The organism is Mucilaginibacter ximonensis (assembly GCF_042686265.1).
Classification (GTDB): Bacteria; Bacteroidota; Bacteroidia; order Sphingobacteriales; family Sphingobacteriaceae; genus Mucilaginibacter; species Mucilaginibacter ximonensis.
The window spans coordinates 518,712-568,458 of record NZ_JBHUPD010000004.1; the positions used below are offsets into that span (position 1 = coordinate 518,712).

General features: G+C 42.9%; 49 protein-coding genes (1 of these 49 running past the window's edge). 31 read left to right on the forward strand and 18 right to left on the reverse strand.

Annotation, left to right across the window (positions count from 1 at the left end; translation table 11 throughout):
- The 3 genes from ACFS5N_RS19355 to ACFS5N_RS19365 form a co-directional block, all read left to right on the forward strand.
- On the forward strand, window positions 1-1,868 hold the 3' portion of the coding sequence (locus tag ACFS5N_RS19355) for a M1 family metallopeptidase (RefSeq protein WP_377189743.1). It extends 10 nt beyond the left edge of the window; 1,868 of the gene's 1,878 nt are visible here — the last part of the coding sequence; the start codon falls outside the window, past its left edge; it ends in the stop codon at window positions 1,866-1,868.
- A 215-nt stretch (window positions 1,869-2,083) separates the two neighbouring features.
- Window positions 2,084-2,443, forward strand: a complete 360-nt coding sequence (locus ACFS5N_RS19360; RefSeq protein WP_377189746.1) for an iron chaperone — start codon at window positions 2,084-2,086, stop codon at window positions 2,441-2,443.
- A gap of 119 nt (window positions 2,444-2,562) precedes the next feature.
- Entirely contained in the window at window positions 2,563-4,836 is a 2,274-nt protein-coding gene (locus ACFS5N_RS19365) for a Tex family protein (protein ID WP_377189749.1), read from the forward strand.
- Window positions 4,837-5,402: 566 nt separating this feature from the next.
- Here the strand turns inward: ACFS5N_RS19365 and ACFS5N_RS19370 are convergent.
- The gene (locus ACFS5N_RS19370; protein WP_377189752.1) at window positions 5,403-5,774 is read right to left on the reverse strand and encodes a winged helix-turn-helix transcriptional regulator; all 372 of its coding nucleotides are present in this window, start codon (window positions 5,772-5,774) and stop codon (window positions 5,403-5,405) included.
- 75 nt (window positions 5,775-5,849) lie between these two features.
- On the opposite strand from ACFS5N_RS19370, the gene ACFS5N_RS19375 reads away from it, so the two are divergent.
- From ACFS5N_RS19375 to ACFS5N_RS19405, 7 genes are all read left to right on the forward strand, one after another.
- Complete coding sequence (locus ACFS5N_RS19375) at window positions 5,850-6,236, forward strand: carboxymuconolactone decarboxylase family protein (RefSeq protein ID WP_377189755.1); 387 nt, start codon at window positions 5,850-5,852, stop codon at window positions 6,234-6,236.
- 10 nt (window positions 6,237-6,246) lie between these two features.
- Window positions 6,247-6,846: a short chain dehydrogenase gene (locus ACFS5N_RS19380; protein ID WP_377189758.1), complete on the forward strand. Its 600-nt coding sequence runs from the start codon at window positions 6,247-6,249 to the stop codon at window positions 6,844-6,846.
- Between the two features lie 144 nt (window positions 6,847-6,990).
- Complete coding sequence (locus ACFS5N_RS19385) at window positions 6,991-7,563, forward strand: Crp/Fnr family transcriptional regulator (RefSeq protein ID WP_377189761.1); 573 nt, start codon at window positions 6,991-6,993, stop codon at window positions 7,561-7,563.
- Between the two features lie 79 nt (window positions 7,564-7,642).
- Entirely contained in the window at window positions 7,643-8,389 is a 747-nt protein-coding gene (locus ACFS5N_RS19390) for an SDR family oxidoreductase (protein WP_377189764.1), read from the forward strand.
- 64 nt (window positions 8,390-8,453) lie between these two features.
- Window positions 8,454-8,915, forward strand: a complete 462-nt coding sequence (locus ACFS5N_RS19395; protein WP_377189766.1) for a MaoC family dehydratase — start codon at window positions 8,454-8,456, stop codon at window positions 8,913-8,915.
- An 85-nt stretch (window positions 8,916-9,000) separates the two neighbouring features.
- Window positions 9,001-9,672, forward strand: coding sequence for a hypothetical protein (locus tag ACFS5N_RS19400; RefSeq protein WP_377189769.1), 672 nt, complete (start codon window positions 9,001-9,003; stop codon window positions 9,670-9,672).
- A gap of 88 nt (window positions 9,673-9,760) precedes the next feature.
- Window positions 9,761-10,789 carry an LLM class flavin-dependent oxidoreductase gene (locus ACFS5N_RS19405; RefSeq protein ID WP_377189772.1) on the forward strand — a complete coding sequence of 343 codons (1,029 nt, stop codon included), beginning with the start codon at window positions 9,761-9,763 and terminating at the stop codon, window positions 10,787-10,789.
- Window positions 10,790-10,990: 201 nt separating this feature from the next.
- On the opposite strand, the gene ACFS5N_RS19410 is transcribed toward ACFS5N_RS19405, so the two are convergent.
- Window positions 10,991-12,256: an IPT/TIG domain-containing protein gene (locus ACFS5N_RS19410; RefSeq protein ID WP_377189775.1), complete on the reverse strand. Its 1,266-nt coding sequence runs from the start codon at window positions 12,254-12,256 to the stop codon at window positions 10,991-10,993.
- Window positions 12,257-12,510: 254 nt separating this feature from the next.
- Between ACFS5N_RS19410 and ACFS5N_RS19415 the strand changes: the two genes are divergently transcribed.
- The 3 genes from ACFS5N_RS19415 (at window position 12,511) to ACFS5N_RS19425 (ending at window position 15,030) form a co-directional block, all read left to right on the forward strand.
- Window positions 12,511-13,245, forward strand: coding sequence for an acyl-CoA desaturase (locus ACFS5N_RS19415; RefSeq protein WP_377189778.1), 735 nt, complete (start codon window positions 12,511-12,513; stop codon window positions 13,243-13,245).
- Window positions 13,246-13,372: 127 nt separating this feature from the next.
- Window positions 13,373-14,629: a pyridoxal phosphate-dependent aminotransferase gene (locus tag ACFS5N_RS19420; RefSeq protein ID WP_377189781.1), complete on the forward strand. Its 1,257-nt coding sequence runs from the start codon at window positions 13,373-13,375 to the stop codon at window positions 14,627-14,629.
- 221 nt (window positions 14,630-14,850) lie between these two features.
- Window positions 14,851-15,030, forward strand: coding sequence for a hypothetical protein (locus tag ACFS5N_RS19425; RefSeq protein ID WP_377189784.1), 180 nt, complete (start codon window positions 14,851-14,853; stop codon window positions 15,028-15,030).
- Here ACFS5N_RS19425 and ACFS5N_RS19430 read toward each other — a convergent pair.
- The 4 genes from ACFS5N_RS19430 to ACFS5N_RS19445 all read right to left on the reverse strand — a co-directional run bounded on the left by ACFS5N_RS19430 (window position 15,027) and on the right by ACFS5N_RS19445 (window position 17,595).
- Window positions 15,027-15,566, reverse strand: coding sequence for a hypothetical protein (locus ACFS5N_RS19430; protein ID WP_377189787.1), 540 nt, complete (start codon window positions 15,564-15,566; stop codon window positions 15,027-15,029). The genes ACFS5N_RS19425 and ACFS5N_RS19430 overlap by 4 nt on opposite strands.
- Before the next feature lie 8 nt (window positions 15,567-15,574).
- Window positions 15,575-15,904: an STAS domain-containing protein gene (locus ACFS5N_RS19435; protein WP_377189790.1), complete on the reverse strand. Its 330-nt coding sequence runs from the start codon at window positions 15,902-15,904 to the stop codon at window positions 15,575-15,577.
- 3 nt (window positions 15,905-15,907) lie between these two features.
- A complete protein-coding gene (locus tag ACFS5N_RS19440; protein WP_377189793.1) occupies window positions 15,908-17,053 on the reverse strand; it encodes a PP2C family protein-serine/threonine phosphatase in 1,146 nt (381 codons plus the stop codon).
- Between the two features lie 83 nt (window positions 17,054-17,136).
- Window positions 17,137-17,595 (reverse strand): nuclear transport factor 2 family protein, encoded by a 459-nt coding sequence (locus ACFS5N_RS19445; RefSeq protein ID WP_377189796.1) that lies wholly within the window; start codon window positions 17,593-17,595, stop codon window positions 17,137-17,139.
- Window positions 17,596-17,666: 71 nt separating this feature from the next.
- On the opposite strand from ACFS5N_RS19445, the gene ACFS5N_RS19450 reads away from it, so the two are divergent.
- Together ACFS5N_RS19450 and ACFS5N_RS19455 are read left to right on the forward strand one after the other, a co-directional pair.
- On the forward strand, window positions 17,667-17,894 hold the full coding sequence (locus ACFS5N_RS19450) for a DUF433 domain-containing protein (RefSeq protein ID WP_377189799.1): 228 nt from the start codon (window positions 17,667-17,669) through the stop codon (window positions 17,892-17,894).
- Between the two features lie 63 nt (window positions 17,895-17,957).
- Window positions 17,958-18,227: a DUF5615 family PIN-like protein gene (locus ACFS5N_RS19455; RefSeq protein WP_377189906.1), complete on the forward strand. Its 270-nt coding sequence runs from the start codon at window positions 17,958-17,960 to the stop codon at window positions 18,225-18,227.
- 56 nt (window positions 18,228-18,283) lie between these two features.
- Here the strand turns inward: ACFS5N_RS19455 and dnaA are convergent, their stop codons facing one another.
- From dnaA to ACFS5N_RS19470, 3 genes are all read right to left on the reverse strand, one after another.
- On the reverse strand, window positions 18,284-19,711 hold the full coding sequence (gene dnaA, locus ACFS5N_RS19460) for a chromosomal replication initiator protein DnaA (protein ID WP_377189802.1): 1,428 nt from the start codon (window positions 19,709-19,711) through the stop codon (window positions 18,284-18,286).
- 356 nt (window positions 19,712-20,067) lie between these two features.
- On the reverse strand, window positions 20,068-21,612 hold the full coding sequence (locus ACFS5N_RS19465; RefSeq protein WP_377189805.1) for an acyl-CoA mutase large subunit family protein: 1,545 nt from the start codon (window positions 21,610-21,612) through the stop codon (window positions 20,068-20,070).
- A gap of 3 nt (window positions 21,613-21,615) precedes the next feature.
- On the reverse strand, window positions 21,616-22,146 hold the full coding sequence (locus ACFS5N_RS19470; protein WP_377189808.1) for a DUF7935 family protein: 531 nt from the start codon (window positions 22,144-22,146) through the stop codon (window positions 21,616-21,618).
- Between the two features lie 93 nt (window positions 22,147-22,239).
- Between ACFS5N_RS19470 and ACFS5N_RS19475 the strand changes: the two genes are divergently transcribed.
- A complete protein-coding gene (locus tag ACFS5N_RS19475) occupies window positions 22,240-22,587 on the forward strand; it encodes a HesB/IscA family protein (RefSeq protein WP_377189811.1) in 348 nt (115 codons plus the stop codon).
- Between the two features lie 89 nt (window positions 22,588-22,676).
- Here the strand turns inward: ACFS5N_RS19475 and ACFS5N_RS19480 are convergent, their stop codons facing one another.
- The gene (locus tag ACFS5N_RS19480) at window positions 22,677-23,186 is read right to left on the reverse strand and encodes a DUF3347 domain-containing protein (RefSeq protein WP_377189814.1); all 510 of its coding nucleotides are present in this window, start codon (window positions 23,184-23,186) and stop codon (window positions 22,677-22,679) included.
- A gap of 306 nt (window positions 23,187-23,492) precedes the next feature.
- On the opposite strand from ACFS5N_RS19480, the gene ACFS5N_RS19485 reads away from it, so the two are divergent.
- Window positions 23,493-24,737, forward strand: a complete 1,245-nt coding sequence (locus tag ACFS5N_RS19485) for an ABC transporter permease (protein ID WP_377189817.1) — start codon at window positions 23,493-23,495, stop codon at window positions 24,735-24,737.
- Between the two features lie 133 nt (window positions 24,738-24,870).
- Here the strand turns inward: ACFS5N_RS19485 and ACFS5N_RS19490 are convergent, their stop codons facing one another.
- From ACFS5N_RS19490 to ACFS5N_RS19510, 5 genes are read right to left on the reverse strand one after another with little or no spacing between them, the layout of a single operon-like run.
- Window positions 24,871-25,620, reverse strand: coding sequence for a tyrosine-protein phosphatase (locus ACFS5N_RS19490; protein ID WP_377189820.1), 750 nt, complete (start codon window positions 25,618-25,620; stop codon window positions 24,871-24,873).
- Window positions 25,621-26,676 (reverse strand): dTDP-glucose 4,6-dehydratase, encoded by a 1,056-nt coding sequence (rfbB, locus tag ACFS5N_RS19495; protein ID WP_377189823.1) that lies wholly within the window; start codon window positions 26,674-26,676, stop codon window positions 25,621-25,623.
- A 1-nt stretch (window position 26,677) separates the two neighbouring features.
- Window positions 26,678-27,703, reverse strand: coding sequence for a UDP-glucose 4-epimerase GalE (galE, locus tag ACFS5N_RS19500; RefSeq protein WP_377189826.1), 1,026 nt, complete (start codon window positions 27,701-27,703; stop codon window positions 26,678-26,680).
- Complete coding sequence (locus tag ACFS5N_RS19505) at window positions 27,703-28,686, reverse strand: UDP-glucuronic acid decarboxylase family protein (RefSeq protein WP_377189828.1); 984 nt, start codon at window positions 28,684-28,686, stop codon at window positions 27,703-27,705. Before ACFS5N_RS19505 ends, galE begins: the two co-directional genes overlap by 1 nt.
- Window positions 28,686-29,996 (reverse strand): UDP-glucose dehydrogenase family protein, encoded by a 1,311-nt coding sequence (locus ACFS5N_RS19510; RefSeq protein ID WP_377189831.1) that lies wholly within the window; start codon window positions 29,994-29,996, stop codon window positions 28,686-28,688. Before ACFS5N_RS19510 ends, ACFS5N_RS19505 begins: the two co-directional genes overlap by 1 nt.
- A 61-nt stretch (window positions 29,997-30,057) precedes the next feature.
- On the opposite strand from ACFS5N_RS19510, the gene ACFS5N_RS19515 reads away from it, so the two are divergent.
- From ACFS5N_RS19515 to ACFS5N_RS19550, 8 genes are all read left to right on the forward strand, one after another.
- Window positions 30,058-31,281 carry a 3-deoxy-D-manno-octulosonic acid transferase gene (locus ACFS5N_RS19515; protein WP_377189834.1) on the forward strand — a complete coding sequence of 408 codons (1,224 nt, stop codon included), beginning with the start codon at window positions 30,058-30,060 and terminating at the stop codon, window positions 31,279-31,281.
- A gap of 66 nt (window positions 31,282-31,347) precedes the next feature.
- On the forward strand, window positions 31,348-31,968 hold the full coding sequence (locus ACFS5N_RS19520; protein WP_377189837.1) for a 1-acyl-sn-glycerol-3-phosphate acyltransferase: 621 nt from the start codon (window positions 31,348-31,350) through the stop codon (window positions 31,966-31,968).
- Window positions 31,968-33,056 carry a glycosyltransferase gene (locus ACFS5N_RS19525; protein ID WP_377189840.1) on the forward strand — a complete coding sequence of 363 codons (1,089 nt, stop codon included), beginning with the start codon at window positions 31,968-31,970 and terminating at the stop codon, window positions 33,054-33,056. Before ACFS5N_RS19520 ends, ACFS5N_RS19525 begins: the two co-directional genes overlap by 1 nt.
- Complete coding sequence (locus ACFS5N_RS19530; RefSeq protein ID WP_377189843.1) at window positions 33,035-33,703, forward strand: carotenoid biosynthesis protein; 669 nt, start codon at window positions 33,035-33,037, stop codon at window positions 33,701-33,703. Before ACFS5N_RS19525 ends, ACFS5N_RS19530 begins: the two co-directional genes overlap by 22 nt.
- Before the next feature lie 31 nt (window positions 33,704-33,734).
- Window positions 33,735-34,586, forward strand: a complete 852-nt coding sequence (locus tag ACFS5N_RS19535) for a 4-hydroxy-3-methylbut-2-enyl diphosphate reductase (RefSeq protein WP_377189846.1) — start codon at window positions 33,735-33,737, stop codon at window positions 34,584-34,586.
- Between the two features lie 201 nt (window positions 34,587-34,787).
- A complete protein-coding gene (gene hemH / locus ACFS5N_RS19540; RefSeq protein WP_377189849.1) occupies window positions 34,788-35,804 on the forward strand; it encodes a ferrochelatase in 1,017 nt (338 codons plus the stop codon).
- Between the two features lie 81 nt (window positions 35,805-35,885).
- Window positions 35,886-37,046: a helix-turn-helix domain-containing protein gene (locus ACFS5N_RS19545; RefSeq protein ID WP_377189852.1), complete on the forward strand. Its 1,161-nt coding sequence runs from the start codon at window positions 35,886-35,888 to the stop codon at window positions 37,044-37,046.
- A gap of 113 nt (window positions 37,047-37,159) precedes the next feature.
- Window positions 37,160-37,528 carry a hypothetical protein gene (locus ACFS5N_RS19550; RefSeq protein WP_377189854.1) on the forward strand — a complete coding sequence of 123 codons (369 nt, stop codon included), beginning with the start codon at window positions 37,160-37,162 and terminating at the stop codon, window positions 37,526-37,528.
- 41 nt (window positions 37,529-37,569) lie between these two features.
- Here the strand turns inward: ACFS5N_RS19550 and ACFS5N_RS19555 are convergent, their stop codons facing one another.
- Window positions 37,570-38,589 (reverse strand): aldo/keto reductase, encoded by a 1,020-nt coding sequence (locus ACFS5N_RS19555; protein ID WP_377189857.1) that lies wholly within the window; start codon window positions 38,587-38,589, stop codon window positions 37,570-37,572.
- Window positions 38,590-38,684: 95 nt separating this feature from the next.
- On the opposite strand from ACFS5N_RS19555, the gene ACFS5N_RS19560 reads away from it, so the two are divergent.
- Window positions 38,685-39,014: a hypothetical protein gene (locus tag ACFS5N_RS19560; RefSeq protein WP_377189859.1), complete on the forward strand. Its 330-nt coding sequence runs from the start codon at window positions 38,685-38,687 to the stop codon at window positions 39,012-39,014.
- A 102-nt stretch (window positions 39,015-39,116) separates the two neighbouring features.
- On the opposite strand, the gene ACFS5N_RS19565 is transcribed toward ACFS5N_RS19560, so the two are convergent.
- Window positions 39,117-40,097 (reverse strand): acyl-ACP desaturase, encoded by a 981-nt coding sequence (locus ACFS5N_RS19565; RefSeq protein ID WP_377189862.1) that lies wholly within the window; start codon window positions 40,095-40,097, stop codon window positions 39,117-39,119.
- Window positions 40,098-40,147: 50 nt separating this feature from the next.
- Window positions 40,148-41,290, reverse strand: coding sequence for a glycoside hydrolase family 5 protein (locus ACFS5N_RS19570; protein WP_377189865.1), 1,143 nt, complete (start codon window positions 41,288-41,290; stop codon window positions 40,148-40,150).
- A 71-nt stretch (window positions 41,291-41,361) separates the two neighbouring features.
- Between ACFS5N_RS19570 and ACFS5N_RS19575 the strand changes: the two genes are divergently transcribed.
- From ACFS5N_RS19575 to ACFS5N_RS19595, 5 genes are all read left to right on the forward strand, one after another.
- A complete protein-coding gene (locus tag ACFS5N_RS19575) occupies window positions 41,362-42,708 on the forward strand; it encodes a sensor histidine kinase (protein WP_377189868.1) in 1,347 nt (448 codons plus the stop codon).
- Between the two features lie 10 nt (window positions 42,709-42,718).
- The gene (locus ACFS5N_RS19580; protein WP_377189871.1) at window positions 42,719-44,800 is read left to right on the forward strand and encodes a cellulose biosynthesis cyclic di-GMP-binding regulatory protein BcsB; all 2,082 of its coding nucleotides are present in this window, start codon (window positions 42,719-42,721) and stop codon (window positions 44,798-44,800) included.
- A 94-nt stretch (window positions 44,801-44,894) separates the two neighbouring features.
- On the forward strand, window positions 44,895-46,739 hold the full coding sequence (locus ACFS5N_RS19585; RefSeq protein WP_377189874.1) for a glycosyltransferase family 2 protein: 1,845 nt from the start codon (window positions 44,895-44,897) through the stop codon (window positions 46,737-46,739).
- Window positions 46,739-48,316: a hypothetical protein gene (locus ACFS5N_RS19590; RefSeq protein ID WP_377189877.1), complete on the forward strand. Its 1,578-nt coding sequence runs from the start codon at window positions 46,739-46,741 to the stop codon at window positions 48,314-48,316. Before ACFS5N_RS19585 ends, ACFS5N_RS19590 begins: the two co-directional genes overlap by 1 nt.
- A 78-nt stretch (window positions 48,317-48,394) precedes the next feature.
- Window positions 48,395-49,468, forward strand: coding sequence for an AI-2E family transporter (locus ACFS5N_RS19595; RefSeq protein ID WP_377189880.1), 1,074 nt, complete (start codon window positions 48,395-48,397; stop codon window positions 49,466-49,468).
- Window positions 49,469-49,747: the final 279 nt, after the last annotated feature.

The window sequence follows — 49,747 nt, forward strand, 5'->3', positions numbered from 1 at the left end:
CCATCTCACTCTCGGCTTTGCTATGCCTTTTTATGGTACAGGCCAACGCGCAGAAACTCTACATGCCGCGCGATATTCAGAAAGCTTTTAACAAAGGCACCCGCGACCTGAGCGGCAAACCCGGCAAAAACTATTGGCAAAATACAGGCAACTATAATATAAGCATCACCGTTGCCCCGCCAAGCCGCATGGTTAAGGGTTCTGAGCAAATCACTTATTATAACAATAGCCCTGATACGCTGAAAAGGCTCAACCTAAAGCTCATCCTGAATATCCACCGCCCGGGAGTAGCCCGCGCCGGCAACGCAAGTAACGACTATCTGACCGAAGGCATTCAGATAGACAAATTTGAAGCCGGAGGTGCAATGGCTAAATGGAACAACGCCGCAGCATCGGGCACCAACCAAATGGTTGGCCTTGCTAAGCCTTTAATGCCTCACGATTCTGTCAAGCTAAACATCGACTGGCATTTTGACTTATCAAAAGAGAGCGGCCGTGAAGGAGTGATTGACCCTACCACCTTCTATTTAGCTTACTTCTATCCGCGCGTTTCGGTGTATGATGACTATAACGGGTGGGACACCCTCGCATTTTTGGATGCGCAGGAGTTTTATAACGATTTTAACAATTACACGCTTAACGTAACGGTACCTAAAAACTTTATTGTTTGGAGCACCGGCACCTTGCGTAATGCCGACAAAGTTTTACAGCCCGAAGCCGCCAAACGCTTACAGCAATCAATGACCAGCGACAGCACCATTCATATTGCTACGCCGGCCGACCTCGCAGCTAAAAATATCACGGCACAGAACGAAACCAATACCTGGACCTGGACGGCTACCGATATCTCAGATATGGCCGTGGGGATAAGCGACCACTATAATTGGGACGCCGCCAGCGTAGTAGTTGACGATGCAACCCACCGCATTACCAGCGTGCAGGCTGCTTATCCGGACAAATCTGAAGATTTTCATCACTCGGTACAATTTAGCCGCAATGCCCTGGGTTGGTTTTCACGCAACTGGCCGGGGGTACCTTATCCATTCCCTAAAATGACTGTTTTTCAGGGGTTTGCCGATATGGAGTACCCGATGATGGTAAATGACAGCCACCAGGACGACCTGAAATTTGCACAGTTAGTGCAAGATCATGAGCAGGCGCATACTTTCTTTCCCTTTTATATGGGTATTAACGAAACCCGGTATGGTTTTATGGACGAGGGTTGGGCAACTACTTTTGAATACCTGATAGGCATTGCCGAAAACGGCAAAAAAGCCGCAGACGATTTCTATAAAAAATTCCGTATTGTACGTTATATCAATGACCCATCGACTATGGAGGATTTGCCTATTATTACGCCCACCAGCGAGCTGCGTCAGGGCTACGGCAACAATGCCTATGGTAAACCCTCATTAAGCTACCTGGCTTTAAAAGATATGCTGGGCGATGCATTATTTAAAAAAGCGCTGCATACTTATATGGATAACTGGCACGGCAAGCACCCTATCCCCTGGGATTATTTTAACTCGATGAATACAGGTTCGGGCAGAAACCTGAACTGGTTCTTTAATAACTGGTTCTTTACCAATGGATATATCGATTTGAAATTAGATAATGCACAAGCTGTTGCAGGTGGCTACAAGCTAAGCATTACTAATGTAGGTGGCTTTGCCGCTCCGTTTGATGCCGTAGTAACCTATACCGATGGCAGCACCCAAAGTACACATGCTACCTCACAGGTTTGGGAGAAAGACCAGCAACACATTATCATAACTATTAAGGCCAATAAAACCGCCAAGTCTATTATGTTAGACGGTGGTATATTTATGGATGCCACTCCGGCTGATAATAAGTGGACGGCTAAGTAAGACCTCCTTATATTAGAATCCAGATTGTCATCCTGAGCGATAGCGAAGGATCTTATCAAGTTTGCTTGTAAAGCGCATAAGATCCTTCGCTATCGCTCAGGATGACAATTTTATAATTTATCCCTCTGTCACAAATCACCCCTAATCATGTCCTTTCTAACCGTCATATAATTGATTGTCTTGCTATAGCTTTGTATCAACCGATAATTCAGAATATGAAGCAGGCAAAAAACATAGACGAATACATTGCTGATTTCCCTGAGGATGTCCAGGCACAATTACAATCCATCCGCGAAGCGATACAAAAAACCGCCCCTGAAGCTACAGAAGCAATTAAATATGGCATCCCTACTTTTATATTAAATGGCAACCTGGTGCATTTTGGCGGGTATAAAAAACATATCGGCTTTTACCCTGCGCCAATGGGTATTGAGGCTTTTGCCGAAGAGACCGCGCAGTACCGGGCAGGTAAAGGCACGCTGCAGTTTCCGTTTGATAAGCCTATGCCGCTGGATTTGATTGACAGAATTGTGAGGCATCGGGTTGAAAAGAATCTGGCAAAAAAGAAGAAATAACTTTACTTCATCAGCGAAGATTCGACATTCAGCATTCTGCATTCATTATCCCAATATTTACCAACACCGCTTTGACATCTCTTAGCATTAGCTGAACTTCGCTATCCCAATAATTGTATATGACAAGCCATTATAAAAAGATAGCTACTGAATTTTCTATCGCCGAAAAACAAGTTAGCGCCACCATTAGTCTGCTTGATGAAGGCGCCACCGTTCCGTTTATTTCGCGTTACCGTAAGGAGTTAACCGGCAGCCTTGACGAGGTGCAGGTAGCCGGCATACGCGACCGTATACAGCAGTTGCGCGAGCTTGACAAACGTCGCGAAGCTATTTTGAACTCGTTAAAAGACATGGGCAAGCTAACACCCGAATTGGAAGCCCAAATCAACGCTGCCGAAACAATGGTGGTTTTAGAGGATATTTACCTGCCCTATCGCCCCAAAAGAAAAACCCGTGCTACTGCTGCCCGCGAAAAAGGCCTGCAGCCACTGGCCGACGCGTTGCTTACCCAAAACAAGTTTGACATTGAGGCAGAGGCGGAAAAATATATAGCTGAGGAAAAAGGCGTTGCCAGCATTGAAGATGCGCTGAATGGTGCCCGCGATATCATTGCCGAGCACATCAGCGAAGATGCTGCCGTACGTACAAAGGTACGCGAGCTTTTTCTAGAGAAAGGAATATTTAAAAGTCGCGTTGTGCCGGGTAAAGAAGAGGCGGGTATTAAATTCAAAGATTACTTTGAATGGGAGGAGCCGGTAAAATCGGCACCGTCGCACCGTGTGCTGGCCATGCGCCGCGGCGAGAAGGAAGAGATTTTATACCTCGACATAATGCCGCCCGAAGAGGAAGCTATTGATGTTTTGGAAAAAGCATTTATAACCGGGCATAACGCAGCTGCCAACCAGGTTAAACTGGCCATTGCCGATGGTTACAAGCGCCTGCTGCGTCCAGGCATGGAAACCGAAGTGCGCCTGCTTACCAAAAAGAAAGCCGACGAAGAAGCTATCCGTGTATTTGCGGAAAATGCCCGCCAGCTATTACTGGCGGCTCCGCTGGGTCAGAAACGCACTATGGCTATCGACCCTGGTTTCCGTACAGGCTGCAAAGTAGTTTGTTTGGATGAACAAGGCAAGTTATTAGAATATACCGCTATTTTCCCGCATACCGGTACCGGACAGGCTAAAGAAGCTGAAAAAACCGTTCAGCATTTATTCGAAAAATATAATATTGAAGCTATCGCGATAGGTAACGGTACTGCCGGCCGTGAAACCGAACTGTCTGTACGTAAACTGAACTTGCCGGGCGCCAACATTGTAATGGTGAACGAAAGCGGCGCGTCGATCTATTCGGCCTCCGAGGTTGCGCGCGAGGAGTTTCCTGACAAGGATGTTACCGTGCGCGGCGCGGTATCTATTGGCCGAAGGTTAATGGACCCGCTGGCTGAGCTAGTAAAAATCGACCCTAAATCAATAGGCGTAGGTCAGTACCAGCATGATGTGGACCAGAATAAACTACAAGCTTCGCTTGATGATACGGTGATCAGCGCCGTAAACGCTGTAGGTGTGGAACTGAACACCGCTTCTAAACAGATATTGGCTTACGTATCCGGCCTGGGCCCGCAATTGGCGCAAAAAATTGTAGAATATCGTGATGAGAACGGTGCGTTCAAAAAGCGCGAGCAATTGAAGAAAGTGCCTCGCCTGGGCGATAAAGCCTATGAGCAGGCCGCCGGTTTCCTGCGTATCCACAATGCCGAGAATCCACTTGATGCCAGTGCCGTGCATCCCGAGCGTTACCCACTGGTGGCGCAGATGGCTAAGGATAAAGGCTGCACCGTGGCCGACTTGATGCGCGACGACAAACTGCGCGCCAGCATCCCACTCCAAAAATACATAACCGATAGTGTGGGCCTGCCTACCCTAAACGACATCATGGCCGAGTTAGCCAAACCGGGCCGCGACCCGCGCGAGCAGTTCGAGGCTTTTAGTTTTACCGAAGGCGTAAATGCCATAAGCGACCTGAAAGTGGGCATGAAACTGCCGGGCATTGTCACCAACATCACTAACTTTGGCGCCTTTGTGGACATTGGCGTGCACCAGGATGGCCTGGTTCACCTGAGCCAGATTGCTAATAGGTTTATTAAAGACGCTAATGAGGTACTGAAAGTGCACCAGCAGGTAGAAGTTACGGTTACAGAGGTTGATGTGGACCGCAAGCGGATTTCGCTATCTATGAAAACTGACGAGCCCAAGCGTGAGGACCGGCCACGTAACCAAGGCAAACCTCAGCACAGTAGTAAACCTAATTACAACAATCAGCCAAAAAGAAAAGAGCCCGAGCCGGAGACTGATATGGCACTGAAATTAGCGGCTTTAAAGAACATGTTTAAATAAGGCAGGTGTTTCGCAAAAAATGAAACAGTGTGAAACACTTTGGAACACTTTTTTTGTTAAAAAACTATAAATCAACACATTAAAAAATGGGTTGAAACAGAGTGAAACACCACTAAAAGTCGGTGAGTTTCGCTAAGAAAATTTGTTAATCAACTGATAATCAGTAAGTGCAAAATTTATGTTTTTGCGCCTTTTTTTGTTTCATTAGCCACCAGAGTGCCGAACAGGAGCAGTGGCCCTGTCAGCTGTGCAGCTTCGGACGAAAGCGGGTAAAACAATGGTGGCATTGTGCGGTCGCAGGGCTGTTAGGAATGTTGCCTGAAGCGTAGCACTTGTGCGACAAATTGGGGCAACAGGCCCCTGCCCAGGTTTTACCTGCTTTGCAGGGCAAAGGCCCGAGAGCGTAGAGAAGCGTTACAGATGACTTGATTTTTGGTTCTTTTCATCAAGGAAAAGAACAAAGCCTACCCGCGGCGATTGAGCGGAACGATCTCCGTATCCGTGAATACTGTGGTGGAGAACCTAGCGCGTGGGATACCGAAACAAGTTCGGCACGACGGTTAACGTCAATTCGCTCCCACAATATTCTCTCTCCCCCACTCTGCCAGCAAATCCATAATAGCTTGCAGCGAACGGCCTTTTTCGGTTAACGTGTACTCTACCCTCGGCGGCACCTCGGCAAAAACTTTACGGTTGATAATACCGTCAGCTTCCAGTTCTTTGAGCTGTCGCGATAATACCTTGAGCGCTATGCCAGATATGATTTTATGCAGCTCGCCAAAACGCTTGGGCCCGGTCATTAATACCCAGATTATTACGGGCTTCCATTTGCCGCCAACTATGCCAACCGCTGCGGTAATGGGGCATTCACAAGCCTGGTCGTATTTTTTTAAAATTATTTTTTCGTCTAACATATTGATAGCTAACAATAGTGACATTTTTGTCAATACTTGACAAGTTTGCCATTACTTGACAAAAGTAAAGTATTGGACTAATATTGTCGAAAAAAAAACATGGAAAACACCAAATCAGCGACTTACCAAAAAGGTCTGGCATTGTTAAACCAACTTCATGGCGGCCAGGCCGGCGAGCAATTGGTTGACAATTTAAAAGATATTTGCCCCGATTTTGTAGACATGACCATTGAGTGGGCAATGCAGGGCATTATGGCACGCCCGGGGCTTGATCTGCTTACCCGCGAATACCTGTTGATAGCTTCGTGTACTACACTGGGTCATGCCTTCCCTCAATTAAAAGCACATATTGACGCTGCGCTGAAACTTGGCGCTAGCAAACAACAAATTGTTGAAGTAATTTTACAAATGACCTTTTATGCCGGCGGCGCTGCAGTAAGTAATGCCCTGGCCCATGCTAAAGAGGTTTTTGCCAGTCACAACTAAAATAAACGCTATGAAAATTGTAATTGTAGGTGCAAGCGGCACCATAGGCAAACATGTGGTAGCTGCCTTAAAAAAGGACCACGAAGTTATTACCGCAGGCTCCAAAAGCGGCGACTACCAGGTTGATATCAGCTCGACCGAATCCATCGAAAACTTTTTTAAACAGGTGGGCCCTTTCGATGCCCTGGTAAGTACCAGCGGCAACGCGCATTTCGGGCCGCTGAGCGCTTTAACGGATACCGACTTCAGAAAAGGCGTCGACAGTAAATATATGGGGCAGATTAACCTGGTGCTGATCGGCCAACACTATATCAATCCGAAAGGATCATTTACGTTGACCTCGGGTTCGCTGGCGATTGATCCGGTAGCTTATGGCAGCGCGGTGTCTTCTATAAATGCAGCTATTGACGGTTTTGTCCGGGCAGCAGCGTTTGAGTTGGAAAATGGTGTCCGTATTAATTCGGTGGCTCCTGATGTGGTTGAAGAGTCGCCGGCTTATTTCCCGTATTTCCCCGGCCATATTCCGGTTAAGATGGATAAAGTTGCACAGGCATATGTTAAGAGCGTGCTGGGCCACCAAACCGGGCAGAATTATTTTGTAGTGGAGTAATAGCTTACATCCCTTTAATAAAATCGTCATTGCGAGGTACGAAACAATCTCTGCGCGACAGTAATTGAAGCTAAGCAGTGTAGAGATTGCTTCGTACCTCGCAATGACGTAGTGGAAAAAGTTAAAGATTGCTATTTTTGGCTGATGACTAACCCATTGATAGCCTTCCTCAGACTGTTTCATGCCATACCCGCTGACGATGAACAGCTCATCCTGGCCGCTACAGAAACACGTACCTACAAAGAAGGCGAATACCTTTTCCATGCCGGTAACATTTGCCGCGAAATGTATTTCATCCATAGAGGCGTGCTGCGTATTATGGTGTTGAATGAACAAGGCACACAGGTTACTTATTTTTTCCTGAAAGAAAATCAATTTTGCTGCATACTCAATAGCTTCAATAACAACACTATCGCTCACGAAAGTATCAGCGCCGCCTGCGATGTCGAGGTTTGTGTCTTCAGCCGCACGTCGCTTACTAAGCTTTATGGCGAGCTGCCTTATTTAAAACCGCTGATAGACCAGATTACGCAGCAGGCCTTGCTGGACAAAATCGACCTGAAAAACGGCTACCTGGGATATGACTCAACCACACGCTATAAAATGTTTTTGATGCGTCAGCCAGAGATTGCTCTGCGCGTTCCACTGAGCGATGTGGCCTCATACCTGGGCATTACGCCGCAATCGCTCAGTCGCATCCGCAGAAACTTAAAGTAGTGCTTTTTGCTTTTTACCATTTGTTAAGTGTAAGAAATTTTACGCGGCACAACTTTGTATAATCAAAATATTTATACAAATGGAAAACACAGCACAAGTTTCAAAATCATCATTAGCTAACAAAAAAATAGTTGTACTTGGCGGCAGTGCGGGCATAGGCCTGGCAACCGCCAGGGCCGCAGCTGCCGAGGGCGCCGTTGTAATCATTGTATCCAGCAATCAACAACGCATTGACCAGGCGCTGCAACAATTACCTGCAGGCAGCAAAGGCATTATTGCCGATTTAACCGACGAACAGCAAATTAAAGATCTGTTTAACGGAATCGGCAAGTTTGACCATCTGGTATTTACAGCCGGCGAGAACCTGTACCTGGCTAATATCGGCGACATATCACTGGCCGATGCGCAACGCTTTTTTAAGCTGCGTTACTGGGGCGCGTTCAGTGCAGTAAAATATGCGGCACCCAATATTAACCCGGGCGGTTCTATTACGTTAAGCGGCGGCACGGTAAGCAGGAGGCCGCAAAGCGGATGGTCGCTTGGTGCAAGTATATGTACAGCAATGGAGGGTTTTACCCGTGCCATGGCTGTTGAGCTGGCGCCATTACGCGTAAATATGGTTTGCCCGGGGTTGGTTAAAACTGATTTATGGAGCAATATGCCTGAAGCAGATCGCGACAATTTCTTTAATACCTATGCCGGTATGCTGCCTGTTAAATTTATAGCAGAGGCGGATGACCTGGCGGAGAGCTATCTGTACCTGATGCGCCAGCGTTATAGTACCGGCGAAGTAATTGTTGTTGATGGCGGAGGAGTTTTGGTCTAATCATTGCGGTTTACTATTTTAGGGGGCTTGCATAAACCACAAGCCCTACTTTAAAACCTGATTTATGATTATCATCAGAAACTACGAAGAGTTCGAAAAATATCTCGGCCAGGAGCTGGGTACATCTAACTGGCACACCATCACCCAGGAACAGATCAACAAATTTGCCGACGCTACTATTGATCATCAATGGATACATACTGATGAAGAACGCGTAAAAACGGAGAGCCCTTTCAAAGCAACTATAGCTCATGGTTATTTAACGGTATCGCTGCTGCCCTATTTCTGGCACCAGATTGCCGATGTGCAAAATCTGAAAATGCAGATCAATTACAGTATTGAGAACATTCGGTTTGCACAGGCAGTACCGGTAAATAGCAGGGTAAGACTGATTGCCAAACTAGAAGGGGTAGTTAATTTAAGGGGTATAACCAAAGCTACCATAGGCGTAACTATGGAAATTGAAGGCGAAAAAAAACCGGCTTATACCGGGTCGGTAGTTTTTTTATATCACTTTATGAGCTAGCTGGTATAAGCGTTATTTGGTAATTCAATAATTATTATAAATTTGAATAACCTTTTGATAACCAACTACAACCATTATTGTGATAATGAAACGCTTTTATTTAACGCTGCTACTGGCGGCGGCAACCTTTATGGTATGCTGCAAAATGGACACGCCGGATATGACGGGTGTTACAGACACCACTACCGGCTTTCAACCGCTGACAAAAGGCAGCACCTGGAGCTACCATCAAACTTTTAACAGTACCGATCATCCGGCTACCAACGAGGTGATTTCTATGAGCGGAAAACGCTCAGTTATTAACGGTAAAACTTATTACGAGGCCACTGACAAAGCCGATACGGTGATAAGCACAACTTATTTTTATCAGGGCAACGGCTCATACAGCATTCGTTCGGCGGTATTGGGCTCAGGCATTACCGTTGAGTATCTTTATTTAAAAGATGATGTGGCTGTAGGCCAAACCTGGACAGCGCCAATCAGTGACGATGGTAAGATACAGGGCTTTCCGGCTCAGATTGTTGGCCGGGTAATTAACAGAGATACCTCCATGACTATATCGTCAATGACGTTTAAACATGTAGCGCATACGCAATTAAAGCTGCAATACAAAATCACTACCGCTTTTGAAACTTATCAATTAATTGATTTTTACATCGGCAAAGGTGTAGGCATCATTGAGATTGACACCGATGCCGGACAACCGCTTAATTTAAAATCGCAGCAGTCTGTCACCAGCTACAAGATCGAAAAATAGCTTTCTGTAAACCTAATGCCATATTAACGGTAAAGGCTACTTTAACCAAAAGCGACTAGGTACTTTTGCGTCTCATTCACCATCTACTATGAGCACAAAAAATATACGCCTTAGCGTGCTTGACCAATCGCCCATACGCAAGGGGCTTACGGCAGAACAAGCCGTACATGAAACAATCGCGCTAGCAAAATATACCGATGGCTTAGGCTACACCCGTTTCTGGGTATCTGAACATCATAACACCGGCAGCCTGGCAGGCTCCACACCAGAGGTGCTGATTGCTTACCTGGCTTCGCAAACACAAAATATCCGCATTGGCTCGGGTGGAGTAATGATGCCTAATCACAGCGCCCTTAAAGTAGCCGAAAACTTCAGGATGCTGGAAGCATTGGCACCGGGCAGGGTTGACCTTGGCATGGGCCGCGCGCCGGGTACTGACAGGATAACCGCGTCAATACTAAATCCCTCCAACCATTTTGCCGAGCAAGACTTTGTTGAACAACTGGCTGACCTGCGGAACTATTTTCATGACCGGGCCGAACCGGGTACCATTCAGCAAAAAATAAGGGCCATACCACAAGTACAAACTGTACCGGCTATGTGGCTGCTAAGCTCGAGCGGGCAAAGCGGTTTGTTTGCCGCACATTTTGGCATGGGGTTTTCATTTGCGCATTTCATTAATCCGGTAGGCGGCCCACAGGCTGTACAAGTATATAAACAACGATTTCAGCCGTCTGAAGATTTACAAGAGCCTGAGGCAAACATGGCCATTTTTGTTTTTTGTTCAGAAGATCCTGAAAAGGTAATGCAGCATAAAGCGCTGATGGACCACCGTTTTATCCAATTTGAGCGCGGCATGGGGCTGTCGCCATATAACTACGAGGATATTAAAGATGTTGAATATACGCTTCAAGAGCAGGACCGCATACGTTATAACCGGCAGCGCGTGGTAGCCGGGTCGCCGCAAATGGTAAAAGACAGGCTTACCCAACTGGCCGAAAGCTACGATGTAGACGAAATAATTTGCGTTACTATTGCCGAAGATTTTGAAGACCGCCTGCAGTCGTACAAATTATTGGCAGACCTTTTTGAAATAAAAAACCGCCGGCAAAATTAATTCGCCGACGGTTGCTTTTGGAAGGTTTAGGTGATAGTTTTTTAAGTAAAATCAAAGCAATTGCTGTTATTAAAGCCTCTCGCAGGCTTTATACTCAGTGGTGATGGATGGGAAAAGGTTTAGGTTGATTATTATATTGAGAAACACACAACAAACAAAACACTCAACTTGCAATTGCTTTGATTTTACTTTATATATTTTTTATTGAAACGTTATCTTGATAATATTTTTTGCACCTGTATTCATAACATAAAGGTTACCTTGCGGGTCGAACGCCATGCCATCAGGCGCATTCAGTATCGGCCCGCTTAGCAAGGTTGAAACCACGCCGTATTTATTTATTAAACGTATAGCATAGCCGGTCGAACTATTACCATCTGCTACTACGATATTTCCTGAGTCGTCTGCCGCTATATTATACGGGTTTACAAACTGTGCAGTAGCGCCCGGACCATCTACCATACCCTTTGTACCCGACCCCGCCAGCGTTGTAACTACACCACCAGCGCTAATTTTACGGATGTTAAAAAACTGAAGGTCAGTTACATAAATACTGCTATCAGCCTTGTTGTATGTAAGGCCGTGCAAATCGCCAAATTGAGCGGCTGTACCTGTACCATTTATGCTTCCAACTGATGCGTTGCCTGCAATAGTAGTTACCAAAGCCGACGACGAAATTTTGCGTACGCGATGCGTGTCTGTAGTGTAAATGTTACCTGCCGCATCCAGACAAAGGCCCAAAGGGGCGTTAAACTGGGCTTTACTACCTATGCCGTCTGTAATGCCTTGCGTGCTACCGCCCATTAGGGTAACCAATCCCTCAGTAGAAACACGGAATATTTTACCGGCCAGATGATCAGTAACATACACGCCCTGCTCATAGTAATTGGCGCTGCCCCACAACGATCCGAATGTATATGGCTGGTTATATAAGGAAACGTTACCCGCCGGGGTAATGCGATAAACGGCGCTTGTGCTTTCGCCAATGAGGTCGCCATTTCCGTTAAACGAGATATGTTCAATACTGTAATCGGGCAATGACATAAACATACCCGATGTACCGGTTAATACTTTAAAGTCAACTACTGAGGTAAGTGTTGCACCGTTAGTTTTAACTACAACGGGGCCTGTTACGGCGCCTTGTGGGACAGTGAAATATAAAAATGTTGAAGATGCCGCATTAACCGTGGCAGCTACCCCGCCAACCGTTACCATGTTATTGGCAGCAACCGGATCAAAATTACTTCCGGTTATTTTGATCACCGTGTTAGGCAAGGCACTACCCGGACTAAATACACCTAATACTGGTTTAGCCGCGCCGCCACCGGTGGTAGGAGTTGAGTTAATGTATGAGTTGTTATAGTCAGGTTTGTAGTTACCCGGCTTTTTGCATCCTGCATTAAAAGTCAGTAAACAGACAGCCATTAAGGCTACTGGTACCGTACTATTTAGTTTTAAGGTTCTCATGACACTCGCGGTCTAAGGTTAAAAAGGTTCGTTTTGGTTTGGTATTATAAATGTAAAACAAAATTAAGATAAGTTGTTGCATCATATTTGCAAAAATGACTTATAAGTAAGTATTAAGGAGTTAAAAGATGTTAACTACCTTAACCCGTTAATTAAGTGACATATATCATAAATGGGAATTAGATTATCAGTCGTAAAACTAAATTGATATCTTTGCCGTTAATTATAACACATACAATAATTTATTACATTTCGTGATTATCCTTATATTTTTCCTGGCGCACTGGTTTTTGTCGCTGTTCTTTCAGACATTTTTTTTGCACCGCTATGCATCCCACAAAATGTTTAGTACCCACAAAATAAACGAGCGTATTTTTCATTTGATGACCTTTGTTTGCCAGGGTTCGTCATATTTAAACCCGCGTGCTTATGCTATTATGCATCGCGAGCATCACGCTTATAGTGATACCGAGAAAGATCCGCATTCGCCATATTTCTTTACAGATGTTTTCCAGATGATGTGGCGCACCGCGCAGAGCTATAAGCTGTACGAAAAACGCCTTAAAGAACCCGATACACAATTTGCCGGCTATTTTCCTGAATGGCGCCTGCTGGATTACTGGGGCTCAACCTATGCTTCTCGTATTCTTTTTGGTTTAGGATATGTTGCTTTCTACATTGCCTTTGCCACCCACTGGTGGATGTTTTTGCTGCTGCCTGTTCACTTTTTGATGGGGCCCATACATGGCGCCATTGTGAACTGGTGTGGTCATAAATACGGTTATTCTAACTTTGACAATGGCGACAAATCAAAAAACACTTTCTTTATTGATTTACTGATGCTGGGCGAACTGTTTCAAAACAATCACCACAAGCGCCCTAACAGTTCAAACTTTGCCGCCAGATGGTTTGAGTTTGACCCCGTTTACCCGGTTATGCGGGTGATGCATTGGGTACGCATCATTAAGCTGCGTAAAGTTGTTGCTTAATTCTGCACGCATTAAATAAACACAAAAGGTAAAAGGCGTCTGTAAACTGACAATCCTTTTACCTTTTTGCTTTTAGCTCCAACAAAAACCGTTTACCTTTACTACGTTTACCTTCCAAATTATAAAAATGAAAGTATCTGCATTAGCCGAAAACTTGCGCGGCTCTGAAATCATCAAAATTGCCGGTGAGATTAACGAATTAAAACGCCAGGGCCAAAACATTGCCAACCTTACTATTGGCGATTATGATTCAAATATTTATCCAATTCCTGACGAGCTTAAGAAAGGGATTGTAGATGCTTATGCAGAAAATCAAACCAACTACCCGCCTGCCGACGGGGTGCTGACATTGCGCGAAAGTGTATCTGCATTTTTAAAAAACCATTTAGGGTTAAGTTATAAACCCAATGAGATCCTGATTTCAGGCGGGTCACGTCCGTTGATTTACTCGACCTATTTGGCCGTAGTTGACGAGGGCGACAAAGTAGTTTTCCCGGCACCGTCGTGGAACAACAATCACTACTGCGATTTACTGAAAGCCAATGGCGTGATGGTACAAACCCGTGCCGAAAATAATTTCATGCCCACAGCAGATGAGTTAAGGCCCCACATTAAAGGCGCTACTTTACTGGCCCTGTGTTCGCCATTGAATCCAACCGGCACTATGTTCAGCAAGAAAGATCTCGAAGATATTTGCGACCTGGTGATTGAGGAAAATAAAAGCCGTGCAGCCGATGAAAAGCCGCTGTACTTTTTATACGATCAGATCTACTCGCAATTAACATTTGGAGATAACCGCCACTTTGACCCGGTTACGCTGCGCCCTGAACTGCGGGACTATGTAATATTTATAGATGGGGCTTCAAAATGCTTTGCCGCTACCGGTGTACGTGTGGGCTGGGGTTTTGGCCCTGCCGAAGTGATTAACAACATGAAAGCCATTGTTGGCCACATGGGTGCCTGGTCGCCCAAGGCTGAGCAGGTTGCCATGGCTAAATACATTATGGACGATGCTTCGGTAAATGCATACCTAACCACGCTTAAATCAAACATCCAAGCCAGTTTAACTGCGTTGCATAATGGTTTCCAGCAATTAAAAGCTGATGGTTTTGCCGTTGACTCGATAGCGCCGATGGGTGCCATTTATTTAACCGTGAAGATAGACGTAGCAGGCAAAAAGACTCCTGAAGGCACAATACTGAATAATTCGGCCGATATTAATTTTTACCTGATCAAAGAAGCAAAGATTGCTTTTGTACCATTCTCTGCTTTTGGCACTGGCGACGAGGTGAATTGGTTCCGCGCATCGGTAGGCGCCTGTACTTTGCAGGATATTGAGCAGGCTATTCCAAGAATTAAGGAAGCGTTGGCAAAATTGGTGTAAAACCTCACCCCGGCCCTCTCCAAAGGAGAGGGAGCTGAATATATAGCGGAATATTTTATTTTGAAGATCTTTTCTTTGGAATATAATTGGTAAATCCATAAAAAAGCGATGTCTCAAAGCCCTCTCCTTTGGAGAGGATTTAGGAGAGGTATATTTAACTACACCCTAACACAGGTTTAATATTTGCAGCCGACCTTTATAGGAATCAATTATCAAATCCTATGATTGTAGATGTGAATTATTGGTGGGTTGGCGGCCTGGCCATAGCGATAGTATTGCTGATAACCTGGCTAATTAAACGAGACCGTAAGGACGAGAAAGCTTTTGAAAAGAAAATCATTCAGTCAGAACTAAAGCCTGACTCGCCTCATGAATTAAAAGATAGCGATATTACGCCTTAAACTTTAACATAAACGCTGAAAGTATTTAATCCTTTAGCAATATCGTACTCGTAGGTAAAATTGTCTGATGCTTTGGTAATAATAAGCAAACCAAAGTGCTCCATCAGGTTGCTTACATCCAGCGGGCTATCCTGGTCATCAGCCTCTTCGCATACAAACTTTATTTGGGTGTCGCTGGTTACCACGGCATACATACTGTGCAAGCCGTCTTTGGTTAACAGCTCTCTATAACCGGGATCATGCACCAGTAAAGATGTGATGTTGCCGGGTTGATAACGGTTACCAAAGTCCTTTTTATCAATATTGATGCTATTATCATCAACAGTAATATCCAGGAAAGTCTCTTTAGTACCGGCGTGTTTAATGCCGTTGGTCAATAACTCAATCAATATTACCTCAATTTTAAAGCTTATAGCTTCTTTATTTACCGCAGCGGGCAATTGCTTAACAATAAAGTCCAGCAACTCTTCGACCGACGACTTGATAGATTGCCGGCTGTTAGGTAATAAAAACTGTTTGCTAACTGGTTCAGCCATATCTTTTATTACTTGGTGAGCTCGTCAAAATTGTTGTAAATTTTAAACACCTTGTCAAGCCGGGTTAAACTAAACAGGTTGGTTAGGTCTTTACTTAAGCCTACCAGCATAACTTCAGACTTAAATGAGATAAGGTGTTTAAATGCCGACACGATTGAGCCCAGGAAAGAACTGTCAATATATTCAACCAAACTCATGTCAATTGCGATTGATTTTTTGTATCTATCAAATAAACTGATAACCTCGGCTTTAAACGCATCGCCATTTTCAAGGCTGGCCTCTTTTATGTCCAGCTTTACCAGCAGCATGTCGTCAAGTTCTTTGTATATTTTTATCATATTTTAATTTTTATAAATGCTGATTATGCTGCGATCGTCCACCTGCTCATTTAAGTCTCTGTCAAACAGGTTTGATACGATATCTGTAAAATTATTATCTTTTTTCATAAAAGGTTTAAGCGCTTTTGAGAACTGATTGTAGTCGCTCTTCTTGCCCGTCGCATCAATAAAATCAATCATGCCATCAGTAAAAACAAAAAGCCTGTCGCCCTGCCCTAATACTATTTCCTTCTCACTATAATTACCCTCTTCAAACAAGCCTAACAACAATCCCGACGAGCTAATCATTTGCAATTCATTGGCCTTACTGCTGTAATAAAGCAACGGCAAATCGCCGGCGCCTGAATAGGTTATCTTGCCGGTTTCGGTATCTATTAATAATAAAGACAAGCTCGATAAAATGTCCTGCAATACTTCGTCAAAACAAATTATGGCATTCACCTGCTGCAATATTTTTGACGTTGAGTATTCATTGTTAAACGCTGCAAAGCGTACGGCCGACCGCACATAACTCAAAAAACCAAAAGTAAAGAACCAGGCCATCCACTTTTTGCCCATAATATCGCCCAGTACAATGAAGTTATATCGGTCGCTAACTTTTATAAAGTCAATAAAATCGCCGCCGGGGATATCATGGTAAGCCATATGCCAAAAATCGACCTCAAAGCCATCAATTTGGGGTGCCTTAACCGGGATTGATTTTATATTGAGCGATTTAGCTGCCTTTTTAACTTCATTCTCAGACAGCTCGCGTTGTTTATCAACTGCAAACAATATATTGTTTACTTTGGATACAATCACGTTGATGGGCGTATCCTTGATCACATAATCAATAGCCTGCAGGTCGAGCCCCTTTTCAATAAAATCTTTGTCTGAAAAAAATGTAAGAAAAACAAAAGGGATATCCTGAAACCTTGGCTGGTTCATCAAATAAGCACGAAACTCAAAGCCATTCATCTTCAGCATCTCGTAGTCTGAAAGGATAAGGTCGGGTATCACCTCGCCTTTTTCAAGCAACTCGATAGCCGCCTCGGCCGACCCGGCACGCGTACATGTAAAGCCCGATTTTTTAAACACCTGCTCTATCAGCTTCAGAAAAAGCTGATCATCATCAACAAGTAGTATTTGCTTGGGCTTATGAAGGCTCATTAAAACGTTGGGGCTGCGGGGTGTAAACAGCAATCAATTTTACTTAATATGCTGTTAAATTTAAAATTTAAATTCATTTCATCTTACTCAACACAGTTGTCCTTACGGCGGGTGTCGACAATGTAAATAATTTTCCAGCCGGCAGCGGTTTTCATCAGCTGAAAAACATCCACACCGCAATGACTAAACTTATCGTCCAGGTAAAATTTATAAGGCGCCCATACACTGGCCAGATCGCCATCAATTTTTACGTCTGTTATTACAATCCGCTCATCCCAAATACCCTTATGAGGCGTGCCTACCGCCTTTATAAACTCGTTCGCATCTTCGGCAATCAAGGCAGTGCTGCCGTCCCTTCTATTTTCGACGCTGTGAAAAACCACGCCTTTAGCAAATGTTGAACGCAGCAGGGTGCTGTCGCCGGTACGCATGGCTTTGAACATATTGTTTACAGTTTGCTTTACAGCGTCGGTGGCAGTTTGTTGGGCGAGGGTTAGTTTACCAAGCATTAAAAGAAAGAGAGCGAGTATGAGTTTCTTCATGTACTAATATACTGATAAATAACGCCACGATAGTTATCATACTTTTCAATTTAAAATTAGTAAATTTGATTATGCAGCAAATTGATTATAAAGAGTATATAGAAGTTAATTCTGAAATCAGATTTGGTAAACCTGTTATCAAGGGAACACGCATTACCGTATATGACGTTTTGCATTGGCTTGCTTCTGGTTTAACCCACGAAGAAATCATCGCAGATTTCCCGCAACTTACTGAGCATGCACTACTAGCGTGTCTATCATATGCAGCCAACAAAGAACGAGTTATCAAAGTTGCATAATGATTCGATTAATCATCGATGAAAATATTTCGTGGCGATTAAAGAAGCTTTTGCCGCTGGGAAATACTTCCTGTCAATGAAATCAAACCAAAATCAATTTTGTCGGATATTGATATCTGGCAATTCGCAAAATCAAACAAATATCACATCTTAACTTTTGATGAGGATTTCGCAGAGATTCAGAATCTGCACGCATTTCCGCCTAAAATAATTTGGTTGCGAATTGGAAACACATCTACCAATCACATTAAATTTATACTTACAGAAAAAGAAACCGAGATAATCGATTTTCTCAACAACGATGAATTAGGAGTGTTTGAAATATACTTATAAGCAAAAAACGCCATGTGAAAATCACAATGGCGTTTTTTGCTTATAACAGATATCGGCTACGACATCTTCAGTTTTTTCTGGATATCGGCTACGTAGCCTTTGAATTTTTTGTCGGTGTCAATTAAATCCTCTACGGTTTGGCAGGCATAAATAACGGTTGAGTGGTCGCGGCCGCCAAAAAAATGGCCTATTGACTTCAATGAGCTCTTGGTATGTGCCTTGGCAAGGTACATGGATATCTGACGCGCCTGAACGATTTCGCGTTTACGTGTCTGTGATTTCACCATATCAATAGGCACTTCAAAATACTCACAAACCAAATTTTGTATATATTCCATCGAAATTTCTTTCGATGAGTTTTTCACAAAATTCTTCAGCATCTGTTTGGCCAGGTTCAGGTCTATCTCCTTACGGTTAAGGGTTGATTGAGCCAGTAACGATACCATGGCGCCTTCCAGCTCACGTACGTTGTTATCGATATTGTGTGCTACATATTCTATAACATCATCGCCCAATTCGATACCATCCTGATAAGTTTTGTTTTTCAGGATAGCCATCCGGGTTTCCAGATCAGGTACTTGTAAATCTGCACTCAGGCCCCATTTAAATCTCGATAATAAGCGTTCCTCTAAACCGGCAAGGTCTTTAGGCGCTTTATCAGAAGTAATGATCAATTGTTTGCCTGATTGGTGCAGGTGGTTAAATATGTGAAAGAAGAAATCCTGTGTTTTTTCTTTACCGGCAAAGTTGTGCACATCGTCCATGATCAGCACATCAATAGCCTGGTAAAAATTCACAAAGTCGTTAATATTATTATGCTTTAAGGCGTCTACAAACTGTTGCGTAAACTTCTCACACGATACATACAACACCAGTTTATCAGGCAGTGTACGTTTTATTTCATTACCGATAGCCTGAGCCAGGTGAGTTTTGCCCAAACCTACGCCACCATAAATCATCAACGGGTTGAATGAGGTACCGCCCGGTTTGGCAGCAACCGCGTAACCAGCAGAACGGGCCAGGCGGTTACAATCTCCCTCAACAAAGTTCTCGAAAGTATATTGACGGTTTAATTGCGGGTCGACATTCAGTTTTTTTAAACCTGGAATGACAAACGGGTTTTTAATATCCTTATTTATTGAAATAGGAATGGGCATCGACTGATTTTTCGATTCAGCACCGTTTCCATTTGATGGCATATTTGTAGTATATGGTTTGCTCGCTGATGATTGTTCAACAACGATATTATACTCTAAACGGCCATCATCGCCCAATTGTTTCTTTATGGTTTTGCGCAATAGCTGAACGTAATGCTCTTCCAGCCATTCGTAGAAAAATAAACTTGGCACCTGGATCGTCAGAACACTGCCTTCCATGCGTAAAGCTTTGATTGGCTCAAACCAAGTTTTAAAGCTTTGTGCAGGGATGTTATCCTTTATGATTTGGAGACAGCTATTCCAGACGTTTGTACAAGTTTTTTCCATACGGTATCTAACTAAAATATTGATTTTCAATCCCCAAAGCACACTTTTATTGGGACTGCTACGGAACATCGAATATTCAAAAAAAAAGCGGAGTAAAAAATTCTTTTTACGTTTTTTTTGAAAATAAATTTGAAAAAAATGCTGCTTTTTTTGCTGTTTTTTGGAGTGAATATTTTATATTTTGCCCACTTATCAACATGTTTATAACCTTACTCACAATAAACATTGCATTTACAGTCAATTAGGCCGTTTATTTATAATATTACTCAAAGTAATTGCGCGCGCTCAAGAGGTTACGCACGACGCGACGGGAAGAAAACGGATGTTAATTATTAACAATTCTATTCTGACAGGCTCTAATATTCTCCAAAAACAGCGCGAAAAACGTCGGCAATTTCCCCTAAAGTGGCATAGTTCTCTACCGCCGATAATATCGACGGCATTAGATTGTCATTCCTCCGGGCGGCAGCTTTCAGATTATTGAGTTGTTCGGCCACCAAAACGTTGTCGCGCCGGGCTTTTAACAGGTTGATTTTTTCTATCTGTTTTAAGCGGATAGCGTCATCAACTCTAAACAAGTTGTTAACCGGCGGCTCTTCTTTTACAAACTTATTTATCCCTACAATAATGCGTTCACCGCTTTCAATCTCATTTTGATATTGGTAAGCCGCCCTGGCAATTTCCTGCTGCATGTAATCCTGCTCTATGGCTTTTACTGAGCCGCCCATGGCGTCAATCTTATTAATATATATATTAGCAGCAGCTTCAAGTTCGTTTGTTAAGGCTTCTATAAAGTAAGACCCCGCTAGCGGGTCAACTGTATCGGTCACCCCACTTTCAAAAGCAATGATCTGTTGGGTGCGTAAAGCAATCTGGGCGGCGGCTTCGGTAGGCAAAGATAAAGCTTCGTCATAACCATTTGTGTGCAGCGATTGTGTGCCACCTAGCACAGCGGCTAAAGCCTGCGTGGTTGTACGCACTACATTATTGAGAGGCTGCTGCGCCGTGAGCGTTGAGCCACCGGTTTGGGTATGAAAGCGAAGCTTCTGTGCAGCCGGTTCAATAGCTCCGAGTTTTTTGGTGATGTTGGCCCACATACGCCGCGCCGCTCTGAATTTGGCTATCTCTTCAAAAAAATTATTATGACAGTTAAAGAAGAATGAAAGCCGCTTAGCAAATATATTAATATCCAGGCCCCGGCTTTGCGCAGCCTTTAAATAGGCTTTTCCGTTAGCCAGTGTAAATGCCAGCTCCTGCACAGCAGTAGATCCGGCTTCGCGGATATGGTATCCTGATATAGATATGGTGTTCCATTTAGGCAGTTCCTTGCTGCAATACTCAAATACATCGGTAATTAAACGCATAGATGGCGCAGGCGGATATATATAGGTACCGCGCGCGGCATACTCTTTTAATATATCATTTTGTATAGTGCCGGATAACTGCGTTAAATCAGCGCCCTGTTTTTTTGCCAGCGCGATGTACATGGCCAGCAATATGGGCGCAGTGGCGTTAATGGTCATGGAAGTAGTGATATCTGCTAGTTTGATCCCATCAAACAAAATCTCGATATCCTCCAGTGAATCAATAGCTACCCCAACCTTGCCTACTTCGCCTTCGGCAAGTTCATGGTCTGAGTCATACCCTATCTGGGTGGGCAGATCAAAAGCTACAGAAAGGCCAGTTGTACCCTGACCTAATAAATAATGGTAACGTTTGTTTGACTCCTCGGCAGTTGAAAAGCCGGCATACTGGCGCATTGTCCAGGGTTTACCGCGGTACATGTCTTTTTGGATACCACGGGTATACGGAAATTCGCCGGGCAGTTCGTTCATGTTTGAAGGCTCGGTATAAACCTCCTTTATTTCAATTCCCGATGTTGTTTTCCGCTTAGCTGCCATAGCTTAAAATAATTGCTCCAGTTCCTGACGAATCAGGGCCAGGCCAGCGTCATAAGGATTATTCTCTGAGTTACTGATCTGTGTTAGTACCAAACGGCTCAGCTCCAAACCAGTTGCAGACTCAGGCAAATCTTTAATGGCATTGTTAACCAGGCCCAGTGTTTCGTCCTTCAGGCGTTTAACAATGGCCCAGGTAGCCGGGCTTACATAAATCTGTTGCGTAACATTATGTTGGTATTCATTGCGCAGTTCGGCTACTATTAACATATATAATTCGGCCGCAGAGTAGTCGGGATTATTCATACGCACCAGCATGTTTACCGGGTTTATCCGTTCAATAAACAACACTACACGCTCATAGGCCTGCAGGCGCAATGGCAAAGTCTGGCTGCTAATGGTTTTTTTCAGCTCAACAAGCTGAATGCTTTCATTACGGTCAAGGTAAGGTTTAAGCAGGTAAAAAGCTATCCATACCACACCCAGGCCGGCAATGGTATATTTTATGATATCTAATAAATAGGGGAAATAGGTCATATTTAAGTTTGTGTTAGGCGCAGGTCATAAATAAGTGCACCAGAACAAAAATCCGCATTTTACATTATATTTGTGTAGTTAATTATAAATAAGATGAGTACAGCTGTTGAAACCGCACCGGTAACCATTACCGAAGGCGCCGTTAAGGAACTTTATAAATTAAAAGATCAGCAAGAAATAAGCGACGATTTTGGCCTGCGTATTGGCGTTGAAGGCGGCGGCTGTGCCGGCATGAACTACGTTTTAGGTTTCGACCAGAAAAAAGACGGCGACCAAGAATATAATATCGAAGGATTGCGGGTATTTATGCATAAAGCACATGGCATGTATTTATTAGGTATGGAGATAGATTTCCAGGACGGCCTGAACGCCCGCGGTTTCACTTTCAATAATCCTAACGCTGCCAAAACCTGTGGCTGCGGAACATCGTTCTCGGTATAAGAATCAAGAGACAATAACCACGAGTCAAAATATAAATGAAAAGGGCGCTGAGAAAAAATCTCAGCGCCCTTTTCATTTATATTTTGACTCTATTTCGTGCCTTTCAAAGTCTCCTTTACACTTCCACAATTCAGCATTGCTTTACCGTAGTAAGGGTTTTCAATAGCTTGTTTATTGCTTAACCAGTTGGCTTTTTTCATAGGGCAATATTGCCAGTAAAGCGTCGATTCATTATATGGAAATGCTTTTAAAACTGCATATACGTTTTTTGACAAGGAAGCAAAATGCTCGCGCTGATGATCTATCGATGCGCTTTCACTAATATGGCGGCTGTCGAAACTTAGCTTTTCCACATAATTTTTCCAGATTACCTGTTCTTTGGTAGACATGTCTTTGGTTTCAATGGCGGCCACATCGGCATTTAAAACTTTAGCTTTAGCCTGGGTGCCTGCGTTGTCATCAGCAACCAAAGCATTTTTCAAATCAATATAATCGCTAAATACTTTATTAACCGACACAACTGTATTGCTCTGCGCTTTTGTATGGATAGCTGTGCCCAATACAATAAACAGCGCTATTATTGATTTAATGATTTTCATGGTGATTTAAATTTTTAGTCAAGTTACCAAAATGTTTTTGATTGCAGAATAAAAGGCCGGGTGTAATTCTTTCAAAAGATTCGGGATCTGAGCACGGGAAAAAAAGCCCAACGCTCACCCTTCGAGAGCCTCAGGATGACACCCGATTTGAAAAATTACAACCCTCTTTACGCAGCAGAGAGGGTCGCCTAGCGAAACGAAAGCAGGGCGAGCCCTTCAAACCTCAAATCAAAATTAAAACCGCCTTGTAACAAACGCACCGTTCCTACAGTCTTACACCCAAAAAGAATTTTCTAATTTTACAACATGCCGGTTAAAACTACGCTTAGGGAAAATGTGTCCATCGCGCTGCAGTCAATTGCGGGCAACCGGCTGCGTACATCGCTTACTGCGTTAATTATTGCCATAGGTATTATGGCCCTGGTGGGCATACTTACTGCAATTGAGGGCATCAAACAATATACCTCTGACGCGTTTTCGCGACTGGGCGCTAACTCTTTTACTATTCAAAACCGGGGGTCGGGCATTAATTTTGGCAACGGCGGGCATCGTAAATTTTACCCGGCTATCAGGTATGATCAGGCACAGCGCTTTAAAACGTTGTATAAATTGCCGGCATTGGTATCTATCAACCTTGATATATCGGGCACGGCCATTGTTAAATATAATAGCCAAAAAACAAACCCCAATGTAACGGTTACGGGTACTAATGAAAACTACCTGCAAACTAATGGTTATAAACTGGCGCTGGGTCGTAATTTTTCTGACCAGGAGCTTGAATACGGCGAAAACGTGGTAATTATAGGCGATGAAATAAAATCCAAACTGTTTAAAAACGAGGACCCCATTAATAAATCCATCTTTGTAGGCAGTAATAAGTTTCGCGTAATCGGTGTGTTTGAATCGAAAGGTTCAAGCGCCGGCTTTAACGGCGGTGACAGGCTTTGTGTCATTCCTATTTTAAAGGCCAAGCAAATTGCGCCAAGCTCAAACCCCTCATTTGGTGTTACAGTGATGGTGGGCAGCGGGGCTCAATTAGATGCCTGTGTGGGCGAGGCCACTTCGCTTTTCAGAAACATACGCGGACTAAACGTTGCTGTTCCGGATAATTTCGAAATTGTGCGCAGCGACTCTATCCAGCAAAAACTGGGCGAGCAAATGGCCTATATGACTATGGCTGGTTTCGGCATTGGTATCATCACGCTCATTGGCGCAGCTATTGGCTTAATGAATATTATGCTGGTATCGGTAACCGAGCGCACCCGCGAAATTGGTGTACGTAAAGCTATTGGGGCAACTCCTGCGGTTATCCGTAAGCAATTTTTAATTGAAGCTATCGTAATCTGCCTGATCGGCGGTGTAGGCGGAATGGTACTGGGTATGCTCGCTGGTAATCTGATAGCTATACAAATAAGTGGCAAATTTGTGGTGCCATGGTTCTGGCTCTTATCGGCAGTAGCTTTATGTACCATGATTGGGTTGCTATCCGGATTTTATCCTGCTAAAAAGGCCGCCCGACTTGACCCGGTTGAGGCATTGCGCTACGAGTAATGAGTGATTGAGTGAATTAGTGGATGAGTGAATGTTTGATTTGCGAATTTGTAAGTACTTTAATAACTCTGATTCATTTATCCATTCACTAAATTACTCACTCATTCGCTCAATCACTCATTTACTCATTAAATTACTTCAACATTATATTCTTCAGCGGATAGTTGGTCAATAGTTTCTGTACATGTGGAAAATTCAACGCATCATGAAAGGCTGCGGCATGTTTTGGGTGGTGCATATCGCTTGATATAAAATCAACAATTTCCGCATCAACCATGGCTTCGGCTTTCTGTTTAATATATTTGCCATAATAGCCCGTAAGCGATATGGTATTGAGCTGGATGTTACCGCCCCAACTGCGCAGGTTAGCCATCTCTTCGATAGTCATATAACCGTAGCGCTCCGGGTGGGCAAGTATGGGCTTGTAGCCGCCTTTTGTTAGCTTTTGTAGTACATCAAAAGCATTTTGAGGCATGCTGATAAACGGATACTCGTAAAGCACAAAGTTATCGCCCATGGTCATCAGCTTTTTATCGTCTACCCTTTTTTCAAAAGTTTCGTCAAAGTAATGTTCGGCAGCGGCCTGTACTTCTATATCTATTCCACGGTTTTTGAGTTCTGCACGCAGTGTTTCCAATGCGCCGTTGATAGTTTCGGGCGTGTTGCGATAAAAATCAATCATGATGTGCGGGGTAGCAATAATCTTTTTAATCCCGGCATCCATCATTTTACCAATTAAAAAAATAGATTCATCTACATTCTGCGCACCGTCATCAATACCCGGCAACACATGCGAGTGCATGTCAACAGCTATACCTCCAAAAGTTACGTCCGGCAGCCTCTTTTCCCGCTTCTCTTCCTTTTTTTTAAAAAGACCAAACATTTATCGTCTATGATATTGCTCCTCGTAATACTGTTGGTAATGTCCTGAGGTTACATCGTTTAGCCATTGCTCATTAGCCAAATACCAATCAACCGTTTTTTCCAGCCCTTCTTCAAATGTAATGCTCGGCACCCAGCCCAGTTCGTTCTTAAGCTTAGTTGCATCAATGGCATAACGTAAATCATGCCCTGCACGGTCAGTTACAAAGGTTATCAGTTTCGCCGATTCACCTTCTTCCCTGCCCAGCTTTTTGTCCATAATAGCACAAAGTGTGGTAATCAGATCGATATTTTTCCATTCATTATGGCCGCCAATATTATAGGTTGTACCAGTAGCAGCGTTATGAAAGATAACATCAATAGCGCGTGCATGGTCTTCAACCCACAACCAGTCCCTGATATTCTCGCCTTTACCGTAAACAGGCACCGGCTTATTATTTTTTATATTATTGATAGCCAATGGTATCAATTTCTCCGGAAAATGGAATGAGCCATAATTATTTGAGCAGTTAGAGATCACCGTATCCATACCGTAAGTATCGTGGTAAGCGCGCACAAAGTGGTCAGAGCTGGCTTTAGATGCTGAGTATGGCGAATGCGGATCGTAAGCTGTGGCTTCGGTAAACATACCATCCTCGCCCAATGTACCGTAAACCTCGTCGGTTGATACATGATAGAAACGTTTTTTATCGTAGTTGCCTTTCCAGGTTTCGCGCGCAGCAGTAAGCAGGTTGACGGTGCCCACTACGTTGGTCATTACAAACTCCAGCGGATTAACAATTGAGCGGTCGACATGCGATTCGGCCGCCAAATGAATAACCGCATCAGGTTGTTCATCATTAAAAAGGCTTCGAATAAACTCAAGGTCAACAATATCGCCTTTTATAAATTTATAATTAGGCTCGTTTTCAATATCAACTAAATTAGCCAGGTTACCGGCATAGGTCAGTTTATCTAAATTAATGATGGCGTAGTCGGGGTAGTTTTTGACAAACCTGCGCACCACATGCGAGCCAATAAAGCCGGCTCCACCTGTAATTATGATCTTCTTGTTCATTTTAGTTTAACGGATTGGCAGCTATGTATTTTTCCCATTCCCAGGCCGACTGCATCATGGTGTCCAAATCGAGCTCGGTTTGCCATTTTAACACATTTTTTGATTTGGTAACATCGCCCCAAACTTTCTCTATATCACCTTCGCGGCGTGGCCCAATTACGTAGTTGAGTTTCTCGCCGGTAGAGTTTTCAAACGCACGAATAACTTCTAAAACTGTACTGCCTTTACCTGTACCCAAATTAAATACGTCATAACCGGTAAAGCTTCCGTTTTCCATTAGCCTCAAGGCGGCAACGTGTGCTTTTGCCAAATCAACTACGTGAATATAGTCACGTATACAGCTTCCGTCAGGTGTATTATAGTCATCACCAAATACAGTGATTTTTTCGCGTTTACCAATGGCTGTTTGCGTAATAAAAGGCACCAGGTTTTGGGGTATGCCAATAGGCAACTCCCCTATTAAGGCCGAGCTATGAGCACCAACCGGGTTAAAATACCGTAGCGCAATTACCTTATAGCGGCTGCCGGCTTTTTGCATATCCACCAGCATTTCCTCGGCTATTTGTTTGGTATTGCCATATGGCGATTCGGCCGGCTTTACCGGCGCATCTTCAGTAACCGGCAATACATCCGGTTGGCCGTATACGGTACAACTTGATGAAAACACAAAGTTTACCGGCTTACCTTTATAGGCATTAAGCACATTTAGCAATGAAAAAAAGTTGTTGCGGTAATATTTAAGCGGGTGCTGTACAGATTCGCCAACGGCTTTTGATGCTGCAAAATGAATAATGCCAGTAATATCCGGCTCCTTTTCGGCCAGTTGATAAACGCCGTTTTCATCGCAAAGGTCAAGCTTATAAAATGTCGGTTTGTAGCCGATGATCTTAGCCAGCTGATCTAATATTTTAGGATCAGAGTTTGAAAGATCGTCAACAATTACAGGCTCATAGCCTGAGTTTACAAGTTCAACTACAGTGTGCGAGCCGATAAAGCCCATGCCACCGGTTACTAATATCTTAGCCATTAATGTTTATTATAATAGGTAAAGTCTTTATGTTGGATTTCTTTTTCAGGCAACGATTTGAAATACTCATATGTTCTCTTCAAACCTTCACTTCTGGACACCTTCGGCTCCCAGCCTAAAATAGCTTTTGCTTTAGTAATATCCGGGCGGCGTTGTTTTGGGTCGTCTGTAGGTAAAGGCAGGCTGATGAGTTGCTGATCGGTACCGGTTAGCTTGATAATCTCTTCACCAAACTGGCGTATAGTGATCTCGTCCGGGTTACCGATATTCATAGGCTGAGCATAGTCGCTGTGTAATAACCGATGGATACCTTCTACCAGATCGTCAACATAGCAAAACGAGCGGGTTTGCGAGCCGTCGCCAAACATGGTTAATGACTCACCGCGCAAAGCCTGACCGATAAATGCCGGCAGTACACGGCCATCATTAAGCCGCATACGCGGGCCATAAGTGTTAAATATCCTTACAATACGGGTTTCCAGGCCGTGAAAAGTATGATACGCCATGGTTATGGCTTCCTGAAAGCGTTTTGCCTCATCATATACACCGCGAGGGCCAACCGGGTTTACATTGCCCCAATATTCTTCAGGTTGCGGATTTACGCTTGGGTCGCCATACACTTCAGATGTTGAAGCAATAAGCATGCGCGCATTTTTTGAGCGGGCCAGGCCAAGTAAATTATGTGTACCTAATGAGCCAACCTTCAAGGTTTGAATCGGAATTTTCAGATAGTCAATCGGGCTGGCCGGCGACGCAAAATGCAGGATATAATTTAGCTCGCCCGGCACGTACACAAACTTAGAGACATCGTGGTTGTAAAATTCAAAGTTCTCCAGTTTGAATAAGTGTTCAATATTACGCAGGTCGCCGGTAATTAAATTGTCCATGCCAATAACATGGTAATCTTCAGCAATAAACCTGTCGCACAAATGCGAACCCAGGAAACCGGCCGCGCCGGTAATCAATATACGTTTACGAGCCATTAGCTTACCACCTTTCTGCCTATGCTGTTATAGTAATAACCACAGTCTATCATTTTTTGAATATCGTATAAGTTGCGGCCATCAAAAATTACTTTGGCTTTTAATTTGGCTTCTAACTGGTCAAAATCAGGCGTACGGAATACAGACCATTCGGTTAAGATCAGCAAAGCGTCGGCTCCGTCCAGTGCGTCATATTGGTTATCGGTGTAGGTAATTTTATCGCCGACAACATTTTTTACATTTTCCATAGCTTCAGGATCAAATGCCGATATTATTGCTCCGGCTTTTACCAGCTCATCAATAATATATAAGGCTGGCGCTTCGCGTATATCATCGGTCTCGGGCTTAAATGCCAGTCCCCAGATAGCGAATTTTTTTCCTTTTACGTTGCCTTGGTAATATTGTTTAACTTTTTCAACCAAAATGGTACGCTGTATGTCGTTCACATCCATAACCGCGTTTAATATTTTAAAATCGTAGTTGTTTTCTTTGGCTGATTTTGCCAACGCCTGTACATCCTTTGGGAAACAGCTGCCTCCGTAGCCTATACCTGAAAACAAGAAGCGCCTGCCAATGCGGTCATCGGAACCAATACCGCGTCTGATCATATCTACATCAGCGCCAACCAGTTCGCACAGGTTAGCAATCTCATTCATGAAAGATATTTTGGTAGCCAGGAATGAATTGGCAGCATACTTGGTCAATTCAGACGAGCGCTGATCCATATAAATTATCGGGTTGCCCTGACGCACATATGGTGCGTATAGTTCGCCCATCAATTTGCGTGCACGTTCGTCGTCGGTGCCTATTACAATCCGATCTGGCTTCATGAAATCTTCGACAGCAACACCTTCGCGCAAAAATTCAGGGTTTGACACTACAGCAAATTCCATATCGGTATGCTCTTGCAAAACAGCTGTAATTTTGTCGGCGGTACCAACAGGTACGGTTGACTTGGTTACAATAACCTTATATTCTTTAATCAGCTTTGCTATATCTTTAGCTGCGCCTAACACATAGCTCAAATCGGCAGCGCCATCGCCTCCGGGCGGAGTAGGCAATGCTAAAAAAATAATTTTCGACTCTTCCAGCGCCTCGGCAAGGTTACTGGTAAAGTGCAGGCGCCCCTGGGTGATGTTACGGGTAAACAGCAATTCGAGACCGGGTTCATATATAGGCAGTTGCCCTTCCTGCATCATTTTAACCTTTTTCTCGTTGATATCAACACAGATAACTTGATTGCCGGTTTCGGCCAAACATGTACCGGTAACTAACCCAACGTATCCGGTTCCAACTACAGCTATTTTCATGTGTTTATTGTTTAGATGTTGTTATATTTATCGCGACGAAGATACTCATTTCGTATTAATAATGTTATTACTGTACAATACAGGACTGCGCGTTTACTATCTCTTAATACTGTTTTTTTCTGCTTTTAACAAAAAGGCAGCGCTTTGGATCAAAGGCCGAATTAATACCAATTATTCGCATTTTGAACAAAGCATTTGGTTCCATTTTGCCTCATTGGGCGAGTTTGAACAAGGCCGCCCGGTTTTAGAGCAAATAAGGATACAACAACCTGAATCGAAAATTGTGATTACTTTTTTTTCGCCTTCGGGATATGAGATACGCAAGAATACCCCGCTGGCCGATGCCGTATATTATTTACCTCTGGATACAGCCGGGAATGCCCGTAAATTTATCGCAGCTATTAATCCTCGTGTTGCTATATTTACTAAATATGAATACTGGTATCACTTTTTTAATGAGCTAAACAGCCGTCAAACACCCCTTTATATTATATCGGGCATTTTCAGACCCGGACAGATATTTTTTAAATGGTACGGCGGCCTGCATCGTAAAATGCTGCACTTCGTAACCCGTTTTTTTGTGCAGGATGCACAGTCTGAGCAGTTATTGCAAACGGTTGGCATCATCAATGTCACCATTAGCGGCGACACCCGCTTTGACCGGGTTTGGGCCAACGCACAAAACCCGAAAGCATTACCACAAATTAAGGCGTTTAAAGCCGGTCAAAAAATGTTTATTGCGGGCAGCACCTGGCCTGCTGATGAACAACTACTTGCTCAATTGATCAATGAATATCCCGAGTGGAAATTTATCATTGCCCCGCATGAAATTGGCGAGGACAAGATCAATAACTTGATAAGTTTATTACCACAGGGCTCATACATCAGACATTCACTAATCGCCGACCGCCAATCTCTGATCAATAAGCAAATCTTAATCATCGACAATATCGGCATGTTATCCTCGCTTTATCAATACGGAGATATTGCATACGTGGGAGGCGGTTTCGGTGCGGGCATACATAACACGCTCGAGGCAGCCGCTTTTGGCCTGCCGGTAATATTTGGCCCCAACTATTCAAGATTTAAAGAGGCTTGTGATTTGATTGCTATAGGCGCAGGGTTTAGTATTACTGATGTGCGATCGCTAAAAATTACTGCTGGTAAATTAATTGAGGACAAATCTTTTTGTGCCGCTGCCGGTTATAAAGCAGGCGACTATGTGAAGCAAAACATTGGCGCTACGCAAAAAATACTCTCCGCTATTAATGAAAGCGGTATTTGAATAATTGACGAATATTTGGGCATACCTATCAGCAGGCTTTACAAGATCAATTACAAGAACCAATAAATGATCTATCCGCAAAAAAATATCGTTATCAAAACCGCGTTACAACTGTACGTACGGTGGATAACCGCCCGATATTTTAAAGAAATAAACTTTGACAGGATAGCGCTTGACAATAATAAATCGATATTGTTGATAGCCAACCACTTTAGCGCCTGGGATACGATTGTGCTCTACTATATCAACCGGGTATTTTTTAGGAAGAATTTTCATGCTATGATCCTTGAAAAAACTTTAATTAAAGAGCCTGCACTAAAATATGGAGGCGGGTTTTCTGTTAATCCACAATCAAGAGATGTAATAAAATCGCTTGATTTTGCGGCCGGATTACTAAATGAACCAAACAATTTGGTTCTCATTTTCCCCCAGGGGAAATTGTATTCAAATATGGTTACTGAAGTTAAGTTTGAAAAGGGTGTATCGCGCATTATCAGTAAAGCAAAAAACTTTCAGCTTATATTTGCCACTACTTTTATAGAGAACTTTGACAATTTCAAACCTGTAGCCAACGTATATTTAAAAGCGCAGAGCGGCACAGATTTTAATGATATTACAGTTTTGCAGCGGGCCTACCAGCAGCATTATACACAATCGCGACAGCAACAAACACAAATAACAAAATAGTGATCATAGTAATAGCCGTAACCTTTTGTTTCATTATTCTGCGGTTTGCCGTTACTTTGTTCAATTTTCTGTCAGACCCTAAGCTGCGCCGGATAAATAAATTTTATCCTGATCTGGTTTCTATCCTCATCCCGGCTCGCAACGAAGCCGAAAATATCCTTACGATTCTGGATTCCATCCGCAATCAGGACTACCAGCATTATGAAGTTTTAATACTGGACGATGAATCAACCGATGCTACTTATAGCATTTGTGCAGCCTATGCGGCTAAACATCCACAGTTTAGAGTAATAAAAGGCAAAGAATTGCCTCAGGGTTGGTTGGGTAAAAACTATGCCTGCCATCAGCTGGTGCAAGAGGCCAGGGGCAATTTCTTTTTATTTGTTGATGCTGATGAAAAACTAAACGTTGGCTTGATCAATAGCGCCATACACCGCATGTATGCTAATAAACTATGCCTGCTAAGCCTATTTGCCAATCAGCAAATGAACACGCTTGGCGAGCTTATGGTGGTGCCGTTGATGCATTACATTTTGCTTAACCTGTTACCGCTAAAACTGGTCTACCTGGTAAAAAATTATACCGTTGCCGCCGCCAGCGGCCAGTTTATGTTGTTTGATGCAGACGTATATCGCAAGTATCAATGGCACCAAATGGTAAAAAACAAAGTGGTTGAGGATGTTGAGATTATGCGGCAAGTGAAAGCCAACAAATGTAACGGCGAAGCCTTGATGGCCAATGGCATGATCAGTTGCCGCATGTATCGGGGATATAAAGATGCTATTAATGGTTTCAGCAAAAACTTTTTAGCAGCATTTAACTATAATATACTGTGGTTTTTAATTTATATTGTATTAATTATTGCGGGCCCTATGCTAATTATTATGACCTTAAACCTACAGTTAATACTGTTTATGGTAAGCCTCATTGTCTTGACGCGGGTTATGATTTCACTTTCGGCAGGTCAAAATGCATGGAACAATATAATTTTGCATCCCCTGCAAATGTTTAGCCTGACATTTGTAGCCTTCCTGGCTGTTCAAAGGCATTTAACAAAAACCATGATATGGAAAGGACGCAAAATTTAAAGCCCATTCGGCCGGCCCGCAGCTTTTACGAGCGCGAAACCAACACTGTACGTGTTATAGTTATATTTCATCTGGTTGGATTTATCGGCCTTTACTTTTTGCCTACCAAACCCTACTTTATACATTTGGTGCCGGTTCATTTATGGCTTATGATGCTGCTTGTCCTCATTAATCATGACGAACCTGGTAAGAAATTTCTGGCGTTTACGGGTATTGTTTTTTTGACGGGTTGGTTGGTTGAATATTGTGGGGTATATACCGGCGCCTTGTTTGGTAATTATACGTACGGGCATACCTTGGGTATCAGCGTTTTTAAAATACCTGTATTGATGGGTGTAACGTGGTTTTTACTGGTTTATACCACTGGCGTATCTATGCGTAAATTAAATATTAAGCCTATGATTTTACGCATATTCGGCGGAGCTGTGTTATTGGTAATACTTGATTTTTTAATTGAACCTATTGCCCAGCGTCTGGACTATTGGCATTGGGATGGTAATGAGGCTCCGCCGCAAAACTACATTTGCTGGTTCATTATAAGCGCTGCACTGCTTGTTGTTTTTGAACTGTTTAAATTTAAAAAACAGAGCATGGTGGGGCCCTCTATCTTAATATGTCAATTTATATTTTTTGCGGCGCTGCAATAAAATCAACCTAATGCCGTAAATTTGTAACGCAATGGCATCATATCAGTTAAAGGTTACAATAGACAAGGATTCGGGATTTTGTTTCGGGGTGATTTACGCTATTGACATGGCCGAGGACATACTGCATGAAGACGGCTACCTGTACTGCCTCGGCGATATTGTACATAATGACGAAGAGGTTGAGCGACTAAAAAGTCTGGGCCTGCGCATTATTAACCACGACCAACTGAAAGACCTGCGCAATGAAAAAGTACTTATCCGCGCGCATGGCGAGGCTCCTGAAACCTACCGTACCGCATTGCAAAACAACATTACATTAATTGATGCCTCGTGCCCGGTAGTACTGAAACTTCAAAACCGTATTAAGACATCATACGATAATCAGGAGAAAATACTCATCTTCGGTAAACACGGGCATGCCGAGGTTATTGGCTTGCAAGGCCAAACTAATAATGAGGCGTTGGTTTTTCAGGATATTGCCGAACTGGACAACGTAGAGCTCCCCAAAAACATTACCCTGTACAGTCAGACTACCAAAAGCATGGAGAAGTTTTACCAGATTAAAGACGAACTAAATGCCCGTGGGTATGAGCTGAATGCCAACGATACGATATGCCGTCAGGTGTCCAATCGTGATAAAGACCTGCCTGCTTTTGTAAAAAACTTTGATAAAGTTGTGTTTGTATCCGGCGTTAAATCGTCGAACGGTAAAGTACTTTATGAAGTTTGCCGTAAACATAATCCAAATACTTATTTCATTTCTTCGACTGCCGAGCTTAAGCAATCTATGTTTGCTCCCGGCGATAAAGTAGGCATTGCCGGCGCTACCTCAACACCAATGTGGTTAATGGAGGATGTAAAAGCAGTACTTGAAGCGTTTTAGCCCCCCTGAAGGGGGAGTTATAATTAATGATAGTTTTTTTAGCTTGTCATCCTGAGCATCGCGAAGGATCTTATACACCTTGTCTATCGCTTTTATAAGATCCTTCGCGATGCTCAGGATGACAAGCGGGTTCATATAATCTTTTTGTAATTAAAAAATCCATCCTAAAGCGTTAAGTGCTTTTTTGCTATTTTTGCGCCGATGTCAAAAAAAGGAATATTGCTGGTTAATCTGGGCACCCCGGATAGCCCGAGCACAGCAGATGTACGCAAATATTTAAACGAGTTTTTAATGGACGGCCGGGTTATTGACGTTAACCCCGTTTTGCGTACGGTATTAGTGCAAGGCATTATTACGCCTTTCCGCGCGTCAAAGTCGGCTAAGTTGTATCAAGCTATCTGGGATAAAGAAACCGGTTCGCCTTTATTACATTACAGCAAATTGCAACATAAATTATTGCAGGAGCGTTTGGGGAACGAGTACCAGGTCGAGCTGGCTATGAGGTACCAAAGCCCATCTATCGAGGAGGCTTTGCAGCGCTTAAAAGCTAACTTAGTGAGCGATATTAAGGTTATCCCGCTGTTTCCGCAGTATGCATCGGCAAGCACCGGCTCCGTACAGGAAAAAGTGATGGACCTGGTAAAAACCTGGCAAACTATCCCCAATATTTCTTTTGTCAACTCTTTTCATGATGATGATTTAATGATACAGGCATTTGCCGAAAATGCACAGAAACATCAGCCTGAAACTTACGATCATGTATTGTTCAGCTTTCACGGTTTACCACAGCGCCAAATCAAAAAATGCGATCACACCGGCAGCTATTGCCTGCAAAAAGACGGCTGCTGCGATACACTGAACGATACTAACAAATTCTGCTATTCGGCACAGTCATACGATACCGCCCGTCTTATTGCCGAAAAAATGGGCCTGCCAAGAGAAAAATATACCGTTTGCTTTCAGTCACGCCTGGGTAACGACCCATGGGTGCAACCTTACACCAGCAAGGTGATCGAAGAAATGGCACATCAGGGCCATAAACGCCTGTTGGTTTTCTGCCCTGCCTTTGTAGCCGACTGCCTTGAAACCGTTTACGAAGTAACCGAAGAATACGGCGGCGAATTTAAAGCCCTGGGCGGCGAACATGTACAACTGGTTGAAAGTTTAAACGACTCGCCACTGTTCATCGATTCGCTTGAGCGTATGGCCAAAGCATAACCCATTAATGCAACTTTGTTGTTTTATTAATTGATTTTAGCCTTAAACTTTGTAAGTTTATGCATACTAAATCAATTCACTGTGATATTATCACTACCTGTGGCCGACTTATTAATACTGGCGTTATCGTTACAAGGCTTTATTCTTTCGGGCATACTACTTTACTCGGCCCGAAAAATAAAAAGCAACCGGTGGATAAGCCTGCTGATACTTTGTATTTCATTAGAGGCTGTCACGCCATATATATTGCAAATAGCCTATTCACATTCGTTTACGGCTATCAGCTATATTCTCTTTCCGGTAAACCTAGCCTTAGGTCCGCTCATTTACTTTTACACCCGCAGTTTAATTTTTGGCGATGAAGGGTTACCAAACAAAACGTACTTGTATTTTTTGCCCCTGCTGATTGGGCTGAAACATCAATTAATTTGGCTGTTTTACACCAGCGGATTACTGGCTATTCCGTTTATACAAGGGCTTTATTTCAAAACAGCGGTCCAGAATTTGCTATTTGCTTATAGTAACCGGTTTATATTTCTGTCCATGGCTTCAATGCTTATCTACATGGTAATCAGTTACCGGATGATCGCACAAACTACGGTCGACAAAGATGCACCGATAGCAAAAATAGAAGACATAAAATGGCTAAAAAAAATGCTGCAGTTGTTGTTTGCACTATTGGTTTTATGGGTGCTTACCATCATTGTAAAAACAATATTCAATACTAGCTGGGAGCATAGCATTCTATTTATTCCGGCTATTGCCTTTGTACACTGGCTGGGCTTCAAGGCCTACGCCCGGCAGGCACACATGGTACCGGCCGAGGTAGAAATTTATAACAAACCGGCGGCTAACATATCTTATTTCTCAACAACCGAATTAGCAGAATACAGCACGCTAATTTATAAGTTGATGAATGAAGAAAGGCTGTATCTTGATCCATTATTAAAACTCGACGACATAGCGGCAAAACTACGATTGCCGGTGAAGCATGTTTCGCATTTGCTCAACCAGCACGTAGGCAAAAACTTTAACGACTTTATCAATAGTTACCGGGTTGATGAAGCCAAGCTAAAGCTGGCCGACCCGTCATTAAATCATTTTACCATAGCTGCCATAGCTTACGATTGCGGCTTTAACTCGCTGCCTACTTTTCAGCGTTGCTTTAAACAGTTTACCGGGCTTACGCCCAGCCAATATCAAAACACACTAAAACTTAGTGTTAACCAGAGCAAACAGTAATCAAATCTGGATTTGAGTAGATGTCCGTTTGATAATCAGTTTTTTTTGATCTCAGATCAGGCCACGAAAAACCTGATGAGAAACTTATTTATTAAACCTTTAAATTTAAAAACATGAAAAAGCTGATTATTTTTTCGCTGATGTCTGCAATTACTTTTGGCGCATTTTGCAAACCTGTTAATCGTACACCAATTGCAATTCAAAAAACTGCCGATGACTCATTAAAAGCTTACACCGGCCGATATCAAAGTATACAAAAAGCGGGCACGTTTTTGGTAGAAGTATTGCTTACCGTTGACAACCGCCTTATTGCTCACAGCTTATGGGACGGCAACAAGTATCCGTTAAACCATCTTAACGGCGACAATTTTATTATGCAAGGATTTGACTGGTCGGTGAAGTTTGAGCGCGACAAAAACAATAAAATTACTCGACTGGTACTTAAAGGAACCGAAGTTTGGGACAGAATAAAAGATTTGTAAAAAATGGGGAGGTAAATTTAAATTTGCCTCCCCATTTTTTATTATCTCTTCTCTACCCGATCATAAAACCCGCCGAAGGCATTCATCTTTATCCCATCTTCTTTAAAAAACTCACCGGGGAAACCCAGATCGATCTTCGACGCGTCATCGAGTTTTTGCAGATGCCCGGCACTTAATTTTATCGCTGTCGATTTTAAGTTATCTTTCAGTTGGTCAACTTTGGTCGCCCCTACAATCGGGATGCACGAAAAACCCTGATGTGTTGTCCATTGCAACGCGACGTGGCTTGGCGACACGCCAAGTTCATCAGCAATTTCGACAACTGTTTTGGTTATACTTACGCCGCGGTCATCCAGGCGGCGGCTTTCTGGCTTAATACGCCCCTGCTCGCCGCGCAGGTATTTGCCGCTTAGCACGCCACCACCCAGCGGTGCCCAGGGGGTCACGGTCATGCCATAATGTTTGGCCATGGGTATCAACTCACGCTCTGGGGTGCGTTGTATCAGGCTGTACTCCACCTGCAGGGCCACAAACTGGCTCCATCCCATCAGCTCGGCCAGGGTGTTGCCTTTGGCTACCATCCAGGCGGGGGTATCACTTATGGCGGCGTAGTTAACTTTTCCCTGACGAATCAGGTCGTCCATACCACGCAGCACTTCGTCTATCGGGGTCAGGTCATCCCAAATGTGCAGGTATAAAATATCGATGAAATCGGTCTTTAATCGCTTCAGACTTTCCTCCACACTGCGCATCATATTTTTGCGGTTGTTACCCGACGCATTGGGATTGGTTTGATTATCTTTTAGCGAGTACTTGGTCGCGAGTACAAAATAATCGCGGTCATGATTCTGCATATAGTCGCCAATGATCTTTTCGCTGGTGCCCAGCTTGTATACGTTGGCAGTATCCAGGAAATTGCCGCCGGCTTCGGCAAAAGCGTCCATAATAGCAAAGCTGGTTTCTTTATCGGCACCCCAACCCGCTTCGGTACCGAAGCCCATCGTACCCAGGCATAATTGTGACACTTTAAGGCCCGAGCGGCCTAATAGTTTATAGTTCATAGTAGTTTTTTTGCGCGTTAAACAAATGTATAAAACAGCGCTGTTACCAGCACCCTTCAATTCAAACAATAATTTACAGCAATGGTTATTTAAATATGAGAATCATCACACTACATACCCGCATCAGTGTCGACGACCTGTTTAACCGCGTCAACGAAAAATTGAACCCATACTTTTTCGAACACCGGAAAGAACATATCATTTTTGAGACGGTAAAATCAGGCAACGCGATAGAGATCTATCAGCACGAGTTTTATGAAGGCGCGCTGTTTCATATTGAGGTTGATGGCCAACAGTTAAAGATCATCCACAATGAGCATTATGTTGACGATGTAAACTCGCTTACAATCTTCTCCATTTTAGGCAGTTTGTTTGAAGATCTGACAGACGACCCACGGGGGGTGGAGATGGTGCAGGAAGGGTAATTTATTCAGACGCAAAATATTGCGTCTCTACACGTTCAATTAATCTTGTACAAACAGAAAGCCTGTATTGCTACAGACCTTTCCTATTTATGAGGGATTCGATTATCCCTTAATCCAGCTAAATTTATACTCTAAAGTTGGGTTTTTCATGCGGTCGGCGATACGCAGCAGGCGGTCTGGCAGCGCTATCAGGTAATCACGGGCTTTCTCGCCCGATTCGCTCAGGCCGCTAATTGATTCGATGTGCCAGTCTTTTATAAGCTCTTTCAGGATATCGACATAATCGATGGCTGTGTAGATACCCAGGCGTTGGGCAGCATCTGTAAAGTGCCCGAAAGTTTGACCTATCTTTAACCCAACTTCCCTTAAGAAGTGCGCAGGCATTACTATTTTCTTACGCATCATATCCTCAAAAGCCAGCATAGCTTCGTTAGGGTCTACCTCAAATATCTTTTCGATAAAATATTTGTAAGCCTTGGCGTGACGCATCTCGTCCGACGCGATAACACCGCACATTTTTGACAGCAGCACATCGCCATCCTTTTTAGCCTGCGACGCTACCCTGCGGTGCGATACGTTTGTAGCAAGTTCCTGGAACGAGGTATAAATAAAGTTACGGTATGGGTCGTGCCCGGTACCGATGTCAAAACCATCGGCAATTAAGTATTGAGTTGAAACTTCCATAGCGCGCATATCAACGCGGCCAGACAGGTATAAATATTTGTTGAGTAAATCGCCGTGACGGTTCTCTTCGGCAGTCCAGGCACGTGTCCATTTCATCCAGCCGCCTTCTTCATTTTTTGAAACGCCTTCAACCATGGTAAGCCATGATTCATAAGTGGGTAGGGCTTCTTCAGTAATGGTATCACCGATTAAAACAGCCACCAGGTCGTATGACAACCCCTGAGCGGTTTGACGCAACTCTTTAACCTCGTCAAAGAAAGTATCTTTTGTTGAATCAGGTAAAAAGTCTGTCGGCTGCCAGATCGTCTCAATAGGTTTCAAGTATTCCTGCATTTTTTCAAGCATGAATTTCTCGATGTGAGACATTACTTCTTTTCTTTTTTCTTCAAAAAATACCATAGTTATTAATTAATTTACAAAGGTAATGATTTAAAACATTCAATAATACATCATTTTTTTCCGTTGTATCCAATAGCGTCTTTCATGCAATCGGGCAGGTTAGCTAATGATGGCTTTCCATTGAAGATAGAAAAATCACTGTCATACTCCCACATTATCCCCGGTATATTTAATGTTTTTAAACTGTTGCGTATAGCTTTAATATACCTGCAGCGACTTTCTTCATCCGCATATTTTTTATATGAACCATATTCGGTACAAATCAGTGGAACATCATACTTATTAGCCCATTTTTTAACTATCAATAGTTTATCCACCATTGACCGCTCATTGCCATCGCTGCGATACTGACTATAATTAGTTTCGCCCCAGGTGCCTTTGGTTTTAGGATTCATAGTGGGAAATTTATCCGCAATGTATGGAAAAGGTACCCCAGTAGTAGCCACCTGGTCGCCCACCCAGGTTGCGCCCTGATGAGTAAATAAAAAAGGTTCGTAAAAATGTACGGTGTAAATAATATTCTCGTCGGCCAGGCGCTCTGTGCGGCTTAATTCGTAAATGCTGTTATAATTCGAAGCGCCTACAATAAGCGTCCGTTTTTTATCTTCCTTTCGTATAGCCGTTACCATATTGTAAGCCGCGTCTTTCCATATCTGCGGATTCATGTGAGGCGGTTCATTATAGAGCTCAAAAAATAAGTCATCGGGGCTTTGCTTGCTATAATGTTTGGCTACTTTAAGCCATAAATTAATGGCCCGCAGGGTTTCAGTTAAATAATTATTGTCATTTATTTCGCCATAGTGATAATCAATTATTAGTTTTATTCCATATAAGTTACACAGCTTAACTACTTTATCTATACGATTGAAAACATTCTCAAGAGGTATATTTTTCGACTCAAAAAACGCAAATGCTACTGGCAGTCTGATGCTCTTAAAACCTAAAGTTTTGAGTAACTCAAAGTCGGCTTTCGTTAGCTTATCTTCATTCAATATATTAGGGTTCCAGGTTTGTTCAAGCCACGAAACGCTTATGCCGTTGTCCAGACTTTTGGCTCGTTTAAATGCCAGCACCCGTTCCTGCCCAAGAGTTGGATTACTTTTTGCTATGCTGACTTGCACAATAATAGCCAGCATCGCAATTACAAGAGACGCCGTCTGTATTACCGATTTATTTTGTATATTTTTATGCACTTGCTTAACTGTAGGTTTATTGTTAAATTTTTAAAAACGGTCCAATCTTTACCTAATTTCAGAAACTTGTAATGTTTGTTCAAATTACTAAAGAAGAATTTTCAAAAGAAGTTTTAAAAAAAGCCTGGTACCAGACTAACAATATCATCTGGACTATCCTTTTTTTGTATTGGCTTCTTGCTATCATAGATGTAATTTACAATCCAAATATCTGGCTGCAGTTTTTAATAGTACGTATAATCACTGCTATTGTAATTTACGCGCTATACACGCTCTTTAAGACCAAAAAGTGGAACTACCGGATATTACTGCACATTACATTCTTCGCGCTCTCATGTACTTCGGCTTTGTTGTGTACGCTCGCTAATTCGCAGCAGTTTAACGTTTATTTCCTGGTTTATTCGGTCATCATTCTTTTCTTTAACGTACAGGTGTTCTGGGAACCGGTACATTCTATTATTCAAACCCTGGTAGCCTTTATATTACTGGCGGTATTTTTTAACGCCTTTAGCGATTATAACATTGATCTGTTTGTAAACAACGGAGGGCAGTTTTTCTTTATTGTAGCCACACTATCCTGCCTTATTCCCAGCGCTCGGTTTAAAGTAATGGAGCGGGAGGCGCGGCAAACACTGCTCATTGAAAAGTCAAACGAACAACTTAAAGCGCAAAACCGCGATATTGTTGAAAAAAACGCCATAATTGATATGCAGTACGAGCGCCTGTTAAAAATGGACGAACAAAAAAACAGCTTCATTAATATAGCCGGCCACGATTTGAAGAACCTCATAGGTTCTATCATCATGAGTAATAACATGATCAAAGAGGAAGAATACCGACTGAGCGCAGATCAAAAAGAATTCACTGACTACATCAGTGAATCGGCCGAAAAGATGCAGTATATGCTGGCTAAGTTAATGGATGTGAAAGAGATCGAGTCGCCGGATTTAAAATTCAACATGGAGATATTCGATGTGAATATCGAGGTAAGGCGCATTTTCAGGGGTCTGATTGAAACCGCGCAGATGAAAAATATTCACCTGGTTGATAATATTTTGAAACTGCCGCTAAATGTAAAACTGGATAAAGTGTTTGCGGGGCAGATATTTCAGAACCTGCTTTCAAACGCTATCAAATTTTCACAAACTAATAATAACATTCGGGTAGTAACCAGCCTGCAGCGTCAAAAATTTGTTTTTGAGATTATTGACGAGGGTATTGCCATTGGCCAGGAAGAGCTGGATATGATGTTTAACAAGCTAAAAACATTAAACGATGCCAATACCAGCCAGGAAAGCCGTTTGGGCTTAGGCTTATCAATAGCCAAACTCATCACCCAGGAAATGGGCGGCGAGCTGTTTTACCGCAGCGATGACAATGGCAACTATTTTAGAGTAGAATTTTACGTAATTAACTAATAACGAACCAATGAATAAATTTTTTACCTCACTGGCCCTTTTCTTTTTGCTGAGCACTACAAGTTTTGCACAAAAAATTCTGTCGTTTCGTGCTATGGGTCATGATGATGACGCAATTGTAGGCATGATAGGCACCAGTGCTTATTATTTAAAAATTGATCCGAGTATTGAGTTAAACGGAAGTAAACTGGTGCTGTTTATACAGCCATCGCAGGCGTTGCTTAAAAACCTGTCGTACGTTAACGTCATGATTAACGACAGGCCATCATTCAGCAGCCGCCTTACGCAGGATTCTATCATGCAGATCAATATTAACCTTAGCCGTATGGATATGTCGACAGACAAGTTCCTGAAAATACAGGTTAAAACCTTATGTACCGTTACCGATGAAAAATGTAAGGATCTGGACAACCCGGCCATGTGGATGAAGGTTAAAAGCTACTCATACCTGTCGTTGGTTAAAAGCACTTCGAATTTCTTTAATAACGTTAATATCGGCAACTGCTTTGAAACCATGCGGGCAATTACCTATCCGGATAAACCAACGCTGCATGACCTTAAAGCAGTGGCCTGGGCTTATTCCCGGTTAAAGAAAGCCGACGTAAAAAATATTATGGTATACCCGGCAAGCAAACTGCCAGACTCGGTTAGAAACTATATTGTGTGCGGTAATATTTCAAGCCTGCCAGCTGATAAAAGAGCTATTGTTAAAATTACCCCACAAGCCGGCGAGGGCTTATTTTACCTAAACAAATCGGTAGTAAAAGCAGTAGACACGCTGACACGTTTGGTTACGGTAAACGGCAAACTGTTAACCGTAAAATCCTTAGAAGAAACGGCGGCGCCGTCAGAGATATTGTTTGTTAGCGGTGGCGACGATATAGGCTACGAAAAAACTATTACCGCCCTGGGTAACATGAACATTCTTAACTCTACCTTTGGCGATTATTTATTAATTAACCAGGCCGAGAACAAGTTCTTCAAAACCATCGACGAAAACCGCTCCAAATTATCGTTCCGTCAAATTGGTGGTACTACAAACTTCCTTTCGGGCATAGGTAATTTAAAAAGCGTTTACAACTTTAAAAACTCCGACTTTAGCTTTACTCCTAAAGAGGTAGAAATTCGCGTTATTGCTAACTACAGCAGCTTAGCACCTAATGACCGTGGTTATGTTAACCTTTACCTTAACGGCATGCTGATCAGCTCTGAAAAGCTGGATGCATCGGGCAAATTGAATACATCGGTAACCATTAACCGTTACCAGCACCATAAATACAACCAACTGGAGGTTGAGTTCAGATTTTACACCAGTGGTGGTAACTGTAATGCCAGCTTCAACGGTTTTTTTGCCGAGGTTGACGTCGATAAATCATATCTTGAATCAAAAAACCCATTCATCACCAGCGACCTGAGCTTCTATCAATATCCTGAAGCATTTAACTCAGGTACTACCCGCATTGTCACTACTAAAAAATATGCGCCGTATGCTGCGGCCGCCATGGGCGAGATTATTTATGAGCTGAACAATAATATCAATGCCAACAACTTCCCTGAGTTTGAGTACTCTGACGGCATTGATAAAAATGACCTGAAAAAAAATAACATCATTGCACTGTTATCGCACGATGACCAGCTGATGGACGATTTCCCGGACGCTCCAATTAAATTCAACCGTAAGTTCCGTTTGTATAATAACGAGAATAATAAGGTGGTATACTCGCTTTCTGATTCAGTATCCAACGGTCTGGCACAGATATTCTACGGCCGAAGCAATAACGCAGTGTTGGTAATTACCGCCACAGGCAAACATATTGCCGATGCATTTACAGCGGCAGCACGCTCTATTACCGAGCAGTTGTCTACCCTGTCAAGTAACGTGGCTATATCTGACGTTAATAATAACAAGTATCTTTTTAACATCAGCAAATCAAGCGAAAACCTGGAGTATGTTGATACCAAGAGCGTGCTGACCCGTTTCTGGGAAAGCTACAACCTATATATTTTGCTGGGTATGTTAGTATTGATATTACTATCGTTCTTGTATATACGTGCCAAGGTTCAAAAATCAACAGATATTTTCAGCGAGTAATTTGTTGTAACAAACATATTTTAAGTACTGGCGCTGTATAAAAGCAGCGCTGGTATTAGAGATTGTTTAGCTGTTAACATTTTATTTATAGATAATGCAGATAACTATTCCTGAGCTTTTGATCCAAGACGGCTTTTTAACTGAAGCCGATCTGGATAAAATCGATGATTTTTCTAAAAGATCAGGATTGTCATTTATAAAAATCCTGCTCAACTTTGGCTATCTGAGCCGCAAAAATTATGAGCGATCATTACTAAATGCCGGATACGAGTTCAAACAAATTCGCGGCGAAGATTACGATCTGGACGTACTGGAAAAAACCGATCTGAAATTTGCTGACGCTCACCTGGCCCTGCCTCTTCGTATTGAAAACAACAAGGTGGTAACCCTTATGGCCAACCCCAGCGACGAGTTGTTTGTAGATTACATCAGGTTTACCTACGATCTGGAGCCTGAAATTATCCTAGCGTCTGACCTGGACATTACCTGGCTTAGCCACGTTTTGCTGGGGCAGAAATATGTGAAGTCGGCCGTATTTGAATTACTGAACCGCGACCCGGAGAGCTCGGCATTGACAACTTTCACCACACCACAGCTTATCGTTACCTTTGGTATTTTTACGCTGGTTGTAGCAGGCTTGATGTTGAGTTTCGTGAACACGTCGATCATTATAAACGTGTTGTTAAGCTCTTTTTTCCTGGTATCAATAGTGTTTAAACTTTTCCTGGCTTTGGTAGGTTCGCGGTTTGAACTGCACCAGGCCATTACCCGCGAAGAAGTGCGCGAGGTAAAGGATGATGAGCTGCCGATATACACCATTCACCTGCCGGTATATAAAGAGGATAAGTTGATTAAGAAACTGATCTGGAACCTGCAAAGTCTTGATTATCCCCGCGAAAAACTGGATATCAAGCTACTGATTGAAGAAGACGACGATAAAACACTCAATGCAGTACGCAATCTGGATTTCCCGGCGGTATTTGAGGTAATTGTGGTGCCTTTTCACATGCCTAAAACCAAGCCAAAGGCCTGTAACTATGGGCTGCACTTTTCGAGAGGTAAATACCTGACCATCTACGATGCCGAGGACGTGCCAGATACCGATCAGCTTAAAAAGATTGTCAGCCTTTTCCATAAATTACCCGATAACTACATTGTTATCCAGTGTGCGCTTAACTACTTTAACCGTAATGAGAACTTCCTGACCCGTATGTTTACATTGGAGTACTCATATTGGTTTGATTATATGCTGCCTGGGCTTGATACCTTTGATATCCCTATACCGCTGGGTGGTACCAGCAATCACTTTAAGTTTGAGTATTTGATTGAACTGGGTGGATGGGATCCGTTTAATGTAACTGAAGACGCAGATTTAGGTGTACGTGCCTACGCCAAAGGTTATAAGGTAGCTATTGTTAACTCAACCACTTATGAGGAAGCAAATAACGAGATGTTTAACTGGGTGCGCCAGCGCTCGCGGTGGATTAAAGGTTACATGCAAACTCACCTGGTGCACATGCGCGACCCGGTAAAACTCTGGAAAAAAATTGGCTGGAAAGGTTTCCTGGGCTTTAATTTCTTTATCGGCGCCACACCGGTTACCTTCCTGGTATATCCGTTGTTGCTGGGCATTTTTATTTGCTACCTGATGTTTGACTTAACTTCCATACGATCGTTTTTCCCTGATTGGGTGTTGTTTATGTCGATTATCAATTTGATGGTCGGTAACATCCTCATGATTTACGTTAACATGATGGCGGTATTTAAGCGCCGTTATTATGAGCTGATTTTGTTTGCCATCGCCAACCCGATATATTGGTTACTGCATTCGTGGGCAGCTTACAAAGGCCTTTACCAGCTAATTGTAAAACCGTTTTATTGGGAAAAAACCAATCATGGTTTAAGTAAAGTTAATAACCAACCCGCCCCAACCGAGTAATGAACCCAAAGTTTAACATACGCATATCGCGCAGCCGCTCGCTGTTAATTATCACTTTGCTGATAGCGGCTTACTACTTGGTTTGCGGTATTTATTTAAATGGTTTAGGTTATTTTAACAAGGAGTCGCTTTTTTACATTGAAAAGGCCCGCATAGTTTTTGAAGGAAGCGGTTATAAGTTAAAGGTAATTGGTTTAACAGCGCCTGCCATACCATTCTTTGCAACGTTTCCGTTCACTATAATAAGTTCGCTGTTAGCACCGGTTATCGCCTCGGCACTAGGCACAGCGGCCTTGTTTTACCTGATGGCAACCACGCTAGTTAAAAAAAGCGACGACGATTATTATCTTTTTCTGCTGATACTGATTTTCCTGTTTCATCCCGGCTTGTTGTATACGGCGTGTTCGGGGAAAGCCATCTATCTGGCATTGATATTCTTTTATATGTTCTTCCTGAATATATTTAAGTTTTATACGTCGAATACAACGTTCCACATCTCAATTGCCAGCATTTGCCTGGTGATCCTGCTGTTTTGCGACTATAAGTTTATCTGGTTAACGCTATTCTTTATCCCGCTCATATTTTCTATTGCACTGCAATCATTAAACCTGGCCGAAAAGGAATCGTTGTTCAGAATGACGCAGAGCTTTAACAGCCCGTCGCTGCGCCGTAAGTTAATTAACAAGACGTTTGCGATGTACATCATTTTGTTCATCCTCCCAATAGCGTCTGTTATTTGTTATAAGTTGCTCAACCTAACCAATGCCAATGACGCTGACTATTTTCTGAACAGCCCTTACGCAACCTGGAATGTTTTGGCCGAGCGATTTGCTTATGAGACCACCGCGCTGAATCCGCAATTTAAATCGCCGGAGGTTTCGCTGCTCATCTCAGCGCGTATGATCATGTTTTGCCCGCTTATTTTATTTGCAATAGCATTGTTTTGGCGCAGCACTTACCAAATCTTAACGCTTATTACTCCGTTTGCTTTTGTCGAATTCTTGCATATAAAATATGACAAGGCGTTCCTCGCGTATGAGTATTACCTGATATTTTTAATCCTGGCGATATTGTGCTTTGCTATCAAAGCTCAATCACTAAGAAATAGTTTTTGGTTTAAAGCGATATTAACCGTAATTATCCTTGCGCAGTTCTACACCGGTTATTATTTTCTATCAACCTCACAGATTGAAGATGAGCGCAACTTCATTACAATCTTACTCAACCGCACACCAGATACTCGACAAGACGAAAACCGGGACATGGCCAACTATATTAACGGCTTGCCTGATGGTTCGAAGATATTGGTTGATGACGCAACCGCCTACCCTATTGTTGCGTTTACCAACAATGTATCTGACATGACATTGCCTTACCAGGAAGGCTTTTTGAGCGCTATTGAAACACCGGGGCAGTATGTAAGCTATATATTGGTAGCAGGCCCTAAAAACCCCGCCTCAGGATATACTATTTTAAATTCCCGTTATTCGCCTGTTATGAATCAAACCGGTAATAACTATTCGTCGCTGCAAAAAGCTTACGAGACTGACAATTGGATACTCTATAAACTTTATTAATCTTGATCTGTAAATTAGCTTTTTACTGATTTAAAACATTTAAGAGACTTACCCGTATTGTTTATATACTAAATCGATATGGCAGCAGACAAACCTCAGGGTAGCAACAAAAAAGAACTAAGCTATACTACTAAAGTATGGCAAACTGTTGGTATCGTCGCGCTGCTTGTGGTAACTATCCTGGTAATAAGGGTAGCCTTTGATATTTTGTTAATGGTACTGGCCGGGTCATTAATAGCCACCTATTTTCATGGTTTGGGCGATGCTATACAACGCCGCAGCAAACTTACCCGCAAACCTGCCATGATCATTGCCGTTGCTATTACCATAATTTTTGTCGGAACGCTGTTTTGGTTTATGGGCACCAAAATATCTGCACAGGTAGCCGAGTTAAGCAACACCCTTCCACATACTATAAATAACGTTCGTAGTAAACTATCACAAACATCCTGGGGCCAAAGTATTTTAAAAAACTTTTCAGGCGATAGTACCTCTCAGAAAATGATGAGCACTGCACAAGGTTTTTTTAGCACAACATTCGGGGTACTTGGCGATATATATATCATTTTGTTCCTGGGGATATTTTTTACAGCTAATCCGTCACTTTATAAGGATGGTATCCTTGTATTGGTTCCACACAGCAGGAAGAAGTTGGGTAAACATATTCTTGACCGCGTTAGTCTGTCATTAAAAGGCTGGCTAAAAGGCACTTTATTCTCTATGCTCTGTGTAACGATACTTATAGGCACCGCATTAAGTATTGTAGGCATGCCAGTGGCCCTGATACTGGCCTTGATCACCGGTTTGCTGGAAATGGTGCCAAGCATCGGTTCATTAGTGGCTATGATACCAGGCGTATTACTGGCATTTACAGTAAGCACCAATATGGCCATTTTAGTGGCCATAATTTACATCACTTCGCAAACTATTGTAGCTAACATTATCACACCGCTTATTCAAAAAAAGATGATCAATTTACCGCCTGCTTTAACATTGATCAGCCAGCTCATCATGGGTTCAGTATCAGGGGCTTTGGGTGTGATACTTGCAGTGCCGTTATTGGCTATTATGATTATTTTGGTTGATGAGCTGTATGTTAAGAAAATAGCGCACAATAACCCAAACTCGGTAAAGAAAGAGGTATTGGATTAATCAGGTAACAATTCCAATAGTGAGCTATAAATAAAAAAGAAAAGCACTCTTCGCTAAAAGACGGGACTCGACTTGGCGTCAACGGGCCGCCGCGCTGTCAACGGCAAGACAGCAGCTCAATTATTTTGTTCGATTTCAGCAATCACCGTCAGTTATCAGTTGGCTAGTCAGCCAATTTCTCAAAACGCAAAACGCCCATCTTCTAATGAAGACGGGCGTTTGATAAAGTTTGGCACCGACCTACTCTCCCACGTTTTACCGCAGTACCATCGGCTCTGG

Coding starts and splice junctions, on each gene's coding strand:
- ACFS5N_RS19435 (WP_377189790.1), bottom strand. CDS start 15,904: ATGATAAAAATATACAAAGAACTTGACGACATGCTGCTGGTAAAGCTG.
- ACFS5N_RS19485 (WP_377189817.1), top strand. CDS start 23,493: ATGCCGGTTAAAACTACGCTTAGGGAAAATGTGTCCATCGCGCTGCAG.
- ACFS5N_RS19360 (WP_377189746.1), top strand. CDS start 2,084: ATGAAGCAGGCAAAAAACATAGACGAATACATTGCTGATTTCCCTGAG.
- ACFS5N_RS19555 (WP_377189857.1), bottom strand. CDS start 38,589: ATGAACTATAAACTATTAGGCCGCTCGGGCCTTAAAGTGTCACAATTA.
- ACFS5N_RS19475 (WP_377189811.1), top strand. CDS start 22,240: ATGAGTACAGCTGTTGAAACCGCACCGGTAACCATTACCGAAGGCGCC.
- ACFS5N_RS19530 (WP_377189843.1), top strand. CDS start 33,035: ATGGAAAGGACGCAAAATTTAAAGCCCATTCGGCCGGCCCGCAGCTTT.
- ACFS5N_RS19560 (WP_377189859.1), top strand. CDS start 38,685: ATGAGAATCATCACACTACATACCCGCATCAGTGTCGACGACCTGTTT.
- ACFS5N_RS19400 (WP_377189769.1), top strand. CDS start 9,001: ATGAAACGCTTTTATTTAACGCTGCTACTGGCGGCGGCAACCTTTATG.
- galE (WP_377189826.1), bottom strand. CDS start 27,703: ATGGCTAAGATATTAGTAACCGGTGGCATGGGCTTTATCGGCTCGCAC.
- ACFS5N_RS19575 (WP_377189868.1), top strand. CDS start 41,362: ATGTTTGTTCAAATTACTAAAGAAGAATTTTCAAAAGAAGTTTTAAAA.
- ACFS5N_RS19450 (WP_377189799.1), top strand. CDS start 17,667: ATGCAGCAAATTGATTATAAAGAGTATATAGAAGTTAATTCTGAAATC.
- ACFS5N_RS19370 (WP_377189752.1), bottom strand. CDS start 5,774: ATGTCACTATTGTTAGCTATCAATATGTTAGACGAAAAAATAATTTTA.
- ACFS5N_RS19515 (WP_377189834.1), top strand. CDS start 30,058: ATGTTATTACTGTACAATACAGGACTGCGCGTTTACTATCTCTTAATA.
- dnaA (WP_377189802.1), bottom strand. CDS start 19,711: ATGGAAAAAACTTGTACAAACGTCTGGAATAGCTGTCTCCAAATCATA.
- ACFS5N_RS19390 (WP_377189764.1), top strand. CDS start 7,643: ATGGAAAACACAGCACAAGTTTCAAAATCATCATTAGCTAACAAAAAA.
- ACFS5N_RS19535 (WP_377189846.1), top strand. CDS start 33,735: ATGGCATCATATCAGTTAAAGGTTACAATAGACAAGGATTCGGGATTT.
- ACFS5N_RS19590 (WP_377189877.1), top strand. CDS start 46,739: ATGAACCCAAAGTTTAACATACGCATATCGCGCAGCCGCTCGCTGTTA.
- ACFS5N_RS19420 (WP_377189781.1), top strand. CDS start 13,373: ATGAAAGTATCTGCATTAGCCGAAAACTTGCGCGGCTCTGAAATCATC.
- ACFS5N_RS19550 (WP_377189854.1), top strand. CDS start 37,160: ATGAAAAAGCTGATTATTTTTTCGCTGATGTCTGCAATTACTTTTGGC.
- ACFS5N_RS19440 (WP_377189793.1), bottom strand. CDS start 17,053: ATGAGCCTTCATAAGCCCAAGCAAATACTACTTGTTGATGATGATCAG.
- ACFS5N_RS19380 (WP_377189758.1), top strand. CDS start 6,247: ATGAAAATTGTAATTGTAGGTGCAAGCGGCACCATAGGCAAACATGTG.
- ACFS5N_RS19490 (WP_377189820.1), bottom strand. CDS start 25,620: ATGTTTGGTCTTTTTAAAAAAAAGGAAGAGAAGCGGGAAAAGAGGCTG.
- ACFS5N_RS19395 (WP_377189766.1), top strand. CDS start 8,454: ATGATTATCATCAGAAACTACGAAGAGTTCGAAAAATATCTCGGCCAG.
- ACFS5N_RS19410 (WP_377189775.1), bottom strand. CDS start 12,256: ATGAGAACCTTAAAACTAAATAGTACGGTACCAGTAGCCTTAATGGCT.
- hemH (WP_377189849.1), top strand. CDS start 34,788: ATGTCAAAAAAAGGAATATTGCTGGTTAATCTGGGCACCCCGGATAGC.
- ACFS5N_RS19480 (WP_377189814.1), bottom strand. CDS start 23,186: ATGAAAATCATTAAATCAATAATAGCGCTGTTTATTGTATTGGGCACA.
- ACFS5N_RS19425 (WP_377189784.1), top strand. CDS start 14,851: ATGATTGTAGATGTGAATTATTGGTGGGTTGGCGGCCTGGCCATAGCG.
- ACFS5N_RS19565 (WP_377189862.1), bottom strand. CDS start 40,097: ATGGTATTTTTTGAAGAAAAAAGAAAAGAAGTAATGTCTCACATCGAG.
- ACFS5N_RS19375 (WP_377189755.1), top strand. CDS start 5,850: ATGGAAAACACCAAATCAGCGACTTACCAAAAAGGTCTGGCATTGTTA.
- ACFS5N_RS19595 (WP_377189880.1), top strand. CDS start 48,395: ATGGCAGCAGACAAACCTCAGGGTAGCAACAAAAAAGAACTAAGCTAT.
- rfbB (WP_377189823.1), bottom strand. CDS start 26,676: ATGAACAAGAAGATCATAATTACAGGTGGAGCCGGCTTTATTGGCTCG.
- ACFS5N_RS19505 (WP_377189828.1), bottom strand. CDS start 28,686: ATGGCTCGTAAACGTATATTGATTACCGGCGCGGCCGGTTTCCTGGGT.
- ACFS5N_RS19430 (WP_377189787.1), bottom strand. CDS start 15,566: ATGGCTGAACCAGTTAGCAAACAGTTTTTATTACCTAACAGCCGGCAA.
- ACFS5N_RS19585 (WP_377189874.1), top strand. CDS start 44,895: ATGCAGATAACTATTCCTGAGCTTTTGATCCAAGACGGCTTTTTAACT.
- ACFS5N_RS19580 (WP_377189871.1), top strand. CDS start 42,719: ATGAATAAATTTTTTACCTCACTGGCCCTTTTCTTTTTGCTGAGCACT.
- ACFS5N_RS19445 (WP_377189796.1), bottom strand. CDS start 17,595: ATGAAGAAACTCATACTCGCTCTCTTTCTTTTAATGCTTGGTAAACTA.
- ACFS5N_RS19405 (WP_377189772.1), top strand. CDS start 9,761: ATGAGCACAAAAAATATACGCCTTAGCGTGCTTGACCAATCGCCCATA.
- ACFS5N_RS19465 (WP_377189805.1), bottom strand. CDS start 21,612: ATGGCAGCTAAGCGGAAAACAACATCGGGAATTGAAATAAAGGAGGTT.
- ACFS5N_RS19520 (WP_377189837.1), top strand. CDS start 31,348: ATGATCTATCCGCAAAAAAATATCGTTATCAAAACCGCGTTACAACTG.
- ACFS5N_RS19510 (WP_377189831.1), bottom strand. CDS start 29,996: ATGAAAATAGCTGTAGTTGGAACCGGATACGTTGGGTTAGTTACCGGT.
- ACFS5N_RS19470 (WP_377189808.1), bottom strand. CDS start 22,146: ATGACCTATTTCCCCTATTTATTAGATATCATAAAATATACCATTGCC.
- ACFS5N_RS19365 (WP_377189749.1), top strand. CDS start 2,563: ATGACAAGCCATTATAAAAAGATAGCTACTGAATTTTCTATCGCCGAA.
- ACFS5N_RS19385 (WP_377189761.1), top strand. CDS start 6,991: ATGACTAACCCATTGATAGCCTTCCTCAGACTGTTTCATGCCATACCC.